This is a genomic window from Bacillus cereus group sp. Bc031 (assembly GCF_027716265.1).
In the GTDB taxonomy this organism is placed as follows: domain Bacteria; phylum Bacillota; class Bacilli; order Bacillales; family Bacillaceae_G; genus Bacillus_A; species Bacillus_A paranthracis.
In genome coordinates, this window is sequence record NZ_JAQFUL010000017.1 from 1 (window position 1) to 57671 (window position 57671).

A 57671-nucleotide genomic window follows, 5' to 3' on the forward strand; every position below is an offset into this window, starting at 1 on the left:
TTCGTCATTTTGAAATTTCTCCGATTCTCATTTTTCTCTCATTATACAAGAAAGACCCTATAGAATAGACTTTTTTTAAGTGTCTATTCTATAGGGTACATTTTACTTTTGGAACTTCTTTTTTATTTCCATATTAATAAAATCTTTTAATATTTAAGTTTTATTTTAAAAGATCGTCCAGTTGAGTTTGCTTCTTATTTGACGATTACTTTACCTTCCATTCCTTTGAGGAGATGGTATCGACATATTAATTCATATGTACCGGCACTGTTAGGTTTCACGGTAATGTTTTTTTCTTTTCCTGACTCGACGACGACATCAATACCGAGTTTTTTGATTGTAAAGGTATGCTCACTCTTACCTTTATTTTTCAACAGTAATGTTGTTGATTCGTTAATTGGAATCGTGATGACGTTTGGATTAAAGTAATCATCGTTTAGCTCAACTTCAATCACTTTCGCTGACGCAATAGGTTGTGCCAAGTTGTTAACTGAGGCAAATACATTGAGGGAATTTAAAGTTGTTATTACCACAAGCATCACAAGAAAACCGATGAATCGAAATAACCATTTGTTTATAGACATTCGCAATTCTCCTTTTGTAAGTATATCTCCTCAATTAACCTGCATCATTATTTTATGAGTTATACCATGTATTTAAAAAGTTTATCTTTCTATGATTGAATCGTTCACTTATAAATTTCACATACCGTAATAAGAATAAAAATTATTTTTTCAAAAAAATGTAGTAATTCCTTTTTGGAGTTTGCTATAATTAGTTCGAATGTGGGCAGTATCAGAGCGAACTGCACTATGATTCGAAGCAATACGAAAAATAATAACTTGGATTCTGCCTTGATCCAATAACGGACTGGGACAGAGGGATGAATAATGCCGACTAACACACAACCCTTCTGCCCTTTTATGGCCAGAGGGGTTTTTTATATGATTTCGGCCATCTCCTCTCTCCTGTATAAAGGAGGAGTAGTTTTTGAAAACAAAAACAGATTTTTTGAAAATGAAAGAGCAAGGTGAGCCGATTACAATGCTAACGGCGTATGATTATCCATCTGCTAAGTTAGCAGAAGAAGCGGAAGTTGATATGATTTTAGTTGGAGATTCCCTTGGGATGGTTGTGCTCGGCTATGATTCAACAGTACCTGTAACAGTAGAGGATATGATTCATCATACGAAAGCTGTACGCCGAGGAGCGAAAGAGACGTTTATTGTAACTGATATGCCATTTATGTCGTATCATGTGTCGCCTCAAGATACGATGGTGAATGCACGCCGCATCGTTCAAGAGAGTGGTGCTCATGCACTGAAGGTAGAAGGTGCAGGAGAAGTGATATCAACTATTCATTACTTGACGAGTGCGGGAATTCCTGTCGTGGCACACTTAGGCTTAACTCCTCAATCTGTAGGAGTGTTAGGTGGCTATAAAGTACAAGGAAAAGATGCTGAAAGTGCAAAAAAATTAATAGAAGATGCGAAGAGATGTGAGGAAGCTGGTGCGATAGCACTTGTATTAGAATGTGTGCCAATGCAGCTAGCAGAATTTATTTCGAAGCAACTAACAATTCCAACGATTGGAATTGGAGCAGGACAAAAAGTGGATGGGCAAGTACTCGTTTATCATGATCTTATCTCATATGGCGTAAATCGTGTTCCGAAATTTGTGAAGCAATATACGTCTGTTCAAGAGGAGATTGTGCGAGGGATTTCACAATACGTAACTGAAGTAAAGACAGGTCAATTTCCGGAAGAAAAACATTCATTCACAATGAAAGAGGAAGAATGTTTAGCATTATACGGAGGAAAACAATAATGAAAATCATAAATACAGTGCAAGAGATGCAGCAAATTACAAACGAACTACGTGCAAGTGGAAAAAGTATTGGTTTTGTCCCAACGATGGGTTATTTACATGAAGGTCATGCGACTTTATTACGTAAGGCAAGAGAAGAAAATGAAATTGTAGTTTTAAGCGTGTTTGTTAATCCGCTACAGTTTGGACCAAATGAAGATTTAGATCGATACCCTCGTGATATTGATAGAGATGAAAATGTAGCAAAAGAAAACGGTGTAGATTATTTATTTTATCCGAGCGTAGAAGAAATGTATCCAGCAGAACAAACGACAACGGTAGAAGTTGTGAAGCGTACCGATGTGTTATGCGGAAAACAAAGACCTGGTCATTTCGCTGGTGTTGCGATTGTACTAATGAAACTATTTAATATTACATTGCCAACACGTGCTTATTTCGGTATGAAAGATGCACAGCAAGTTGCTGTCATTGAAGGATTTGTCGCTGATTTTAATATTCCGGTTACAATCGTACCGGTGGATATTGTAAGGGAAGAAGATGGATTAGCCAAAAGTTCTCGTAACGTGTATTTATCACCAGAAGAGCGTGAAGAGGCTCCTCATTTATACCGCAGTCTATGTATAGCGAAAGAAAGAATTGAGACAGGAGAACGTAATGCAGAAATCATTACAACTCTTGTGAAGGAGTATATTGAGACATATACGAAAGGCACTGTAGATTATGCTGATTTATATGCGTATCCTTCACTACAAGTAGTGGATAAAATTGAAGGACGAATCATTTTAGCAATTGCAGTTAAATTTGACAATGTACGATTAATTGACAATATAACATTAACGGTTAAATAAGGGGGAGCATCTATGTTTCGCACAATGATGAGAGCGAAGCTACATCGCGCAACAGTAACAGAAGCAAATTTAAATTATGTAGGTAGTATTACAATTGATGAAGATTTAATGGATGCAGTAAATATTGTAGAAAACGAAAAAGTCCAAATTGTAAATAATAATAATGGTGCTCGCTTAGAGACATATGTTATTAAAGGAGAACGTGGTAGCGGTGTTGTTTGTTTGAATGGTGCAGCTGCAAGGCTTGTACAGCCAGGAGATAAAGTTATTATTATTTGCTACGTTTTAGTGGCAGAAGAAAATATTCATAAACAAGAGCCGAAAATTGCAGTATTAGACGATGATAATCAAATTATTGAAATGTTAGGTGCTGAAAAAGCGGTTACGATATTATAAGTAAGAAGGCTATCTCTATTATGGAGATAGCCTTTTTTGTGCATCTTTTCATTAAGATGAGATAAAACGTGGTATAGTAACATTATATAATTTTCTGTTTGATAGGTAAGAAATTGAGGTGTTACATATATGAGTAAGCGTTATGTCGTTGTGGATTTAGAGACGACAGGGAACTCCTGGAAGGATGGGAAAGATAAAATTACCCAAATTGCAGCTGTTGTAGTGGAAGATGGAGAGATATTAGAGATTTTTTCATCTTTTATTAATCCGAAGAGAGAGATTCCACCATTTATTACAGAGTTAACAGGGATTGATGAAAGTATGGTTAAGCAAGCCCCGTTATTTGAAGATGTAGCCCCAATGGTTGTTGAGCTATTACAAGGTGCAGCTTTCGTTGCACATAACGTTCACTTTGATTGGAATTTTTTAACGGAAGAATTAAGGCAGGCTGGATATACAGAAATACATTGTCCAAAAGTTGATACAGTTGAGTTGGCGCAAATTCTTTTGCCGACGGCTGATAGTTATAAATTACGTGATTTAGCTAAACAACACGAATTAGAGCATGATCAACCGCATCGTGCGGATAGTGATGCTCTTGCAACAGCGGAATTGTTTTTACAATTTTTAAATGAAATTGAGAAGTTACCCCTTGTCACCTTGCAATCGCTTTATGAATTGAGTGATGTGTTTCAAAGTGATATAGCGGATGTGCTTTCTGAAAATATTTTAAAGAAAATGATGCATGGTAAAAAAGGAGCAGAGGGATATGAAGTGTATCGAAATATTGCCCTTCGAAAACGGAATTATTCTTTAAACTTAAGTGAAACATGTGCATTTAAATTTGATGCTTTCTTGCATAAGATAATTGATAAACTTGAGTCGAATATGCCAAAGTTTGAAAAAAGAGAAAGCCAACAGAGTATGATGAAGGAAATATATACAGCGCTAAGAGATTCTAGGTTTTCACTAATTGAAGCAGGAACAGGAACAGGAAAGACTCTTGCATATTTGCTTCCAAGTATTTATTTTGCAAAGAAAAAAGAAGAACCTGTCATCATAAGTACCCAAACTGTACAACTGCAGCAACAAATACTAGAAAAAGAAATTCCATTATTACAGAAAATAATGCCATTTTCATTTGAAGTAGCTCTTCTGAAAGGAAGAAAGCATTATCTTTGTCTACATAAATTTGAATATGCTTTGCAAGAAGAAGAGAAGAATTATGATATGGCGCTCACGAAGGCAAAAATTTTAGTGTGGTTATTGCAAACGGAAACGGGCGATCGTGATGAATTAAATATTCCTGAGGGCGGAAAGTTACTTTGGAACCGGATTTGTAGTGATGTACATAGTCCGGGTGGGATGCAAAGCAACTGGTTTAGTCGTTGTTTTTATCAACGAGCAAAGAATAGAGCATTATTTGCAGATATCGTTATTACAAATCATGCGTTATTATTTCAAGATTTTTCAAGTGAAGAACCACTGTTTGCTTCATGTGAGCATATTATTTTTGATGAGGCTCATCATATCGAGGAAGCAGCGAGTAGAACATTAGGTGAACAGTTCTCCTGTATGTATTTCCAGCTAGTTTTATCTCGTCTTGGTACGCTAGAAACAGATGATGTACTTTCTAAAGTATATAAAATGATGAAAAAATCAGAGCAAGCCTCCCGTTCTACTTTCCGCATGGTAAGTCATAGTTTGAAGGAATTGAAATTTGATGCGGATGAGCTATTCCAAATGTTACGTGCATTCATCTTTAAACAAACAAAGCAGGAACAAGGGATCAGCAATATGCCACTCATTTATCGATATAACACGGAAGTAGAGAAAGGTAAGTTATGGGATAGTATTACCGAGTTAACAAATCGCTTTGTATATGATGTAAGAAAATTACTCTCTACACTTGAGAAGCAAGTTGATATATTGCAAAGTAAATTAGAATGGGAAATGCATGTTGTTACAGGTGAATTTATGCATTTAATTGAGTTGTTGAGAAAGATGGCGCAATCTTTACAAGTACTCATTTTAGAAAAAAATTCATATGTGACATGGATGGAAACTGAAACGAAGGGAACCATTCATTCAACTGTTTTATATGGGCAACCTGTTCATATTGGTGAAAGATTTGCTGATGAATTTTTAACAGAGAAAAAGAGTGTTATTTTCACATCAGCAACGCTAACAGTAAACGATTCATTTGACTATATAAAAGAAGAGCTAGGCTTACATGATTTTGCTCCAAATACATTACAGGTCCCATCACCATTCCATTTTGAAGAACAGATGAAATTAATGGTTTCAACGGATGTGCCCTTTATTAAGCAAGCAAGTAATGAAGAATATATTGAATCTGTGTCGGCTCATATTGCAAAAATAGCGAAAGCTACAGAAGGTAGAATGCTTGTTTTGTTCACTTCGTATGAAATGTTGAAAGAAGCGTATACGAATTTGAAAAATGATGAGGAATTAGAAGGCTATTTATTATTAACGCAAAGTGTGAATAATAAGAGCAGAAGTCGTCTCATTCGTAAGTTTCAAGAGTTCGATAAATCAATTTTATTAGGAACAAGTAGTTTTTGGGAAGGGATAGATATACCTGGAGATGCCCTTAGTTGTCTTGTTATTGTCCGCCTTCCCTTTACGCCTCCTCATCAACCGATGATGGAAGCAAAAGGAGAGTGGTTAAAAAATCAAGGAGAGGACGTATTCGCTAAGTTAGCACTCCCGCAAGCAATACTGCGTTTCAAACAAGGATTTGGTCGTCTTATTAGAACAAGTACAGATACCGGAACGGTGTTTGTACTAGATCGTCGTTTGACAAGCGCTTCCTATGGAAAACGTTTTTTACAATCAATTCCAACTGTTCCGCTTTATGAAGGCCCTCTAGAAGAATTGTTAGAACAATTAAAGGAACGGCCAATTGAATAAAATTGGAAGGAAAAATACGCCTGAAGTGCGTGTAAACTTCAGGCGTAAAAAATGTGGGTAGGAGGAATTTTATTTTTCTTACTTCTTGTATACAAAATGTATCGGTTTTCGACTTGAAACCTTTTTTTGCTGTACATGTCCTGCTATAATAGATGGGTGATGAAGCAGGGGTTGTAAAGAATGTACTCTTATTGTAACCGCATTGCGTTCTTCTATAATTAGAAATTTTTGTGTAACGGAGGAGTTTTTTCATGGATAAGAAAATCGAAGTCCTATCAACGACGCGTATTAAATATTCGTCTGACTTGTATAAAATCGTTGATAGTTTGAATCGTACGTTAAAAGAGCAGGACCTCATGTTCGGATTAGCATTAGACGAAAAAGATAAAGAAACAGCTGTATTTACGATTTACAGAACGTAGTGATACAATGAAAAAGTGGATCTTTGCAATCGTTATCGTAATCGTTGCTAGCGGAATATATGGGGCGTATGTTTATAATAAAGCAATGGAAAAGAAAATCCCTAAAGAGGAAAAATCTGTAGAAATTGCGAAAGAAAAGGCAAAGCTTACAAAAGTAAAATCTGTTGATTATTATAACGGAAATTCTTCATATACAGTCGTACAAGGTGCAGACGAAAAAGGAGAACAAATTATTGTTTGGGTGCCTAATAAAAAAGGGAATGTCCTTGTGAAGAAAAAGAGTGAAGGTATTTCTGAAAAAGAAGCTTTGCAAAAGTTGGCTGAACAAGCTACAGGAAAAGGCGATGAGCCGAAGCCAAAGCCAAAAGAAATTACAAAAGTAAAATTAGGTGCTCAAAACGATATTCCGTTGTGGGAAATTACATATATTGATCAGGAAGATCGTTATACGTATTATTATTTAGAGTTTCAAAATGGGGATTATGCTGGTCACTACAGCATTGAAAAATAGATGTAGGGGGAACTACAAATGAAATTAGCAAAGCGAGTAGCTGCTTTAACACCATCTGCAACTTTAGAAATTACAGCAAAGGCACAAGCATTAAAAGCAGAAGGTCATGATGTAATTGGATTAGGGGCAGGAGAACCTGACTTTAATACGCCAGAACATATTATGGATGCTGCACATAAAGCGATGTTAGAAGGACATACGAAATATACACCAACAGGTGGGTTACAAGCGTTAAAACAAGAAATTGTGAAGAAGTTTACTCGTGATCAAGGAATTGCGTATGATCCGTCTGAAATTATTGTATGTAACGGCGCAAAGCATGCATTATATACATTATTCCAAGTACTACTTGATGAAGGTGATGAAGTTATCATCCCTACGCCATACTGGGTAAGTTATCCGGAACAAGTAAAGCTTGCTGGTGGTAAGCCAGTTTATGTAGACGGCCTTGAAGATAATGAATACAAAATTACAGCGAAGCAGCTGCGTGAGGCAATTACAGAGAAAACGAAAGCAGTTATTATTAATTCACCGAGCAATCCAACAGGAATGATTTACAGCAAAGAAGAATTACAACAGCTTGGAGAAGTATGTTTAGAACACAATATTTTAATCGTTTCAGATGAAATTTATGAGAAATTAATTTATGGTGGAGCAGAATATACTTCGGTTGCCCAGCTTTCTAATGCATTAAAAGAACAAACACTTATTATTAATGGTGTATCTAAATCTCATTCTATGACAGGATGGCGTATTGGATATGCAGCAGGAAATAAGCAGTTTATTAAAGCGATGACGAACTTAGCGAGTCATAGTACGTCAAACCCTACTTCAATCGCTCAATACGGCGCAATCGCGGCATATGCAGGCTCACAAGAACCTGTAGAAACAATGCGTCAAGCATTTGAAGAGAGATTAAACATTATTTATGATAAATTAATTCAAATCCCTGGCTTTACTTGCATTAAACCACAAGGTGCATTTTACTTATTCCCTAATGTAAAAGAAGCAGTAGCTTTATCAGGATACGAAACTGTTGATGATTGGGCAAAAGCTCTATTAGAAGAGGAAAAAGTAGCTCTTGTACCAGGTACAGGATTTGGTGCTCCAAATAACGTTCGTTTATCATATGCGACATCTCTTGAACAAGTGGAGAAAGCATTAGAACGTATTCACACGTTTATGAAAAGTAAAGTGCAAGCTTAATTGTATATTTTATTAATGTAATACAAAAACCTTCCTACATAATAGGGAGGTTTTTTTGACGAATTGTGGCAAAAAGAAATAGCGAAAGGTGTGTTATACTAGAGAGCGAGGTGTTTGGTGATGAAAAAGAAAATGATGTTACAGTGGTTTGAGCAGGGAAGCATTGCAATTCCAAAATTACTTATGATGCATTATAAAAAATTAGGGTTAAATGAAACAGAATTTATGGTTGTACTTCATGTACATACATTTTTAGAATCGGGCAATTCATTTCCGACTCCGTCAGAGATTTCAGAACGGATGACGATTACCGAAATGAAATGTATGGAAGTAATTCAGGCATTGATTCAAAAAGGTTTTTTATCACTAGAAGGTGGACAAAAATCAGAAGCGATGATGTGTGAAAGTTATTCTTTACAACCGCTATGGGAAAAAATATTGCATTTCTTAATGAATGAATCAATAGAGGAAGAACAAAAAGAAATAAAGCAATTGCAAGTAAATTTATATACAGTATTTGAAAAAGAATTTGGAAGACCACTTTCTCCATTTGAATGTGAAACGTTGGGAATGTGGGAAGATCAAGATCAACATCATCCGAATTTAATTCAAGCGGCCCTCAGGGAAGCTGTAATGAGTGGTAAGCTTAATTTCCGATATATTGATCGTATTTTATTTGAATGGAAAAAGAATGGTATTAAAACAGTAGATCAAGCCCAAAACCAAGGACGGAAATTTAGAGCAAATCAACAACGAACGCAGCAAACGACAAAACAAGAGACGAAATTTACTGGAAAAGTGCCTTTTTATAATTGGTTGGAGCAGTAATGTAGGAGGAAGTATATGTTAAATAAAACGCAAATTCGCTATTGTTTAGACACAATGGCGGATATGTACCCAGAAGCACATTGTGAATTAATTCATGATAATCCATTTGAACTAGTAATCGCGGTAGCATTATCTGCACAATGTACAGATGCACTTGTAAATAAAGTGACGAAAAATTTATTTCAAAAATATAAAACACCAGAAGATTATTTAAGTGTTTCGCTAGAAGAATTACAACAAGATATACGTTCTATTGGTTTGTATAGAAATAAAGCAAAAAACATTCAAAAATTGTGCAGAATGTTATTAGATGATTACAATGGGGAAGTGCCGAAAGATCGAGATGAGCTTACGAAGTTACCAGGTGTAGGTCGGAAAACAGCAAACGTAGTTGTTTCGGTAGCGTTTGGTATTCCGGCAATTGCTGTTGATACGCATGTAGAGAGAGTGAGTAAACGGTTAGCGATTTGTAGATGGAAAGATTCGGTGTTAGAAGTAGAAAAGACATTAATGAAGAAAATTCCGATGGATGAATGGAGCGTTACACATCACCGTATGATTTTCTTTGGACGTTATCACTGTAAAGCGCAGCGACCACAATGTGAAGAGTGCCCTTTACTAGAAGTATGCCGAGAAGGAAAGAAGCGAATGAAGGGGAAATAAAGGATGGAGCGAGTGATAGAAATACCGAGAGAATTTCGATGCTTACCATTTTTTAAAGAAAGTATAAATTCGATTGCGTATTATACAGAACAGTCATTTGAAGAAACAATACAAAAGACTTATTTTATATATGATATGGAAAGACAATATGAGCCGTGGAATGAAATTGAAAACAGTATTCCGGTAATGTTGAATGTATGGAAAAATAAGCATGAGGACATTGCTACTTTATTTCGAAACAGAAAGAAACAAGAAGCTGAAGGTCCGATGATTCTTTTTGCAGCACATTTATTATCAATTGTATATTGGCTAAATGAGCAAGCTGTTCATAGTTTGAATAAAATAGAAGATTTTACGAGTGAATTGGAAGTGCAACCAGTTAATTTTATAGAGCGATATTCGTTCATTATAAAGAAACCGAATAATTATCATTCTTATATTTAGTTAGCGCAGTTGTATATTGAAATAGAAAAACTATATGGAAAGAAAATGATAACAAAAAAGAAGTCCTATTCTCGTTAAGAGAAAGGACTTCTTTTTTTGTATTAAGACTCTGTTGTAACAACATTTCCGTCTGCGTGAGGTGTATCTTCGCCGGTATTTTGTTGTTGTTGCTCTTGTTGTTTCTTAGCTTCTTCTTCAGCTTTCTTTTGAGCCTCTTCTTGCTGTTTACGTTGTTGTTCTTGTTGTTTTTTAGCTTCTTCTTCAGCTTTTTTTCTAGCTTCCTCTTCAGCTTTCTTTTGAGCTTCTTCTTGTTGTTTACGTTGTTGTTCTTGTTGTTTCTGAGCTTCTTCTTCAGCTTTTTTAGTAGCTTCTTCTTGTTTTAATTTGTCTTCATTGGCCTTTTTCTGAGCTTCCTCATCAGCTTTTTTCTTAGCTTCTTCTTCAGCCTTCTTCTTAGCAGCCTCATCTTCAGCTTTCTTCGCGTCTGGAGTTCCTCCAGGCGCAGTGAAGGATGCACCAACGGCAGGGCTTGTTCCAGTACCTTTTTTCGCTACTACAGAGAAGCTGTAAGTAACGCCTGGTTTAATACCACCAAGAGTAGCTGTCGTACCTTTTATTGATAAACTACCACTTGAACCGTCAGTCGCTTTATAGCTTGCGGCATACGCATCAACTTCTGCTGGTCCAGACCAGTTTAGTGTAACTGTGCTAGCGCCATCGAAAGTGACATTAAGACCACTAGGTGCATCTACTTTAATTTGTTTCACTGCATCCTTTTTAGCGCCTTTTACGTACAATTCACCATTTAATTCTTGTACAGAAGAAGGGCGTTCGAAACGAGTTTTATCTGTAGCGAATTTACTCATCATTACTTGGAACATTTGCTGTGCAATTCTAGTATAACGATCACTAATGTAGTTTTCTGGGCCATTTTTTTCGTACCCAGTCCATACTGCCATTGTATATTGCGGTGTATATCCAGCGAACCAGCTATCTCTGTTTGCATCAGCTGGAATACCATATTCTTTTATAACGTCTGCATCAAAGTTTTGTGTTCCTGTTTTACCGGCAACATCAACACCTGAAACGTATGCTGTTGGACCAGTACCGCCAGAACCAGGTTTTACGACGTCACGAAGAACGTCAGTCACCATGTAAGCTGTGTAGTCTTGCATCGCACGTTGTTCTTTCGGTTTAAAACTTTTCTTTTTCCCATCTGGGAAGATAACTTCTTTTACGAAGTGCGGTTTATTGTAGTTCCCACCGTTACCAAAGGCTGCATATGCACCTGCTACTTGTAATGGAGAACTATCGTTACTACCAATTGCTGTTGATTCATATGTTTTGCCGTCTTTAAATGTCATACCTAAACCTTCAGCAAACGCTTGTGACTTAGGAAGACCAACCGCTTGAGCTGTCTTTAAAGCGGGAATGTTTAATGATTTTTTCAAAGCTTCACGTAGTGAAACGTCACCTTTGTAACTATTTGTTGCATTTCGTATTTTTTTACCATCGGAATACGTATATTCTGAGTCATTTAATTGATGGTATGTAGACCATTGTAAATTCTCAATTGCTGGACCGTAGTCGAAAATTGGTTTCATTGTTGAACCAACTTGGCGTTTTAAATCAGTGGCCATATTATGACCTTTGAAAGTAGACTTACTTTCTTTACGCCCAGCTCCAATTGCTCGAACTTCTCCAGATTGTGTATCCATAAATACGAATGATCCTTGGAATTGATCGTTCGGATACTTAATAAGATTGCCATCCATAATTTTATCAGCATAATCTTGCGCATCTTGATCAAGTGTTGTATGAATCGTTAAACCATCTGAACCGATATTTACATCGGGATATTCTTTTTCAACTTCTTTTACAACAGCATCTAAAAATGCTTGATACTTCATCTCCGTTACTTCTGAAGATGGTTGAAGACCTTCAGTTACAGGGATTTTCGTTGCGTTATCCATCTCAGCTTTTGTTATATAACCATGTCGATTCATTAATGATAATACGACGTTTCGACGTTGTGTAGCTCTTTCAACGTTGTCTTTTTTTGTAGGATCATAAATATTAGGACCTTGAGGTAAACCTGCAAGCATTGCAGCTTCATGTAACTGTAAGTCTTTTAAATCTTTGTCATAATATTTTTTTGCTGCTGTTGCAATACCGTACGAACGGTTACCTAAGTTAATCTTATTTAAATACATTTCTAAAATTTCATGTTTAGAGTATTGTTGCTCTAATTTGTAAGATAGGTACCATTCTTGCACTTTTCTCTTTGCAGTTTTGTCCATCGTTAGAAAATAGTTTTTGACTACTTGTTGTGTAATCGTACTACCACCTTGAGATCCGAATCCCCCAGTGACATTTTCCATAACTGCTTTTGTAGTTCGTTTAAAATCAATTCCATTATGATCATAGAAACGTGAATCCTCAGTTGCAAGGAATGCATTTTCAACTACTTTTGGAATTTGATCATACGTAACGTGGGTTCGTTTTTCAGCACCGTATTCATAGAAAAAGTTCCCATTCTTATCAAGAAACTTTGTTGATAAAGGGTTGACAAGTTTTGATTTGTCTAATTTTGGAGCATCCTTCACCATAACAAAGAAAGCGGACACGCCAGCTACAAGACCAACGATACCAAGAAGTAGACAACCTATAAGGAATTTTTTAAAAAAGGAGCCTTTTTTCTTTGGTTTTTTCTCTGTATTTGTTTCTTGCTTTTGATTTTTTACATGATTTCGTTCTGTACGAGAACGATAATTATCTGACATTATACTTTCTCCTACCTTTCATTCTCTCCCCAAAAGTCGAAAAAAGAGCCTTAGTGATGACTCTATCACGAAAAATAAACCGTGTCTAGTACACGGATATAATCAATCCGAGGGTGATAACCGCATGATAATAAGGATCCATGCTCTTCTATTTCTTCTTTCGTAATCGATTTTCTTCCACCTGTATTTTGACGATTCCAAAATGCAATAATATGTTTTGCATCTAATAAATAAAGTTCATCAAAAAGTGTAAATTTAATAATAACAAATGCAATTCCATTATGAGCGATTACTTGCTTCATATGCTCAATTTGATGAAGGTGGAAGTTTTGAAGTGGAAAACTCGTTTTATTTTTTGTTTCTTTCGCTTCAAAATCGATGTATTTCCCTTTATATACACCGTTGTAATCTGTTGTAGAAGGTTGTTTAAAATACGCTTCTTTTACCACTGCAGCACTTCGAGCGGGGTAATCCACTTTTACAATTTGAAGAGGTGTAGGTTTTTTATATACGCATGCAATATTATGGGTTAAGTAATATTCATTCGTTTCATTCAATTCCTCTTCAAGGGACATACCTCTATTACTGTAAGTATGTTTTTTAATTGGTGTTTTATGAGGTTGTGAAGCTTGATTGTACCGTTTTCCATTTGGGTAACGAATGGTCATAGTGTGTCCACTCCCAACTTGCTAAGAATTACTTACAAAGGTGATTATAACAAAAAATGAAAAAAGATGTGACCTTTTTCAAGAAAGGTATGAGGACTTCTTTATGTTTACATGGAATGATTATGAAAAAATCAAGCAATATCGTAAAAAGATGATGGTCTGTACAGAAGAGGAAAAAACAATCGTTTACAACATTAAGAGGGAAATAGAAATAGCTAATATGGACAACATTTCTCGAACAGAGTGTTATCAAGAATATTATGTAAGAAATAGTGAGATTAGGTGGGCTTTTTTAGCAAGTATGGTCTCAAGAAATGCAGGATGGAATATGACTGATTTAGAAGGGAGATATTATGCTACTGTTTTACCTCAAACAGTAAAAAAACATTTGTTTTTAACTTACGAAGAAGCAAATTGGATTATTTTTTTAGATGCATTTCCTCAGCTGTTGTTATACGAAGAAAGTAAGAGGAGGCAGATCCCACTATTCCATTTGTTACAATATTTTAACGTATCCATTTTTATGGAAAAAGAATGGATATATTTTTGGGAGAAAAAAGATATAAATAGACTTATGACAGCGCTTATTATAAATGAACAAAATAAAATTCAAAAACCAGTTATTGAGAATGCATACTTTAAAAAACATGTATTCCATACAGCCCTTTTTAAATTACAAGAAATGCTTCATATTAGTGCCGTTATATTCCCAACCGTTGAAGGGAAGGTGTATGGTTTTTCAGTTTATCAATTTGAAACGTTACAGAAGCGTATAGAACTAGGAAAGAAATTAGCAGCGTTACTGTTCCATCCGAATTACAAAAGTTTATTCCATAGATTTGCATCGCAAACGATACACACAGGATCAAGAACAGATTATGAATGTTATGTAAGTGAAGCTAGAAAATCTTGTACACCAGCTCTTAGAGAAGTTTATCCTGCTGTTGCACATGATGAAATAAGTATGAGAGATTGGTTTTGTAGAGATACGGAAATAAATGAACTATTTTTACGAGAAGAGTATACGGGTGAAGTTGATATAACAGAATGGTATAAAAGAAAGAGGGAGCAAATCTATATTGCTTCCACCGTAAATCGTTTTGTTAAAAGGATGGATGAGTTCGTGATATAATAAAAAAGAAGTCCCGTCTTCATAAATGAAGACGGGACTTCTTAATGTGAAGTAACCCTACTATGCGTGGTAAACATTTAATCTCAAAACGTAATGAATATAAGAGATTAAAGAAGTTTCACTTTATGTAGCAGGGAAGTTTGGACCATCTAATTTTGGATTGCCAGTTTCGGGTTTATTTTGTTTATTTTGTTTTTTCTTTTTTTCGTTTTTGTTCTTTGCCATTTTCATGCACCTCCTTTTTGTATTGTTACCATTTCTATAAATGACATACAAAATGATTTCTTTGACGAATAACAACTAGTTTTGTCATGTGGGCAGGAGTGAAGAATCATTCGGCGAAATTACATGACAAAGGAAAAGCAAAGAAGGAGGCGTTTTGTATATGGCGATGGTTCAGAAGGAAGATGTAATGAAAACAATGGATCAAATGTTAAGTTCTCTCGATTTGCTGGAAATGAATATAGGGATTAGAATGAATCATGCATTAAAGGATAAGAGTGAAAAAATATGCAACAAGATAGAAATAACAGAAATGCATATTGAGCATATGGAAAATAAATTAGTGCATCACGAAGAAAAAGGGAATTGGGTGAAGGCATTTCAAAACGTCGTAGTGAGTGCATAATAAGGTGGGAATAAAATGAAGTATGAGGCATTAATACAGTCTTCGGAAAAACTTATGCAACATAATAATGAAGCAAATGTGAAAAAAAGAGAAATGATTGAATACGATTTTTATAAGGATATGAAACCGTTTGTAGATATGGTAGATGAGGAATTAAAAGTGTGGAAAGAATTAGCTTATGAATGGATTAAGGAAGAAAAACCGAAGTATATACATGTACAGCAAATTGATCAAGTGTACGATAATTTACAAACAAATGTGTTGCAATGCTTTGTAAATAAAGGTAAAGGTAAGCGATTCTTTGAAACGCATCAAGCCATTTCGTATACTTTGCAAAATATAATTGAGCAATGTAAGTAACAAGAGGGAAAACCCTCTTGTTTTTTATGCTTCTGTCACTGTTGTAGGTTTTGTTGCCCCGTTTATTTCTAGTTCTTTTATTACTGTTCGGTAATCTGAAATACATATTTTCCCTTCGAGATACCAATGTCTCGCAAAGTCTAACAATTCATTTACATTCTCTGTGTAATACCCCTTTTTTTGAGAAAACGCTTGTTTTAAATCCCCTAATACCATGTTGATTCCTCCCCCATGAGAATCTTCTTCTTTTTTATCATAGCATGGAAGGGTTTTCTTTTATAATTTTTTAAAAATTTAAACTTCCGACAAAAATAGACAGATACTCCGTCACACAAATTATTTTACAAGTACATATTATATATGTAGAAACTTATGTGAAGGAGGAGAGAATGCATGTTTCAACAATCTAACGTATATCAGCAATCTAATCCATATGCACAGCAAAATATGTACCAATATAATAAGGATACATATTTACGTTATAATATGTATCCTTTCGAGCCTCATTATGGAAATCAAAATTATTACCAGCCATTTGAAGTATCGTTTATGAATCAACCGCAGCAACCGTATATGAATCAACAACCGCAACCTTATATAAATTCACAATACTATATGCCACCACCATCTCCCTATGGCAATCAACAAGCGATGTTTTATCCACCAAAACAACCGTATCCGACACAAAATAAACAAAAGCAACAGCAGCAACCAAGTCAATTTTCTAGTTTTGTTTCCCAATTTAAAAATTCAGATGGTAACTATGATGTAAATAAAATGATGAATACAGCTGGACAAATGATGAATGCGATGAATCAAGTGACAGGTATTGTAAAGCAAGTGGGAGGCTTTTTTGGTAAGTAATGTCGAAGGTTTGTCTATAAAAAGCATTGGATAGAAAATCAAAGACTAGACAAATTTCCTTAGAATAAATGGGTATATATAACAAGCGGCTTACCCTCTTTTCTCATACTGTAAAGTGTAATCAGATTTTTTTATGAGAGAGGAGAGAAAAACTATGCATCATTGTCATCCTTGCTTTGGAGGGCATAAGCCTACAGGACCTATTTGTACAACTGCTCCTGTCATTCATCCGACGAAACAATGCGTAACACATTCTTTTTCAACAACGGTGGTGCCACACATTTTCCCGACGCATACAACACATGTACATCATCAACAAATTAAAAACCAAAACTTCTTCCCGCAAACAAATTCAAATGTAAATGTTGTGGACCCAATCGATCCAGGATTCGGCGGATGTGGACCATGTGGCCATGGTCATCATCACCACCACCACGGTCATCAAATATCCCCATTCGGACCAGGACCGAATGTATCGCCGTTTGGACCAGGACCAAATGTATCACCATTTTTACCAAACAATGTATCACCAGTAGGTCCGAATATTGGACCAAACGTTGGTGGAATATTTAAAAAGTAAATGATATGTTAGAACTAGCGAAATGCTAGTTCTTTTTTTGTAATTGGAGTGTTGATATGAAAGTTATTGCAGTAACAGGCTATAAGCCATTTGAACTTGGAATATTTAAAAATGATCATCCAGGAGTAGAATGTATAAAAAAGGCGCTGCGTCGTAAATTAACTGCTTTTGTAGAAGATGGGTTAGAGTGGGTTATAATAAGTGGCCAGTTAGGTGTAGAATTATGGGCTGCTGAAGTTGTTTTTGAAATACAAGTAGAATATCCAGATTTAAAATTAGCGGTATTTACTCCATTTTTAGAACAAGAAGAAGGTTGGAAGGAAGATAACCGTGAATATTACGAATTTATTCTCTCTCAAGCAGACCATGTTGATAGTATCACAAAACGAAAGTACGAAAGCCCAGAGCAATTTAAATTAAAAAATCAATTTTTTATTGAAAAAAGTGATGCACTTTTAGCTGTATATGATGAAGAAAAACCAGGGAGTCCTAAATATATTGTAGAAGCGGCAAAGAAAAAAGGAGAAATAGAAAATTATCACAGTTATTTCATTCTTTTTTCCGATTTACAAGATATAATAGAAGAGGAACAGTGGAATAATGCTGAGTAATATGTAATATAGTACTCGTATATATGATTGACAAAAAGCATTGTTTCTGAAAAAATTTAGTTAATGAAAGTTTTGGCAAAAATTTGAGGTGAAGAAAATGATTTCGGATAAAATTAAATTAACGGCAAAAGATATTTTAGAAAAAGAATTTAAAACAGGTATGAGAGGTTATCAACAAGAAGAAGTAGACAAGTTTCTTGATATGATCATTAAAGATTACGAAGCTTTTCACAAGGAATTTGAGCAATTAAAGCAACAAAATGCTCGTTTAAAGCGTGAACTAGAAGAACAAAAGCTAGCAGCAACGCAAGTTCCACAACAACCAGTTGTACAAACACCAGTTGCACAACCAGTATATAACAACACGAATACGGACATTTTAAAACGTCTATCGAATTTAGAAAAAGCTGTATTTGGAAGTAAGTTATACGAATAATTTCTGGTGATAAAAAGGTTACAGCATTTTACATAGAAAAAAACATTGCAAAATCTTTTTGTTTCCACTATACTAATGGATGTCATAACGTTTGGGTAATCGCTGCAACGCCAACGTTGTAGAGGAAAGTCCATGCTCGCACGGCCTGAGATGGCTGTAGTGTTCGTGCCTAGCCAATTCATAAGCTAGGGTATTCTGGCTGTAAGGCTGGTTTAACGGCAGGGAAAAAACCTAAGTCCTTTCGGATATGGTTTGACTACCTTTAAAGTGCCACAGTGACGAAGTCCTTGAAGAAATGATAGGAGTGGAACGAGGTAAACCCCACGAGCGAGAAACCCAAATAATGGTAGGGGAATCTTTTCCAAGGAAATGAACGATGGGAAAGGACAGGTTTTATAACCTGTAGATAGATGATTGCCACCGGAGTACGAGGCGTGGGCCGTTTGCAGTACAAAGGAACAGAACATGGCTTACAGAACGTTATGAACCAACTATGAAATAACTCAGCTCTCCTTTGTTAGAGGAGGGCTTTTTATTTGTATGAAGTTATAAATGATGAGTTAAAATGGTTAATGAGAAAATTCTTCGTAAAATGTAATAATTAATAGGATAAATGGCTATTAATTATTGTTTGAATATACATAAGAGGTGAATGCAAATGGGAAAAGTTACTTTAATCGCAACAGCGGCAATGGGTATTGAAGCTTTAGTTGCCCGAGAAGTTCGTGATCTAGGTTATGAATGCCAAGTAGAAAACAGCAAAGTAACATTTGAAGCAGATGAAAAGGCGATTTGTCGCACGAATTTATGGTTACGTACTGCGGACCGTGTGAAAATTAAAGTTGGCGAATTTAAAGCGACAACATTTGATGAGCTGTTTGAGAAAACGAAAGCATTAAACTGGGGAGATTATATTCCAGAAAACGGTGAGTTCCCTGTTATCGGTAAATCTTTAAAATCTGAGTTATTCAGTGTTTCGGATTGCCAACGTATCGTTAAAAAGGCTGTCGTTGAAAAATTAAAAACAACATATAAACGTACAACTTGGTTTGAAGAAGATGGCCCGTTATTCCGTATTGAGATTGCAATGTTAAAAGATATCGCAACATTAACAATCGATGCGAGCGGTGTTGGACTTCATAAACGTGGATATCGTGTGGATCAAGGGGAAGCTCCTTTAAAAGAAACATTAGCTGCGTCTTTAATTAAATTAACAAACTGGAAGCCAGATCGTCCATTCGTGGATCCTTTCTGCGGATCAGGTACAATTCCGATTGAAGCAGCATTAATTGGGCAAAATATTGCACCAGGATTTAACCGTGGTTTTGCATCGGATGAATGGGGCTGGGTTGGTAAACAAAACTGGCGTGAAGCTCGTCAAGAAGCTGAAGATTTAGCGAACTATGATCAACCATTGCAAATCATTGGATCAGATATCGATCATCGTATGATTCGAGTTGCTCAAGATAATGCAGAAGAAGTAGGTTTAGGCGATTTAATTACATTTAAACAAATGCAAGTAAAAGATTTCACAACAAAAGAGGATTATGGCTATGTTGTAACGAATCCTCCATACGGAGAACGTTTAAGTGAAAAAGCACTTGTTGAACAACTGTATAAAGAAATGGGACAAGTATTCCGTCCATTAGACACATGGTCGGCGTATGTATTAACAAGTTACGAAGCGTTTGAGAAGTGCTACGGAAAAGATGCATCGAAGAAACGTAAACTGTTTAACGGATTTATCCGTACAGATTACTACCAATACTTCGGAAAACGTCCACCTCGTAATTCATAGTATAAAACTCCTCCAGCGCGCATATACTGGCTATTATGTAATGCGTAAAGGAGGAACTGATATGGATAGTTTCCAATTATCAATGATTCAAAAAGCTATTCACCGTACGTATGATGAGCTCGGAAAAGAAGTGGATAGCCAAGGTGCGATTGTAGATGAAATACAAAAAGCACAAGAAGAATATTTGTCAGCTCTTTCACATGAAACAGCGATTGATAAACGGTATTTAAAGTCATTAATATAGAAGAAAATTTTCCTTTTTCGAAAGGAAAATTTTTTTTCGTGTATTTCTATGTTTTACAACAGGGGAAAGTGGCTGCACATATATGAGTAGCAGTTGCTATATCTTTTATAGAAAAACTTTTTGGTTGGAGGCTAAGGATGTTTACTGAGAAGAGATTACCATTTGAAGTAGGGAAACAAGACAATTTTTATGATAAGTTGAATGAGTGGATTGGAGATGTGTTTTACGACATCCTTCCGGAAAAAGGCTTTGAAGAGCGTGATGAACAAATTTTTATGGCGTTTCAATTAGAGCGTGCTTTTCAAGAAAAGAAAGTTATGTTCGCAGAAGCTGGTGTAGGAACCGGGAAAACAATTGTATATCTTCTATATGCAATTTGTTATGCACGTTATACTGGAAAGCCAGCGATTATCGCTTGTGCAGATGAAACGTTAATTGAGCAGCTTGTGAAAGAAGAAGGGGACATTGCTAAATTATCTGAGGCATTAGGCTTATCGGTAGATGTAAGACTTGCGAAATCAATGGATAATTATTTATGTTTACGTAAACTTGAAGATGTTATGAGTGGACGAGCTCCAGAAGTAATTGAAGATGTATACTACGAATTACCGCAGTTTGTATTTGACCATGGTACGATGCAAAACTTTACTCACTATGGTGATCGAAAAGAATTTCCGCTTTTAAATGACGAGGAATGGTCAAAAGTAAATTGGGATTATTTCCAAGATTGCTTCACTTGTGATTCTCGTCATCGTTGTGGGCAAACTCTATCACGTGAACATTATCGTAAAGCAGCAGATTTAATTATTTGCTCTCAAGATTTCTATATGGATCATATTTGGACGTATGATGCTCGTAAGCGTGAAGGACAAATTCCGTTATTACCAGAAAGTAGTTGTGTTGTATTTGATGAAGGACATCTTGTAGAATATGCAGCTCAAAAAGCTTTAACATATCGTTTAAAGCAAACGATGATGGAGCAACTTTTAACGAGATTATTACAAAATGATATTCGCGAGGAGTTTGCGCATTTAGTAGAAGAAACAATTTGGCAAACAGAGCGATTCTTTGATGTGTTACAAGAGAATAAAAAAGAAATTGCTGGTTCTGATCGTTTAGAAATTACTGTGACAGAAAAAGTAACAGCTGAAGCGAAGCGACTTTATGCGAAAATTGGTGAAGTCGGTGATGCATTAGTATTTGAAAGTGAAATGCATACAGTAAACACGTATGATTTAAATATCGTTGATGAACATTTAGATGTATTAGAGCATTCACTTCGTCTGTTTATGCACGAGAAAAATGTAATTACATGGGGTGAAGAAGGTGATGGAGCTTTCACGTTAGTAATTATGCCGCGTGCAGTTGAAGAAGTATTACAAGAGAAAGTATTCTCGAAGAAAATCCCGTATATTTTCTCTTCTGCTACATTATCTAACAACGATTCATTCGCATTTACAGCAAATAGCTTAGGGGTAAAAGATTACTTATCATTCTCAGTTGCCTCCCCGTTTGATTACGAAGAGCAAATGGCAGTAAACTTACTATCTCATACGAAAGAAAATGAATGGGAAAGAAAGTGTCAATATACACTTGAAAATATACAAAAAACAAATGGACGTACACTTGTATTATTCCGTACAACGCAAGAACTTGCAGCGTTTAAAGAATATGTAAGTAAAGAACAAATGTCAGTTCCGTTCCTATATGAAGGGGACCAAGAAATTAGTCAGCTTGTTTCTCGTTTCCAAAATGAAGAAGAGACTGTACTTTGTGCCGTTCATTTATGGGAAGGTTTAGATATTCCTGGTTCATCATTATCACATGTTATTATTTGGTCATTACCATTCCCTCCAAACGATCCTGTGTTTGAAGCGAAGCGTAAGCACGTAAATGATCCATTCTGGGATGTAGATGTACCATATATGATTTTACGTCTTCGTCAAGGGATTGGCCGTTTAATTCGTACGAGCGAAGATAAAGGTGCTATATCAATCTTCTTATCTGATACAGAAGATGAGAAAGTGGTAGAAGCAGTGAAAAACGTACTACCAGTAGAAGGTAAAGAATTATAAGGAGAAAGCTTGGCGCTTGCCAAGCTTTTTTTCTATTATAAAAGGAATTTAGATTTTCATGTCGAATTAAGTTTGAGGTAGAAAAAGGAGGTTTTTATATAATGACAGTAGCTACATATGAAGTAGAAAAACAATTTTTAACATATGTGAAGAAGATACAAAATTACGGAGAAGCATTAAGCTTAATGTTTTGGGACTTAAGAACAGGGGCGCCTAAAAAAGGTGTAGACCAGCGTTCAGAAGTAATTGGCATGCTTTCATCAGAAGTGTTTGCTATGTCGACTTCAGATGAAATGGGAAATTATTTAACAGAGCTTGAAGATTTAATACGTGAAGACAAGCTTTCTGAAACGACGAAGAAAATGGTGGAAGAGTGCCGTAAAGAATATGATAGAAATAAGAAAATTCCACAAGCGGAATATGAAGCGTATGTGAAATTAGAAGCGAAAGCAGAAAGTGTGTGGGAAGAAGCTCGCGAAAAATCTGATTTCGAAATGTTCCGTCCGTATTTAGAACAAATCGTTGAATTTAAAAAGAAATTTATTACATATTGGAGTTATGAAACATATAAATATAATACATTATTAGATATGTATGAGCCGGGCATTACGGTAGAAGTGTTAGACCACGTATTTGGTCAACTTCGTGAGCGTATCGTACCGCTCGTAAAAGAAATATCGGATTCGCAAAAGAGATTAAAGACAAGTGCTTTATCAGAACATTTTTCAAAAGAAAAACAAAAAAACTTTACATTAGAGCTATTAAAGCAATTAAATTATGACTTTGAAGCAGGTCGTCTTGATGAAACGGTACATCCATTCGAAATCACATTAAATAGGGGGGATGTTCGTATTACGACACGCTATGACGAAAAAGATTTCCGTATGGCTGTGTTTGGCACAATTCATGAATGTGGTCATGCTGTATATGAACAAAATATTGCAGAGAAATTTGAAGGTACACCGCTATGTAGTGGAACATCTATGGGTATTCATGAGTCACAATCATTATTCTTTGAGAACTTTATCGGTCGTAATAAATCATTCTGGAAGAAAAATTATGATTTATTAAAAGAGTATAGCGATGGTCAATTCAATGATATATCAGTAGATGAGTTTTATGATGCGATTAATGAATCAAAGCCGTCGTTTATTCGCATAGAAGCAGATGAGCTTACATACCCGCTTCACGTTATGGTTCGTTATGAACTTGAGAAAGAGTTATTTGATGGCACATTACAAGTGAAGGATTTACCAGCGGCTTGGAATGATAAGATGGAAGCATATTTAGGAATTCGTCCGGCTAACGATGCACAAGGCGTATTACAAGATGTTCACTGGGCTGGTGGTTCATTTGGATACTTCCCATCTTATGCGCTTGGCTATATGTATGCAGCGCAATTTAAGCAAAGAATGGTAAAAGACATTCCGAACTTTGATGCATTATTAGAAGAAGGAAACGTAACACCAATTCGTGAATGGTTAACAGAAAACATTCACCAATACGGTAAAACGAAAAAGCCACTTGAAATTTTAGCAGATGTAACAGGTGAAGGATTGAATGCAAATTACTTAGCAGATTATTTAGAAGCGAAGTATAGAGAGATTTACGAGTTATAAAAAAGGGCTGCTTACTTGCAGCTCTTTTTTTTAAGGGGATAGAAAAATGGAGTATACTTATACAGTAATGACGCAAGAAGAAGCAGAAGAAATTGCATACAACTGACATTATGAAGGGAAATATTCCTTTTACGATATAGAGGCAGATGAAGAAGATTTAGCCGGATTTTTACAAGATAAGAGTAGAGGGAATCATACATTTTCTGTGAAGGAAAATGGCACTCTCATTGGTTATTTTACTGTTTGTAAAATAAATGATGGAACGGTTGATATAGGTCTTGGAATGAGACCTAATATAACTGGGAATGGATTTGGTTTACAGTTCATAAATGCTATACTAGCTTTTAGTAAAGAAAAATATGGATGCAAGTATATAACACTATCAGTAGCTACATTTAATAAAAGAGCGATTAAAGTGTATAAAAGGGCAGGGTTTGAAGCAGTTGGGACGTTTATACAGAAGACGAATGGTAGTTATTTTGAATTTTTGAAAATGAATTATATATGTAAAGATAACTAAAAAACAGAAGAGAGTTCTTCTGTTTTTTAGTTTAATGTTTTTTTAGCAACTGTATTAACTTTCAGTTGCTAGCATGTGTATAGCTGCTTCATGCATGTCTTTCAAACCTGATACTTGAGCGTATTCAGCAACAGTGATGCTACTTGTTGTTAGAAGTTCGATAATATGTTCTTCCATTCTTGACCAAGTTTTACCACCAGCGTTGTCATAAGAGTGAATTAACTTTGTTAATCCATCTTTCCCAAAGAGTAGATAATGCGATGTGAAATCTATAGATACATCACCTATCCCTACTTCTGTCCAATCGATTAAACCAGTTACATTATTTTTTTTATCAATTAGAATATGACCTGGATGTATATCCCCATGCTTTACTCCCACGTGAGATGGCCAAAAAGAATCTTCAGCTAGCCATGCTTGCCAACGATCCCATAAGTTTTGATTAATATGGTATTGTTCCTTCACTCGATTCATCCTTTGTTGCATAGAAGTTCTTAATTCATTAGCCGTAAGAATTTCAACACCTATATTATTAAATTTTTGCTGAGGTAATGAATGTACATTCGCTAGAACTTTTCCTAATGAAATATAATATTCGGTTGGTACATTCTTTTCATTAAAGTTCCATACATATCTTTGTTGTTCTATATCGATAGTAGCAGCAGGAAAGCCATTTAGTTGTTTATAAGCAATTAGTTCTTCAGAAAATATAGACCAATCAGGAACTTGGAATGCTGCATGTTTTTTCATAATTTCTAACGCTTCTTTTTCTCGTAAGGCATGTCTCATGGATTCTGGTCTACGAGGAATTCTTAGTATCCATTTATCTCCGTTTTGTTCTGTAACGTGTGCTACTTGAAAGTCAACGCCAGATTCATTGATTTCTATTGAATCTTCTAAGATATTTAGTCCTTTTTTATTTGCTAATTGTTTCACTTTAAATGTATTCATTTTTATTTCCTCCAATTGTTTATTTTGATTTTAATGCTTTTATACGTTTTCTGTTACTAATCATCCTAAATACATCAATATGATTAAAGAAATGTAATCATAAAAAAAACCACAGACGGGCTTCTGTCTGTGGTTAAGAGTAAACGAGGATATAAGGAATAAACGTCTCTCTTTGTATGAAAAATATACGAAAAAAAAGACAGATGTATATCTGCCTTTCTCCATGTGGAAAGTGTACTCTTCCGTTGAAGATTATTAAAAATGTGCAGACTAATCCCGTTTACTCTGCTTTATGAAAACAGAGCCTTTGAACATATTAAGTTACTTAGTGTTCAAAGTTTGCTGACGTAGTCTTCCTGCGTGCATCATCTTTAACAATCCTCCTTTTAATAGTATAGAACAATATACTTTGTTTATAAGTAAACATCAACTAAAAATGCTAGATGTAATATTAATTGAAAGTGTTGAAAGAGTATGTGTATCATTGAAATGTAGTAGCAAATAGTAGGTCTAGCAAGGAAGGTAGAGATAAGCATGATTACAATTAAAACGAAAAATGAAATAGATTTAATGCATGAATCTGGAAAGTTACTTGCTTCATGTCATAGAGAAATTGCGAAGATAATGAAACCAGGTATTACAACAAAAGAAATTAATACGTTTGTGGAAGCGTATTTAGAAAAACATGGTGCAACGTCTGAGCAGAAAGGGTACAACGGATATCCATATGCGATATGTGCATCTGTAAATGATGAAATGTGTCATGCGTTTCCGACCGATGTTCCTTTAACTGAAGGTGATATTGTAACAATTGACATGGTAGTAAACTTAAATGGTGGTCTTTCAGATTCTGCTTGGACGTATAGAATTGGAAAAATTTCTGATGAAGCAGAAAAGTTATTACTAGTAGCTGAGAATGCTTTGTATAAAGGCATTGAGCAGGCGATAATCGGTAATCATGTAGGAGATATTGGTTATGCGATTGAAAGTTATGTAGCTGCTGAAGGTTTTTCTGTCGCAAGAGACTTTACGGGACATGGAATCGGTAAAGAAATTCATGAAGAACCAGCAATTTTTCATTTTGGGAAGCAAGGACAAGGGCCTGAGTTACAAGAAGGAATGGTAATTACAATTGAGCCAATTGTCAATGTAGGTATGCGATATTCGAAAGTAGATTTAAATGGATGGACCGCGAGAACGATGGACGGGAAATTATCAGCTCAATATGAGCATACAATTGCGATTACAGAAGATGGACCAATCATTTTAACGAAGTTATAATTGGGAATGAAAGAGTTTACAAAACTCGAACGAAAATGATGTTTTTATAAAATTTGTACGTGTTTTATGAATAAAAGCTTTTCAAAGTATAAAAAGTGCGTTATAATCCTTCTATAAAATAAATAGTTAGCTACACTCATATAATCGCGGGGATATGGCCTGCAAGTTTCTACCGAAGTACCGTAAATACTTTGACTATGAGTGAGGACGAATATATTTGCTTGTTTAGCATTCTTTTTTGCGAAACTCCAAAAGCGCGTCTCTCACTTGTAACGAGTGGTGGCGGCTTTTGGAGTTTTTTTATTGCATAAGAGGGGGAACAAACATGAAAGTATTACAAGAAAAGATTTTGAACGAAGGAAAGGTTTTATCTGGTGATGTATTAAAGGTAGATGCATTTTTAAATCATCAAATTGATCCAGTACTTATGCAAGAAATCGGAAAAGAATTTGCTAAACGTTTTAAAGAAGAGAACATTACAAAAATCGTGACGATTGAATCTTCAGGTATTGCACCAGCAGTTATGGCTGCATTAGAGCTTGGTGTAAAAGTAATCTTTGCTAGAAAGCGTAAATCGTTAACGTTACAAGATAATATGTATGTTGCAAACGTATATTCATTTACAAAACAAGAAACGAATGAAATTTCGTTATCTCGAAATCATATTGATGAAAGTGATCGCGTTTTAATTATTGATGACTTTTTAGCAAACGGTCAGGCTGCTTTAGGTTTAATGAGCCTAGTAGAGCAAGCTGGAGCAAGTATTGCTGGACTTGGTATTGTTATTGAAAAAGCATTTCAAGATGGAGGAAAGAAGCTTCGTGAACAAGGCGTTCGTGTTGAATCACTAGCAGAAATTGCATCACTTGATAATAACGCAGTTACATTTGTACAGCAAGAAACTGCGGAGGTGAAATAAACGATGAAGCAACATCCAATTAAAATCGTATCGCTTGGTATGCAGCATATGCTTGCTATGTATGCTGGCGCAATTATCGTTCCGCTTATAGTGGGCGGCGGACTTGGTTTAAATCAAAAAGAGTTAACATATTTAGTCTCAATTGATTTATTAATGTGCGGCGTTGCGACAATTTTACAAGCGTTATCAAATCGCTTTTTCGGTATTGGACTCCCAGTTGTACTGGGTTGTACATTTACAGCCGTTGGGCCGATGATTGCAATCGGAAAACAATACGGCGTATCCTCTATTTATGGAGCAATTATTGCTGCGGGGTTATTCGTTGTTATTTTTGCGAAATTATTTGGAAAGCTTGTAAAGCTGTTTCCACCTGTTGTAACAGGATCTGTCGTTACCGTAATTGGAGTTACACTTGTTCCAGCAGCAATTAATGATATGGCTGGAGGAGTAGGAAGTAAGGATTTCGGTAGTCTTGAAAATTTAGCATTAGCATTTGGTGTGTTACTATTTATTATCATTATGTATCGTTTCTTCGACGGATTTATTCGTTCAATCTCTATTTTACTAGGTCTATTGTTCGGTACAATCGTTGCAGCATTTATGGGGAAAGTAAGCTTGCAAGCGGTTGGAGAAGCGGATTGGTTCCATGGTATCCAGCCATTTTATTTCGGTACACCAACGTTTGAATTAACGCCAATTATTACGATGATTCTCGTTGCTTGCGTAGGGATTGTAGAAGCGACAGGTGTTTATTTTGCATTATCTGATATTTGCAATAAAAAGATTGGTGAAAAAGAATTAACAAAAGGGTATCGTGCAGAAGGATTAGCGATGGTGTTAGGTGGTATTTTCAACGCCTTTCCGTATACAACATACTCACAAAACGTAGGGCTTGTTCAATTAACTGGAGTAAGAAATCGCGTGATTATTTACACGTGTGGTGGTATGTTAATCGTTCTTGGATTCATTCCAAAAATCGCAGCTATTACAACAATCATTCCGAAATCAGTACTTGGCGGTGCGATGTTAGCGATGTTCGGTATGGTAATGGCATATGGTATTAAAATGTTAAGTAGCGTTGATTTTGGAAGACAAGAAAACTTATTAATCGTTGCATGTTCTGTTGGGATTGGACTAGGGGTTACTGTCGTTCCAACATTATTCTCACAACTTCCAGAAAGCATTCGTATTTTAACGGATAACGGAATTGTACTTGGAAGTGCGTCAGCAGTATTGTTAAATATCGTATTTAATATGGTGCCACAGCGTAAAGTGAAAGTAAAAGAAGAGCCGGTGTCTATGCAAAGTGCGGTAAGAGAAGCGTAAAATTGATAAAAGGTTCAAATCGCATGCGATTTGAACCTTTTATTTTTGTGTTGTTTACGAGACCTTGCTTTTCTTTTTAAGTGGCATCATCTTTCCGTACGTACCAAGGCGCCATATATACTCAAGTGGCCCGTATTGGTAACGTGACAGCCACCAGCGGCTAATAAAGATTTGCAGCGTGTAGAAACCGATGCAAAATAGTGGTCCTACCCATAATGGAGCAAGATAATCATTTTTGAACAATATTCCGAATACAAGCAACGTAACAATTGTATGCGAGATATAATTTGTTAATGCCATTCGACCAACGTACTGGAACGGACGTAATATCTTTTGCCATTTTTCTTTTTGTAATAAACGCATGAGCGTGAAAATGTAGAATATGAATAATGTCTTTCCGCTTATCATCGTAATACCCATAAGTGAAAATGGTGTGTATGGTTGATTGTTCATAAAGAAGTAAACCATAATAAACCACATCGGTAATGTTAAAACAAACATAATAATTTGCCATTTCTTTAGTTTTGGATCTAATTCTTTCGCTCGGCGGAAAATATCTTTTTTACCGGCATATAATCCGAGTAAAAACAATCCTAGTGTTTCAGGAAGCATAATAAGACTGTTACTTATTGCTTCAGAGTAGAAAGAATAGAATCGGTCTGTGATTTGTAAGCCCCAGTTTTCTAACGGCATAATTGCTGTGGAAAGGCCTAACTCCTCTACTGGCACGATTAACATGACAAGAGAACCTAATAATGTGAACAATTGCATGAAACTTAATAGTACAATTGACCATATTAAAATAGTACGTGGCTTTCTTTTGTAAAATAAAAATAAGAAAAACCCGGTAATTGCATAAGTATGTAAAATGTCTCCGTCCCATAAAAGAACGTAATGCAAGAAACCAAATAATAATAAAATAAGTAAGCGACGAACAAATAAAGTTTTTGGACGATCTGTTTTTGCCTCAGCACGATTCATAAAAATATAAAAACCTAATCCGAATAAAAACGAAAAAATGGTATAAAATTTCGTTTGAATAAACATATCGTAAAATAGGCGAATGTAGCTGTCTATCCCTTCGTAAATTCCTGTAATATCACGTGAGTCAACTCCAGCAATAACAGGCCAGTTCACAAGAAAAATACCTAATACAGCTATTCCTCTAATAATATCGATAGAGTGTATCCTCTCGCCTTGCGAAATATTTTGTGTCATTATTTTCCTCCTTGTTAAGTAATTCCCTTTTATTATACAAAATGTAAGATGGAGGGTATAGGGTGGATTTCCATTTTTTTTAACTATTAAGTTATGTAAGATGAGATATAATAAGAGTGCACAACAAGTTTTAATCTTCTTCAAAACAGGCAGTGAAGCTCCTTCTTATAAGGGGCTTTCTTTATGAAAAAGTGTTGATAATGATTCTCTTTAATGATAAAATGTATTCAAAAGTGATAATCATTATCAAAAAAGGTTGGTGCATGAGTATGGTATATGCATTAGTAGCAGGTACAGTCGCTGTATATGCAGTTATTGCAAAGTATGTTTTAAATGGAGTAGGAACAGCAAAATGAGTGATATTACATAAAATCCCTTTCATTTGTAAAAAGAATGAAAGGGATTTTTTATTTTTAATGAGAATATGCTGAAAATTTAGTATGATAGTAAAGTGAAAAGGTAATCAATGAGTAGGTGCATTTCTCATTGGTTATTAGCTTGCAAATAGCATATACATCTTGGATAAAGGGGAACAAGGGGATGACAAACATAGTACAGACAAACGGTATGAAAAAGCTTGTTTGTTTTTATGAAGAGTGGCAAAAACACGGCGATGCAGAGAATAGTTTAAAGTTGTTTGAAGTAATTCAAAAATATAAACGAGAGCAGCTTATGATAGCATTCTGCGGTCACTTCTCAGCAGGGAAATCAACGATGATGAATCATCTATATAAAGCGCAGTTGTTACCGACAAGTCCAATTCCGACAAGCGCTAACGTCGTTAAAATTGAAAAGGGATTTGATCGTGTTGTTGTAACGATTAAATCTGGAGAGCAGTACGAATATGACGGTGCATATTCAGCAGAAGAATTAAAACAAATTTGTAAAGATGGCGATGAGGTAATTGGTGTTCATATTTATCGGAATGATGCACCAATTCCTGAAGGTGTTATGTTAGTTGATACACCAGGGATTGATTCAACAGATGATGCCCATCAACTAGCGACAGAATCAACGCTGCATCTAGCAGACGTAATTTTTTATATGATGGATTATAATCACGTCCAATCGGAAGTGAATTTACAATTTGTTAAAGAATTGAAACAACGTAATAAAACGGTTTATCTCGTTGTAAATCAAATAGATAAACATAAAGAAAATGAATTATCGTTTGCAGATTATAGCGATAGTGTAAAACAATCATTCTCTAACTGGGATATTGAAGTAGATGGAGTTTATTATACATCATTACGAATGATGAACCATCCACATAATGAAATTGAAAAGCTAGAAACGTTAATTACTTCTATTATGAAAGAAAAAGAGCAGTATGTAAGAGATGGAATGGTGCGAGAAACAGAATATTTAATGGGGGAACATTTCTCGTTTATTCTTTCTGAAAATGAAAAAGCTCTTTTGAAATATGAGGAAGAGTTAGCATCACCGCTTTCCATTTCAGAAATAGTTGAAAAGAAAGAAGAGCTAACGGAAATGAAACATCGCGAGGCTAATAAAGAGTCTCAAATGAGAAATGAATTTATAAAAGGCTTACAAGCTATATTAGATAACGCGTATTTAATGCCATTTGAAATGAGAGAATTGGCAAATGCGTACTTAGAAACAAAATTAACAAAATTTAAAGTTGGTTTGCTATTTGCGAAAGGAAAGACTGAGCAAGAAAAACAGAGACGTTTAGATGCTTTTTATGCTGCTTTGCAAAAGACTGTCGAAACGCAACTTGATTTTCATGTGAAAGAATTTATTGTTGCCTTCTTAAAAGAAGAAGGGTTGTTTACAGAAGAGATTGGGAAAGACATATATGATTTAGAAATTGCTTTTGGACCAGAAATGTTAGCAGAAGTAATTAAACAAGGTGCAGGTTTCACAGGTGATTACTTACTTCTTTATACAGCGGATGTAGCGAATGAATTAAAGAAACGTTATTTTACAAAAGCACAGCAAATTTTTGATAAAAGTGCAGTCGTTTTAAAGCAAAAGGTAAAAGAAGCAGTTGATCGTATTGAAGAAGAGATTGAAACATATACGATGTTGCAAACGGCGAAAGAAACGAAATTGCAATACAGTAACAATTTGGAGGCATATGAAGGCTATTTACAAAATGTTTGGCATGATCGTGTTGCTACACCAGAAGGATTGCAAATAGAAGAGATATTGCAAAGTAAAAAACAAATTGTTAGTGAGAAATTCACACTACAAGAGCAGGAAATTGTAAATGATAACGTAACGGCTCGTGAGGAAGAGATAAAAGGAACGGCAGCTTTAAATATTCAGCGTATATTAGAGAAAGTGAAGAAAGCTGAAACGATATTAGAGCCATTGCCAGCGCTAAAACATGTACAGCAAGAGGTAATAGAAAAAAGGCGCCGTGTGGAAACGAAACAATTTACAGTAGCATTATTTGGAGCTTTTAGTGCTGGGAAATCATCATTTGCCAATGCATTGCTTGGTGAGAAAGTACTTCCAGTGTCACCAAATCCGACGACGGCAACGATTAATCAAATTTTGCCAGTTACAGAGGAAAAACCACACGGAACAGTAATGGTTCAATTTAAATCAAAGCAAGCCTTATTAGAAGATATGAAAGCTGTTTATAAGCTGTTTCATTATGAGATTACTACGTTAGATGAAGCGTTAGCACAGATTGATAAAGTTATGAAATACCCTTCACCAACTGGGAAGCAAAAAACAACATTTAGCTTTTTACGAGCAGTACAAAAAGGGTATGATACAGTTTCTGCACATTTAGGCGAGAAAGTACAAGTTACATTAGAAGAGTTTTCTGATTATGTAGCGAATGAAGAAATATCTTGTTTTGTTGAGTACATGGAGCTTTATTATGATTGTGCATTAACAAGGCAAGGAGTAGCGCTTGTAGATACACCTGGAGCGGATTCTATTAACGCCCGCCATACAGACGTTGCGTTCCAGTATATTAAAAACGCAGATGCTATTTTGTTTGTCACGTATTATAATCACGTGTTCTCTCGTGCTGACCGTGAATTTTTAATTCAGCTCGGTCGTGTAAAGGATACTTTTGCTCTTGATAAAATGTTCTTCTTAATTAATGCGGCCGATTTAGCAGAGTCTGAAGAAGAACTTGAAATGGTAAAAGGTTATATCGCAGACCAGCTACTACAATACGGTATTAGAAATCCACGTTTATTTGCAATTTCAAGTTTATGTGCGCTTGAAGAGAAACAAGGAAAAAATATTGAGAAAGAGAAGTACGGTATTTTACAAAACTCTGGGATTGCTAAGTTCGAGGAATCATTTACATCCTTTATGATGAGAGATTTAATGCTCGTATCTGTTCATGCTTTATATGGTGCATTGCAAGGGGCAGATCAGCTGTTAGTAAATATGATAAATGGTGCAAAGCAGGGGAATGAAGAGAAAGAGAAGCAAACGAAAAAATATGAAGCAGAGCGTGATCAACTACTTCATATTATTTCATCATATAGTGTGCTTGCTGAAGAACAGGCGATGCAAAATGAAGTGAAAGAATTGCTTTATTACGTGCAACAACGTCTATTCCTACGTTATAACGATGTGTTTACTGAATTTATTAATCCAGCATCGCTTCGAACGGATGGAAATGTGAAAGTGCAGTTGCAGCAGTGTGTTATGGAATTAGTAGCATTTATTCAGCATGATTTATTACAAGAAATGCGTGCGACATCATTACGCCTTGAAAGATGGATAGATGAAGCGATGAAGCGTGCAAAGAATGAAATTGTGGTGAACTGTAAAGTAGAAAATGAATCAATTTCTATGAATGGAACAGTGGAATATGAATATAAAGATATTACACATAAAGAACCGTTTCCTTCAGTTGAAATAAAAGATTTCAAAAAAGCATTGGCACACTTTAAAAACGAGAAAAGCTTTTTTGAAAAGAATGACAAAGCCTTTATGCAAGAAGACGCTAAATCTGTATTAGAACCTCTCGTATCAAACTATGTAGCTGATGAAAAAGATTTATTTGTTCATCATTATAAGCAAGAGTGGGATTTGAAATGGAACTTATTCCAAAAAGTGATGCAGCAAGATGTGATGAATTATTATGAAAGTGTATTATTTGCATTGGCTGAAACGATTGATGTATCACTATATGAACAAAGTAAAGAACAATTGCAAAAGCAATTAGTAGAGATTGAAAAAGAAATGTATGTGATGTAGTCGTTATGAGAAAAAGATTCGTTCGATTTTCTTTTGTAGTACCGTATCTAAAGATTTGACAAATCCAGCAAATTCATCGGTAGAAATCATATGAGTAAGAACGAGTCGTCTGCCGTCTGGTGTTTCACCGCATAAGACGAACGAAGAAAATTCATATGTTTTATTTTCTACTACTAATTTTGGATAGGAATACGTGTCGCTCTTCTTCTTCTTTCCATCAATAGAGATGACGTTGCATTTTTTCTCATTGTTGTCCATGGTGAATCCCTCCTTTCTATTACTTATGGTAGACAAGGAGGGTTTAGAACAATAGAGAAGGGGGAATTTTTTATGACTGTTGTAATAGAACGTATTTCAAAAGAAGCTATACCGAAGTCTTTATTACTACTTGCTGATCCAAGTGAACAGCAAATTGGTGCATATGTACAAAGAGGATTAACATACGTAGCTAAGCAAGAGGATAATGTAATCGGTGTATATGTAATTTTGGAAACAAGGCCGAAGACGATGGAAATTATGAATATTGCGGTTGTAGAGCATTTGCAAGGAAAAGGGATTGGAAAGAAGCTAATAAGTCATGCTATAGAAACTGCTAAAGGATATGGTATGTCAAAACTTGAAGTTGGTACAGGCAATTCTAGTGTTTCACAACTTGCTTTCTATCAAAAATGTGGATTTCGTATTTTTTCTATTGATTTTGATTACTTTTCGAAGCATTATGAAGAAGAGATTATTGAAAATGGGATTGTATGCCGTGATATGTTTCGGCTTGCAATGGAATTAAATCAGAACGTATAACTTATTTAGGGGGAAGAGAAGATGGAAGTACATAAAGCAATTACAGCACATTCTCGTAAACAAAATGAAAGTGTAAAAGCATGTTTACAATTAGATGCGCAGCGTGAAGCAGCTATTGAAGCAGCCGTATCTCTTGCGTCAAATGGGAAAGAATTTTCGGTTGATGTCATTAATGTTGTAACGAAGCAAATTAATGCTCTTGCAAAAAATGGTGTTACACTAGAGCGTAAATATGTTACAAAAGAAATGGTTATGGAGTATGTAAGTCGTTTGAAAGAGATAGAAGGTCGTTAAAGATGTTAGTTACAGTCGAATGGTTACGTGAGCATATAGAAGATGAGAACGTCCGTATAATCGATTGTCGTTTTGATTTAGCGAATCCTAATTGGGGTAGAGAAAAGTATGAGGAGGAACATATTCCTCATGCATTATATTTTGATTTGAATGTAGATTTATCAAGTCCTATAACAGAACATGGTGGTCGCCACCCGTTACCAAATATTGAGGAGTTTGCAGACAAGCTGTCGCGAGCTGGTATTGATGAACATACGACAGTGATTGCATATGACAGTGAAGCGGGTGCAAATGCTTCTCGTCTTTGGTGGTTATTAAACTATGTAGGACATGAGAAAGTATATATATTAGATGGTGGATTTCCAGCATGGAAAGAGAATGGACTACCAGTAACAACAGAAATTTGTGTTGCTAAACGAAAAGCATTCAAAGCAAATGTACAAAATCATATGCTTGTAACGATGGAAACGGTGAGAGAGAATATCTATGCAGGTGCAGATGTTACGTTAATTGATTCTAGAGAGCCAAAACGTTATGCTGGTGTAGAGGAACTTGTTGATCCGAAAGCAGGACACATTCCAACAGCAGTAAATTATTTTTGGAAGGATGGAATGCTGCAATCAGGACAATTTAAGAATGAAGCTCAGCAACAAGAACGATTCCAAAATCTTTCGAAAGATAAGGAAACAATTGTATATTGTGGTTCTGGTGTTACAGCATGTCCAAATATCGTTGCATTGAAATTAGCTGGATTCCAAAATGTTAAATTGTATACAGGTAGCTGGAGTGATTGGATTTCTTATCCAGAAAATCAAATTGCAAAAGAAGAAGATTAATCACTTGCATGCAAAAATAATTTGTATTAAAATAAGGTCACAAGCAAGAGATTGCTCGAAAAACTTTGTATTTTACACATTGGAAACAATGTGATAATATAACGACAAGTAAATAATACATCCTGCGGTGTACGTAACTTATTTATGTCTAAAACCGATGTTAGTTATACGGAAGCTCAATATTTAGTGACCATCATCAAGCCTTCCTTGTGGAGGAAGATGTACGGTAACTGTGAGGGCATCCACCTGCGAGTAGCGGGTTTTTGGACATTTACGAGGAGCGGCACTTGCGGGGGTCTTATTTCAACTAACATTATATAAAATTCCTACGGTGTACGTAGCTTATGCATGTCTTAAACCAATAAGTTTAATATGGAAGTTCAATATTTAAATGTAGCTAACATGCCATCTTTTTAAGAAGGAAGTTACAAACATTTGTGAGAGCATCCACCTGTGAGAGCAGGTTTATGGACATCTAGAGATAACGGCATATGTGGGGCTATATAAAAACCTTACGTTTTATACGTAAGGTTTTTTTGTTGTATACATATATCCATGTTATCTCGATTCACCTGTGAAGTTTCCATAATAAATGTAGCACTTTCTGTCTTCATCAATCTCTCTTGAATCTAAAGTAAACTCCATATGCATGCCGTCCTGTTGAATATATATAATATCTGAATGAAGAGATGGTAAAATTTCTTCATAGTTCCATACATCTTTACTTTCAATCAAGTTGGAACTCGTATCCTTTAACTCTCTAATTTCAAAACCGATGTGGAAGTAAGTAGGATCTGAAGGGTCGTTAGAAAAAGTTTCTTGTTGAATATATATAACTACTGTTCCATCTGGATCTACTGAAGTTGCAGTAACAACATATGTATTTTTATCTTTTATAAAATATTCACAAGTCATGCGTGCGATAATTTCAGAATTAGAAATATTTGTGTAATTCCATAAAGCAGGATACCCTTTTGTTTCATCATTAAGTCGATATTCTAAGCGCATTTCATCACTCTTCTTCCTTTTTCTTCTACTTTATCATGGCTTCTTATATAATAGAAATATATTTTATAAAGGGGAGTGCGAAGGTGACAAAAACGAAATGGCTAGTAGGTGGTGTCGTAACGTCTTTAATGACTGGCACCTTATTTGGCTGCGCACAAGATTTACCCCCAAAACCGAATGATAAAAGTTGTTCAGATTGGGATTGGGATGATGAACTTGGGGTATGGCAGTGTGATGATAGTAGTTCAGGTTATCGTGGACATTATTTCTATGGCGGAACATACTATCAAAATAAATCCACTTTTAAAAATTCATCGGCATTTAAATCGTATCAATCGTCTGCGGAATTTAAAGGTGGAATTGGAAGCGGTTCAAAGGGAGGATTTGGGGGCTAACATATGTCGCAATACATAAGGGATCGAAAAGAGTTTTATTCAAAATATCAGGATTTCTGGTCGGATTTATATGAATGTGAGTATAGTTTGTTTCATGTTTTTCCTATAACAAATGAGACTATGAAACAATTACAAGTTGCAACTGAACGAATGGGGAAAATATTTTTTAAGACTGCTAGACTTTTGCGTAATTTAAGTGACGAACAGCTTCTTGAACTTGGATTTCCCCCCGCAAGCTTATCGTTCATTAGAATGAAAGGATTATATCCTGAATCTGTTATTTCACGATTTGATTTCGTTTTAACAGGCGATAACCAAATGAAAATGCTTGAGTTTAATAGTGATACACCTACCTTTATTATGGAATGCTTTCAAATGAATGGGGAAGTTTGTAAAAAGCTAGGTTATGATGATCCAAACTTAGGCCAAGAGCGATTGCTATCCTCTGGTGTTACAAAAGCTGTAATGGAAGCGACAAAGGGAATAGACAACCCAAATGTTGTTTTTACAGCGCATCATGAGCATATTGAGGATTGGAATACGACTATGTATTTAAGTCAGTTATGCCGTGTTGAAAATAAAGTCGTGCCAATGTCAGAACTTAGAATTACAAAAGATTCTTTAGTGGATAGGGATGGAGTGCAAATTGATGTTTTATATCGTCAAACATATCCGATAGAAGATTTAATTGAGGATCAAGATCCTGAAACAGGGGATTTGGTAGGTGTGGAGTTGTTGCAACTCGTAAAAGCCGGAAAGCTGTTTATTATAAATCCTTTGTCAGCATTTTTACTTCAGCCTAAATCAGTTCAGTGTCTTATTTGGGGATTAGCAGAAGAAGAGGTCTTTTATACAAATGAGGAACGACAGTGGATTAAAGAATATATGTTACCTACATATTTAGAACCAGATTTATTTTTAGGAAAAGGTTCTTTCGTTCAAAAACCTTCATTTGGTAGAGAGGGAGACACGATTACCATTCGTGATAAGGACGAAAATATTATGATTCAAAATGCACACCAAACGTATAAAGCGTCACTGCCGATATTTCAAAAGTATACAGAACTTCCAGTCGTATCTTTGGAAACAGAGCAAGGGATGGAGAAACTGTCGTATGTGTTTGGTTCGTTTTTAATTGCAGGAAAAGCAAGTGGTATCGGTATTCGTGCTGGTGAAAAAATTACGGGGAATGAATCGTACTATTTACCAGTAGGTATAAAAAAGGAGGAAGTATATGATTAATTTTTTATTATATTTAGCAGTAACACTTGGTCTTTTATGCATAGGTCTTTTCCTGATGGAAGTGACAACGAAAGTAAAAGAATTTAAGTTAATGGCCCAAGGGAATAAGGCAGTAAGCTATGTACTTGGAGGGCGATTACTGGGGTTAGCTATTGTTTTATATTCAACAGCAGCTAATTCCATTTCACTTCTTGATATGGTTTCGTGGGGAGCGGTTGGGATTTTGGCTCAAATTATCGTCTTTTATTTAGCTGAGTGGCTTACACCACGCTTTAATATAAATAAAAGTCTTGAAGAAGATAATCAAGCGGTCGGTCTTTTTCTTATGTTTTTATCGCTTTCAATTGGGATTGTAATTGCTGGTTGTATAACTTATTAAAAACTTTACGTTTAAACGTAAGGTTTTTATTTTTACTAATTTTAAAATATGTGCTTCATTCATTTGATACGTAGAAAGAGAAATAGTATGTATATGAGAGGGAGTTGTTGTAATAAGGAAAAGATTCCATTCAAGGTGTTGACATCTATTTTAAATAAGAGTAACATTTTCTATGTAATAAAAATAAGTCTCTGTTAGGTGAGGCTCCTGTATAGAGAAATGCTACTGCCCAAAAATGTCGAGAGACGCCAATGGGTCAACAGGAATGATCGAATTAAGGTTTTTCTTAATGTAGCTGGTAATGTACCTATGCTATACAGTGCTAAAACTCGGCGAGGGAGAGGTCCGTAGATTTCTAATTGTATTAGGAATCGTTTATTTGTGTATGTCATGGCCTTTACTCTTTTCGGAGTAAGGGTCTTTTTGTTACAAAGCTATGAGTAATTTCATAGTATAAACTATAAAATAAAACGAGGAGGTGAGGAGCATGTCAAATTCTGACTCGGTTCCGTTACCCATATACTTCAAATCAAAAATATATGATGTAGGCAGGAAACGACTTGTTCCTCCCTCTATATTTATCATCATGTAGCGTTTATATGTATGTTTAGGCGCTAGACACTTTCACCGTAAAGTGGATAAATTGAGAAACAAAGCGTTTCTTCCTACGTTGTAAAGGAGGAGACGATAATATGTTATATGCAAACAAAACTGTGGGTAACACGTCATATAAATTAAGCAAAAAATCAATGAAAGAACAAACGATGCTTCAAAAAAATAAAGATTTATTAATTGAAATCGCAACGAGAGATGTAAAATCTGTATTTGCGTATTTTAAAACAACAAGAGATGGATTATCTATGAAAGAGGCACAAAAACGTATTCAAGTATACGGCCGAAATGAATTAACTTCAAAAAGAGCTCGTATTGCAGAAGTGATGATGAAGCTAGGTGGAATGATCCCAGGTTTTTCAAAACAACATGTGAGAGATGGATTACAATGTGAGAAGATTACTGTGTCTCGAGTAGAATGTTCTAGTGTAACAGGTTTAAACGGTGAATTAAAAATGATGGATTTGCCAGTACAAGAGCTTGTTCCAGGAGATATGATTTTCCTTTCAGAAGGTGATACAGTACCAGCAGATGTACGTATCATTTATGCAAATGATCTATTAGTAAATGAATCTGTGCTAACAGGAAACGATGCAAGTATTGAGAAATTTGAAAGTTGTTATCATCTTGAACGCAAACGATTTATTCCTTTGAAAAGAATGAAAGACTATAATCCACTTGAACTTGAAAATGTATGTTTCAAAGGGACGTATATTGTTAGTGGAAATGCAAAAGCTGTAGTAGTTTCAACTGGGAAAAATACGTATACAGGGATTCTTCATACTTGTTGTAGTAAAACGTCTTAATGTGTAAATGATGCTAAATATACAAAAACAATGTATAATAGACAAAGTTGAAAAACGTAGAATGGTAATCTATTTATATAACCTTACGTGATGACGTGGGGTTATTATTTTTTTTGGTAGGAGAGGAATTATGAAAAAAGTATTATTAGTTGATGGTATGGCACTATTATTTCGTGCTTTTTATGCAACAAGTGTCTACGGGCAGTTTATGAAACGACAAGATGGTACCCCTACAAACGGGATTCATGGTTATATGAAACATTTATTAACGGCAATGCAAGCAATTGAACCGACACACATCGTAACATGCTGGGATATGGGAAGTACAACATTTAGAACAGAGTCGTTCTCAAATTATAAAGCGAATCGTGCAGCGCCACCTGAAGAATTAATTCCGCAATTTGATCTAGTGCAAGAAATGACTGCAAAATTATCTGTTCCAGTTATCGGCATGAAAGGGTATGAAGCGGATGATTGTATCGGTACACTAGCAAAACAATACTGCAATGAAGCGGAAGTTTATATTTTAACAGGTGATACGGATTTACTTCAACTTGTTGATAAGAACGTTACAGTTATGCTTCTGCGCAAAGGAATTGGAAATTACGAGTATTACACACCAGAGAAAATTATGGAAGAAAAAGGTGTAGAACCGTGGCAAATCGTGCATGCGAAAGCTTTCATGGGAGATACGAGCGATAATTACCCAGGTGTAAAAGGTATCGGTGAAAAAACAGCGTATAAGCTTATTCAAGAACATGGTACAGTAGCAACTGTACTAGAAAATGTGGCATCATTAACGAAAGCGCAACGTACGAAGATCGAAAGTGATTTAGAGAATTTAAATATTTCATTACAATTAGCGCAAATTCATTGTGAAGTTCCAATTTCATGTTCACTAGAAGAAGGATTACACACAATAGATGAAGAAAAACTACGATTCGTTTGTGAAGAAATGAATTGGGGAAGACCTGAAATGTTAATCAATATGCTGTAAATAGTTTGGAAAGAAGGATGTTGCATAAGTCGAACTTAGACTAGGTGACACCTTCTTTTTTATTTTGAAAAAAAGAATTTTAGTAGATGAAAGTATATGGAATGCAGCTTAAAATATATAAATATTTCGACAAGGTAAATTGATATAAGATGATGCAAATGGCGATTTATGTAATTGAATGAAACGACTATAAAATTGTTTTAGGAGACTCTTTTTTGAGTGTTCACAAAGTTGTCAGAAAATAAACGGAATTTTCATATGAAGTTCAAATGGAATTCACAACAATCAATTATTATAAGAACAACCAGATAATTCTTTATCTTTTATATAAATCATCCCCCAAGGAGGACAATGAAAATGAGAAAAAAAGTGAGAAAATCTTTTAAACAATTATTAATTGAAAATAAACAATCACTATTAAATAATAAAGAAAATATGAAAGAAATTGAGGAACGAATTGAGAAACGACATGTAGCATATAGTGGTGCTAGTAATTAAATAAAATAAAAAAGATAGCCTATAAATTTTACTGAAAGAAAATGAAAATGAAGTTTAAGGCTAAATCTAGCAATGAATACATGTTGTTAAACAATTATATGATAATAAAAAAGGAGTGGGGGATCCACTCCTTTTATCACGACATGTTTTTTGTTTTTTATTACGACAATTAGTGATTAAAACCATAAAAAATAGGCGTATCAAGCAAAGTGTTGATACGCCTTAAAACTACACTGTTAAACAACATGTGTCGTCGTGTAGTAATAATGATATTTATTTAATTATCTTAGATTCAGTATTACATATTATGCCTCTGCTTTTTCCTTAGCTAAATTCCCTATCCATGATTTTAACAGTTCATATAATTCGAACTCACCAACGATACTTTCGTTGTCTGAGAGGGAAGGGAAGAGTTTAATGTATTGTAAATTATACCTTTCAAGGATAGGCTCTGTTTCTTTTGTGCTAGGGTATAAACAAATTACTTTTTCAACACGTTTGCTTCCTTCTGGTGCAACGGATGGAGAGCAGCATTGGAAACCAGAGTAGCTGTATAACTGGGTTTGTACCTTAGTAAGATATTCGTCCGTATATAAACTTGAAAACTTCCTGAACTTTGCATCTAACACCACTGCATCCCTAAATAACAATTCTCCATTTTCACCTTTTCTGAACGCATCTATACGAATGTCGGGCCTGTTCTTGCCCATAGGGGAGAATAAGCTATCTCCTTTTTCCTGCGCTTCTTTAGGGGATAATGATAATTGATAGTCGTACCATATATGTAGTACTGATTCGCTATTCTCCAGTGTGAAACGTATGCTTTCTGGGATTTCATTCTTGTGATAGAGCAACATGAAGTTATATGGAATCCCATCAATTAGGTCATACCCGATTTTTTGCATGATATCGATTACCTTTAACAAACAAAAGTATTCGTATATTCTCCATGTTGGCTTAATTAACTTGGTATGTTGTTTTTTTTCACCTTGTTCTTTTTCCACTAATAGCGTCTGTTCATATAAGTCTTGTACTGTACGATAAGCGTGCCTTTTTAGGACAGGTTTTTTCTTCCCTCGTGGTACTGCTGATAAGAAACTACTAGACAATATATGATTCACACGACTGTTTATGGAATACACAGCAGATGTGCGTTCGTCCAAAAGGTTAAGAGTTAGTATATGTTTCTCTTGGCTTTCTTTGCTGATTCTGATTTTCGTATCTAAATCATATATAAGTGATTTAGATACGTTTCTTCGACTTTTTAACGAAATGATTTTCGTTTCTAATTCTTGTTGTTTGTCTATTTCTTTTTGAATATCAGCCTTTACTACCTGTACGTGCGATTTTAATAAGTTGGAAACTCTTTTTAAGTCCTTGTTCCAATTCAATAAAATGTTTTTGATCCATTGGTTATCTAGTGTATTAGATTCTTCCACCTTTGTGTAATTATAAAAGGCAGATTGACCAGGTGCTTTTGCTTTTTCTTTTAAACCTTTAGAACTCATTGACCAACGAATAGATTTTGCATTTTGTTTCATAGAAACAGGTTGAACCTGATGAGTACCTATAATTTTACTTGATGGTCGTTTTGAAATGGTTTCAAGAGCGTAGGAAAGCATTTCATAGTTTTCTTGAACTAGTTTCGCATAGTCCATGTACCAAAGTGCGGTAGCGTTGTCGTCGTTTTGATTTAATAAGGACGAATTATTTGATATAAAATCATAAATGATTCGTTCAATTTTGTTGTCTAAGTAATTATGAATTCCTGTAATTTGCTCAAGTTGCATATGTAGCGGTTTGATGTAAAATCCACTGACATACTTTTGTTTCTTGTATTCAATTTCGAATAAATATAGACCCATTCTCCAAGGGTATTCCGTATTTGGTTGGAAGGAGTACGCTACTTGGCTCGGACTAAAAGAAGTCTTTAGTGGGAATATCAATTCTTTTTGTTCATTTTGTTCATCAAATACAGATGTTTGGATTTTGATTGTTGCAGTAGGGTCAAAAGCTTCTGGTGAGTCTGCTACAAAGTCTATATATAAATCCAAGTTCTCTTTTAAAGTAGGGAACTGAGCCTGTTCCGATTGCGGAATAGGCTCTTTTGGGCTCCATACTTTATTGATAGGGAATGGTTCATTGTAATTGTTACGGAACACGACCGAAATCGGTAATGTGTCGTTTTTATAGTGTATAACCATTTCTCATTAACTCCCTCGCTTTTTGCTCTAAATATGTTCTTGATTTCGAGAAGGATAGTTCTTCTTCGTTATCGTGCAAGATGTTACCTAATTGGCTGTGTACCCATTTATTGTCTTCGCCGAAATAACCAACTAGATTTTCGATTTGATCTCTGTGACCACGTACTTTTGTAAGAATACGTTGCTTGATTTGGTAATCGAAAGCAAGATCGCGCGGTAGAAGAGGGGTTCCATCTTCGTCAGTAGCGATATTGTCAAGGTAGAATCCGATTGCTTTTCCGATTCGGAAAGATACACCTGTTTGTGAGTCATACTCACTAATAGCTTCATGTAATTTATCTAAAATGAGTAATTCGTTGTCATTTAATGCTGCTAAACCTCTTTCGACTGCTACCCAGCTGAAGAAGTCATAGGCTGAAATCCCACCAAATTCATGAATTACTCTTTGTTCCATTTGAGAGTATTCTTCGATAGAATCTGCTCTAGCTGCTTCGTTTTCTTTAGCAACACGGAATCCTTGTTTTTCTAATAGAATTACGTTGGAACGGTCTAACATACGGTTACTAAAGTCTTTTGTCGTTTCGTCGAAATTAGCAGTTCCTACAAATAATACGTTTCTACCAATTGTGATGCCATTTTTATAATGTGGTTGATGGCAATGTACACCTTTGCCTACTAAATGTAGGATGCGTTGTTCTGGCTCTTCTTCTAATAGAGAAATGAAATCGCTGAAGTAGTATTCTACTTGGCCAAGGTTCATTTCATCAAATAACACCATATATAACTTATCTGGGTTATTTTGTGCATTGTTCAAGAAGGTAACTAAACCTGTTTCACTTTCAGTGTATAAACCTGTTTGTGGATTAAAGAATCCTAAAAGGTCTGATGGTTCAGTATAAGAAGGACTGATAGCCACTTTAAGGAATGTATCTCCTTCTTTAAGGTTTAAAGCTTCTGCATAAAGACGCGCTAGTCTAGATTTACCAGTACCACTCATACCACCTAAAATAGCAAGACTAGATGTCTTAAGAGAAGTATGGAAGTTGTAGATGTCGTCAGAACTATAAATAAGAGATTTTTTGTTTGCTAAGTAGTTCACCCAATCAAGGAATTGAGATTCTGGTACTGGGTTCAAGTATTGTTCATTTGTTTCATTAGTCGCATTGTTTTGCATCGTATCATGTTCCTTTTGTGTTGGCGGTATTTGTAGTGTTTCTTTGTGTTTGATAGTTTCACTTGCTTTAATAGTTTCACTTGCTTTAACGGGCGGTTTCACGTTGGCAGTGTTGTTTTTCACAACATATACGCCTTCTTTTTTAACCTTTTCTAATAATACATCTCGATATGTATCGGATATGAAAGAGATACCTTTGCTCACACATCTTTGCATGCTATTCCAATCTTCCGGAAGTGGCATCACCTTTACATGCTCAGGGTGATCAATGACATAAGAGAAAGGAGTTACAGCATATTTTCTTATAGCATCCGCTTTTTCAATGTAATAAATATGACGATTACATACCAAAAATTCAGGTTTGTCCATTCCGTGGTTGTATGCGTGAAGTGAAAGTGGTAATTTATCAACCAATTTCTTTTCAAATGCACGGTGAGATGAGCTGGAACCTACTTCTGGAATGGGATAATAACGAGTAGCCATTTCTTTTTCATCTTCAATTAGAACGATATCGAAGTTGAAGTGTGTTTTATTCTTTTGAGTGTCGATGTTAACTTTAGGTTTGAACAACACCAATTTACCTGTAAGGCTTTTACGTAAAAAAGCAACCTTGTCAATTGCTTCTGTATATTTCAATTTGTCTAATACATTCTTATTGCGATTATCAAACGATACATAGGGTTGTTCAGGTTTTTTTTCTAACTTCTCGCGCAATACTGAGGGTTCGCTAGATAAAGGGAGTACGTTGAAAATTATGGAATCTGTTCCGGCATAAGAGACTCTGCTAACTGATTTTTCTGGGTCTTCTGCTGACCAAACGTAATCCGTTAATTCGTCGTCTTCTGCTAACCTTCCTATGATTAACGAGTCCTGCATATTGATCTTTTCTTTTTCTGATAAGGTATTAGATGTTTGTGTGGTTGCCATAATAAATTGCCTCCTTGTTAATTGCGTTGATTAATTGTAATAGCCAATCTGATAGATCATAACCGCTAAGTTCTGTGTAATTTAGGGCATGTTTTTCTAAAAGGTTTCTAAACTCTAACCATTCAATTGAACTTGTGAAATACGCTCTTTCGATAAATAACTTGTAATCCTCATAAGCTGTTGCATCGCTGTTTAATAGGTCAAAATGGAATTCATCGATGCTGATGCAATGTTCTTGGAAAGGCGTGTTTGTAAATCGCTCAATATCAGTTGTGATTAGGAGCAATGGATTGTCGTCTATAATTCTTGTAAAGACGGCCAATAGTGGACTAATTGCTTCTTGATGCAATTGTGAGTTTTGGATTTTCTGATTGTTTTCGTCCTCTATTATCGCCTCTTGTAGTGAAATTTCTTGTAATTGCTCTTCTACCTTTTGTTCCAATTTTTCGTATGCTTTACGGGATTTTTCTATACTCTCTTCAGTTGATTTCCGTTCTAGAGAGAGTTTTTCCATTCTCTGCACTACATCATCAAACTGAACTTGTAATTCTAATAATTGCTTTTCAGTGTTTGTTTTGATGGTTTTTGCATTTTTTTCTCTTAACTTAACTGTATATGTGTACAGATATTGAGTTAAGAAATGATACTCAGCTTTAGCAAAATTGTTGTTGTGTTTTAAAAATGCAAGTATGACAACTGGACGATCTACTTTTTGAGTTGCTGCGATTTTGCTGAATAGGAAGTTCAACATGTTTTCGTTCCTGTTGCTCCCGTTCTCCTCGGTTTCGTCCTCGATGTTTTCTTCTAATTTTGCTAATTCTTCTTGCAACTGTTCATAATTCTTCTTACGAGTATTCTTTAGAATGCTTTTTTCTAAAGAGTTTAAGAATGAGGTTACTTCTTTTTGGGTCAAACTGTTGTGCATAAAAGTGTTAATCTTTTCTAACGGGTTAACGCTTTCTATTGTGGAGATACCTGATAAAATAGGTTTTCCTTCTTCCAAGTTCTTTCTAAGTGTATTGATATTTTCTTTACACTCAGTTTCGAAACACATGTAGTAGAAAGCGATTACTTGTATCGGTTGCAGTGTAGGATTAATTTCTACGATTAAATAGAAATTTTCAATTGTTGGTTCGGTATCATCAGTGATCTTAAGTTCTTTGAATGTTTCCTTTAAGATGATGTTTAATAAGATTTTGATATGTAATACCGGATTGCTTTTTCTTTTTGTACCTTTGAGTCCGGATTTCATATGTGTTCTTAATAATGGTGGTGGTGCATTCCATCCTTCTACAAAACCTGGTAGTGAAAAGTTGGTGTATTTTGCAGTCTTTTTGAGATATTCGTCACTGGTCATGGACAATATCCAATCGATGTCCAACATAACTAATTGCTCCTTTCTAGTTGTACCCAAGTAATAGATTGTATGACTTGGGTAGTAAATGTTTCATTATATTAGTTGCTTCTCTTCATTGCGTAACTACATAGTAAATCGCCTCATTTTAATTTATTGATATAAGAATGTTTTTTCTCTACTTTTACTATTTTATGGATTATGTTGGCAATCGTAAAGTGATAAGCAGTGTTTTGCTTAAATTTTTTCTGATAATTTTGAGAAAGATATTTTTCTAGTTGAATAAGCGGAATTTTATATATCTTTATAAAAAAAAGAACCTACTTTATCGTAAGTTTTTTTAGGTGTTGCGTGCTGCGCGAATTATTTATTATTGTAGTTCACTATTTTTGAAGTTCATTGTTTTTTAAATAGTAAACTAAATAAAACCTTTCTTTACTATTTTATTATGTGGGAACAACGACAAATTATTGTTTTAATTCAATTTTCATCCCTCGTATGTCTCAAATAACTTTTCCAAATACTCTAGATTTCCTTCTGCTATATATTGCTCAGCTTCTATCAAACGCGTTGCTAATTCAGCCTTTGTTAAACGCATATACTGTTTGTACACATTCTTTAAATTTCTGTCCGGCTTTAATTGCTCGAACTCATGAAAAGTATGTTTTTCATTTTCTCGATAGGGAAGATGCTTTTCTAGCTCTTTTTGTTTTTTCTTATAGCTCTTACTCTTTTCTTTATAATACGCATAGAGTTTTTCATGATTTCTAATAGTGTTAAAATGAATCCCATTACCTTGTTCATCAAGTTCTTTTGTCTTTTTAGATACATTGTGCAAGGTAACTTCTTTGCCCTCCATAAGGAGGACATCTATTGCCTTTTTACCTAGTTCAAAAGAGTTAACCCTTCGTTTCTCGTAATCACTTTCTAAACCACCTTTATGGTTTTCTAATGATAATTCTTGGCTCATTTTCTTTATCTCTCCTATACTCCTCAATTAACGCTATTTCCTTCAATTCAACTTTTGCATCATGTATCGTTTTTTTTATTTTCAAAACTTCCAGTTTGAAACCTTTTTCCTCGTGATACTCCTTCGATTTTTCTGCCCAATCTAGATATGCAAGTAATTCATGTTTTTGTTCTGGTTCAGGTATTTTAGTAGCGCATCCTACACATGCAAGTTGTGTTGGACAAATCTTGTTAGTAACACATGTACCCCCAACGGTTTTACTAAATGGTCCGCTAATCTCTCTTTGACGCTCAAAAAGGGCTTGTATCTCTTCTGGTTGTCTTAAAACTTCTTTCATCATATCAGTTGTAGTAGCCATGGAAGTATGAAAGTCGGACACAACATCAGCTACTTGGCTTTGGGTAGGTTGAGAGTAATATTTTGTAACGTCTAAATCCTTTTGATTAAGAATCATTGCTACGACGTCAATCGGAAGGTCTTCTGCTTGTACGGCGTGTGTCGCAAAACCATGACGTAATAAGTGCGGTTTCAACTTTACCAACTTCTTGTCTTGTGTTTCATAAATCAATCCGAAACAGATAAAGTTTAAAATGCCTGCAAAAGTCGAAGGTCTAAAATGCTTACCATGAAGCTGAAATAAATAGGGTTGGTCTGGTCGCGATTCACCTTGTTCCTTCATATAACGAAATTCCACTTTTGGAATTGATCCTTTATAATGTTGATCTCTAAGGTAAAAAGCAATTTCCTTTATTAAATCAAAAGTATCTTTGGTCGTATAAAAAACTGCTAGCTTATCTCTTCCTTTCGGAATAGCTCTAAATATGTATGATGTTTTTACTTCATTTGTTTCTGGATCAGTGATACTTACCTGGTCTAAACAATCAATACCAAGATGAACTTGCGCCACTTCACCTAATCTTGCACCTGAAGACGTAAATATATCTAGTGCTGTTGCACCAAAGAGAGCTGTAATGTACAAAACCTCAACGTTCATTAAAATGCCATCAGCATATTTCTGAGAGCTAGTTATAAATTTACCTTGTGCTAAAATGCCTTTATGATCGGATTGGAAAGGCACATTAATCTTTTCTGAATCTGATTCCCTGTAACCGTACACCTTAAGTATTTTCAACTTTTCATTTATTTGTTCTGCACTTAAAGATAGGGGCCAATATCCGATTAATTGATATTCCCAAATAGGCAAAAACCAAAAACCTTCGGTTTCTTCTACTGGTTCACCAGTTTTATCATCTAATACTTCTGCTTTTAAAAACTCGACGAAGTATTCGTTATTTTCTTCCGAAAAAGTAGTCCTTCGTACCTTTGCATTATTAATGGTTACGGAAGAATAATTTTTACTATGATGAAGTACGAAAGACGGTTTATCCCATAATCGAAAGGAAAAAAGCTCCTTTGATCTATCTCCGCGTTCCTCGTTTTCAATATAAGAAAATTCAAAAGGAAGAGGATATCCGTTATCTTTTACAAATTCTACAACCTCAAGATATTTCTGTCGCAAACGCCTAACTTTGTTTAAACGAAACCCACCTTCAGCACGAATTTTTATAAATTCTTTGGAAATTACGTCCGTTTCAGACTTCCGTTTACTTTTGGCAGCATTCTTTGCTGTTTTGCTAACTTTAAAATCTCTACCATCTAGGTGTGTTTGAGGGAGTAGAAAAGGGGCGAATACTTCTTGTTGCTCCCTTGTCAACTTGGTCGAATGCCACTTCAGCACGCTTTTTACAAGATTTTTATACCTATTAAAGAATTCACTTCTCTTGCTATCTGAATGGGAGGGAAGAATCTCCCTTCGTAGATAATCTGACAGAAGTATATTTACATCAAAATTATTAAGACTCACTAATTTTGTTTCTTGAAAGAGTTGCTTGAGGCCGATAGTTATCTTTGTAAGATTTGAGTGAATAGACTTAGGGTTTAAGTTTTGATTGGATATTACCATCAACTTTAGCGCTAAGTGGTTTGTAAAAGGATAACCACAAGAGTTATTTTTGAAGTAACGCAAATGCTCAAGATTTACCTTATCCCAAAAGTAGCCCCCTTTATCCTGATAGACAAGGATGTTGTCATCAACTTTACCTTTTAATTCTTGATACCATAGTTTGCTTTCTAATTCATCAATCACATTCCCACACCCTTAGGCTTATTTATAGATTAACTATTCAATTCATTAATAAAATCCATCAAATCATGTTGTTTTTCAGACATTTGTGTGATCTTATTTCGAGATTCAACCGAAGGTTGTCTAGCCCTCTTACGAGGTTTTAGCTGATTTAAATACTCCTCCTGATCCTTTTTCATCTTTTCTAGCAATCTATCATGCTGCTCTACCACATAATCCTTCTCATCAACATGATGTTCATAGACTTTTATTGTGTCTGCTTTTTCGCTCCAATTCATATAAATTCGTAATCGTTCAATTTCATTGTCCTGTTCTACTTTATCCTTGTATTTTTCGCGAATCATCCGAATGCTACGGGTCACGAACCAATGACGTGTTTTATGAATGTTGATTTTTATTTCTGCTTTTTCCATGATGTTTACCCAATTTTTTAAAAAGGCATCATACTTGTAGGGATCTCCATACTGATTAAGAAATATTGTGATTTCATCAGGTATGTCATTCATGTTTAAACCACTTTTATCAACTTTCTTTCTCGCACCATGGATATAACGATCAAGTAGTTTTAACGTGTCGTTATCTACTTTCAAAAACTTTGTTCTTATTCCATTGCTTCCCTTATTAAAGGTGGCAAACTCACCCTTATCATACCTAGCACGATAGTCCCCAAATGTAAGTTCGATAACTTCTGTCGCTCTTGCCCCGGTTTGAAATAGCATTGTTGTAATAATTTCATCTCTAAGCTTCCATTTACTGTCCTTCCCAGCCTTATAAATCATAAAGGGGAGGTAAGGATCATCAATAATCTGAGGCTTCCACTCGCCATTTATAATTTTAAAAAAGGAGTCGGTTAATCGTCGAGCTCCTTTAGGTAAAGGTTCTTCTGTACCGGCCTCTTTAGGCATTCTAGGTTTTCCTTCCCTAACACCCTCTATTTGCGTTTTATATTCGTCTAAAATAGCGTGTGCATCAATAAGTGGGTTGGGGTAAATGTACATTTTTACCTCTATCATGATTTTGTAGAAAGATTTTAAAGCACTTAAAATCCTACTGACAGTATTAGGACTTTTATTTGTCAACTTTACATTGTAATACGTTTTGCTATCGCTTGTTGTAACCTTACAATGGGCTTTATGCATCAAAAAATCCTCTATGGCTATCCGTACAATGTGGGGTTCATCATCCCAATTTACAGTTCTTCCTTGATAATTACTGTCAGTATGTAACCAGGTGAAAAAAGTATAGAGTGTTTTTAGATAGGATTCTGCGCTGCTATCCGAAATTCCACCTAGCGCCTCTTTATAAAAAACTGTAAGAGGTAAAAAAGGTCTATTATGTTTATCTAGCACAATCAATTTGAACTTTTTGGATTTTACCCCTTCGGGGCATTTGACATGGTAATAATAACTGGTTTTCATCTTAGTTCAACCACCTTTAATCTTGTTCTAGCCAATTGTACAACGAGACTTTTTCTGTCCGTTGTTCGTCTAAAACCATCTCCTCATAGTCTCGCTGTGTTAAATCCACTAAACTCTTATTCTTTTCAATTGTAATTGGGTCTGGTTTCCACTTCTTCGATTGAGCTGCTTTGAAAAACTTGAAATAATCATCAATGGGTCTGCTTTGCTGACGCATAATAAGACAAATCTCAAGTGCACGTTCCAATGGTAAAGAGGTGAGAGCTTTATGTAATTCTTCCGAAGGGGGTTCTAGATTGGCTATTTGAAATGCCCATTTGATTAATTCAGACTTGTTGTAATTGGTAGACGTTGGTTTACTTTTACTCTGGCTAGCTTTTTTGGGAGAGCTTGTTAGGGCTGCAACATCGCTTGCTGGTATCTTCCAACCTTCTTTACGGCTGTTTTGGATTGCACCTGGAAACATCCCATCTTTTATCTTTCTTTTTATAGTTTCTTCATTCTTGTAGCCCAAAAGGGATGTTACTTCTTTAACCGTAAAATACTTCTCCATATGAATCCTCCTTAAAAATGAGCGAATTCATCATGCTGTTATACAGATTATATGTTTCATTTTATTTTATCTAATAAAGGGAGGTCAATAATTAATTTCTGTATTTTCAATTAATTTGATATGGTAATAAAAGTGATGAGAAGAAGTTCAAATGTAGCGATAAAAGTTTCGATAAATCTACAAAATGTAGTGATAAAACGAAGGAAAAACCATAAAAAATAGGCGTATCAAGCAAAGTGTTGATACGCCTTAAAACTACATTGTTAAACAACATGTGTCGTCGTGTAGTAATAATGATATTTATTTAATTATCTTAGTTTCAGTATTACATATTAGGCTATCTTTTTCATTTTATATTGGAAAAAATGCTATTCCTATCTTTAATCTTGTAAATATACAAGATATTTTTATAGTGCTTTTCTAGCAATTTTTTTCATTTTTCGAGGTTGAAATTGGTATATACCAATTAAAGGGATTAACTATTCATAATATTACAAAAAATGTTACAATACATTAAAAATTACGCTATAAATCATTTTAATATGAAAAATTGGAATGAAAAGAAAGGAGAGGAATATGAATAATGGTGTCGCTTTGAAATGATTATTATCATTTCATTAGGAGTTGATATAAAGCGATGAATAGGTATGAAGAACTGGATTCAATTAGAGGGATTTCTTCATTAGTAGTAATGATTGGCCATCATTTAATGATTTTTTCAGTATTTCAAAATTACAGTTATGAAGATAATAAACCATTTGTTATGTATCTATTAAAAGAAACACCTGCTCGTCTTGTTTTTAGTAGTGGTAACGAATCTGTTATTATCTTTTTTGTTTTGAGTGGATTTGTTTTGTATGAATCTATTCAAAAAAATTATGATAGCTATAGGTCATTCCTTGTAAAGCGTATATGCAGAATTTATATTCCATATATCGTAGCGATACTTATAGCTATTTTATGCCAAACTACAATGAGTGAATATGGAATTTCTCATTTAAGTGAATGGTTTAATCGCTCATGGACGATTGAAAGTTCTTTAAGCCTAATCGTGCAGCATATATTATTGGTTGGGAAATATAATACAGATGCATATAACGGCGTAATTTGGTCACTTGTTCATGAAATGCGAATATCAATCATTTTCCCGTTAGTTTTGATGGTTTGTTTAAGAAAAACGTTGAGGGATTCGTTATTGACATTGTTTAGTTTTAGTATATGCTCTGTTGCGATATTATTTTTATTTCGCTCGAGTTTAACATTAACAAGCTATATGTTAACACCACATTACACGGTGCTATTTTTACTAGGAGCACTAGTTGCGAAGTATAAAAATAATGTAATAATTTTTTATAGTAATCGTACTAAAAATGAGAAAATTGCATGGTTTTTATTAGCGATTTTACTTTATATGTATGAAGGGCTTATCGGAGAAATTAAAGTGCTCAATAATTTTATATTGCGAGACTACGTAGTAGCGATAAGTGCATGTTTATTTGTCATATTAAGTTTAGCAGTATCAACTTTGTCATCGTTGCTGCGTAATAAATACTTGTTATATTTGGGGAAGATTTCTTACAGTCTTTATTTATACCATATCATATCGTTATTTTCCCTTATATACATGCTTCATGAAATATTGCCGTTGCCTATCATTTTAATTTTTTCACTCGTTTTTTCATTTATACTTGCAATGCTTTCGTATATATTTGTAGAAAAATTTGCATTCAGAGTCGGAAAGTATGTAACAAAGCAAGCGAATAGAAAGAAGAAAGAGTTATCTGTAAAGAATGATGTGCAGAATATGAATCAGACAAAGGCGGTGAAATAATTGAAGCAAGAAATTAGTATGAAGGATTTTCAACAGTTATTGAAAAGAAGGATAGTAACAATTATTTTGACGATGTGCTGTTTAACTGTTTCTCTAATTCTTATCTCTATGTACGTATTAAAGCCTTCATATCAATATTCAACACAAATTCTCGTTGGGAATTTAGATGAGTTTAATAAGGAAAATTCAGCAAATAAAACACAGGAAAATAAGCAACTCGTAACTTCGTATGTTGATATTTTAAAAAGTCCACTTATTATTTCAACCGTCAAAAAAACTTTGAAATTAGAGCAATCAAGTTACGAATTAGCTCAAAAGATTTCAGTAGTGAATATGGACAATTCACAAATTGTTACTGTTACAGTAAAAGATTCGGATCCTAAAATTGTAAAAGAAATTGTAAAGTCACTGGCAGAACAATCTCAAAAAAGCTTTCAGCAGTATACGAATGTACAGGGAGTAAAAATATTAACTGACCCTGAGTTACAGGAAAAAGTTGAAAAACTGTTTCCGAAATTTCAACTTATTATCCCTATTTCTTTACTTGTTAGTTTTTTTGTTGGGGTAGGTTTAGCTGTATTTCGAGATTATTTTGATGAGCGTATATACGTCGAACAAGATTTGGAGAAAATAACAACAATCCCTGTTATTGGTTACATAAATATGAAACCGAAAAGAAAAAAGAAATTTACAGAAGTTGATTCGCAATCATCTATATATCGTGGTGAACATGTCGATGTTTAAGACAAAGAAACGGCTTCCATTTGACCCGCATGATACTTTAATGAAAGAGCAGTTTTATACGCTGTATCACGAGTTAAAAAAATCGGGGAAACAAGTGTTCACAATTAGTTCAACGAAGGATAGAGGCGTTGTTGCCTCGTTTATAGTCAATATAGGGCTAGTATTTGCAGAAATGAAAAAAAAGGTGTTACTTATCGATGTGAATTTTTCCGATCCTAAGCTACATCTATTATTACAAAGCAACCATACGAAAACAGTGAATGATATAATAAGCGATCCCTCCTGTAGTTATGAAACTTTCTCTAGTAACTTATCTAAATACTTATATTGTATTCCTGCAAAAAAAACAGTACACACCGGTACACCTTTAGTTGCTACAGATGAATTTGATGATGTAATTGCAAAATGGAAGGAAGATTTTGATTACATTTTCTTGTATTCCTCTGAAGTATTTGAGCTTCCTGCTACGCACATGATTGCAGGAAAATGCGATGGAGTGGTCTTAGCAGTTAAAAAGAGAAAAGATTCCCTACGTACTGTGCAAAAAGTGATAGCAAATATAAAGAAGAAAGAATGTGAATTAATAGGTATAGTTTTATATTCTTGAATGTGGGGGTAACGATTTATGATTCGTGAAACAAATCAAGCCAAGTTGTATACGATTCCGGCCCAAGAAAAGACCAGTATTTTGAATCGAAGTATAAAGCGCTTGTTTGATATTATATTTTCACTCATATTGTTACTAGTTACGCTGCCAATTATGTTGTTTTTTTGTATTATAATTGTTTTCGAAACAGCAGGAGCTCCAATTTATTTTCAAGAACGTTTAGGCATGAATGGGAAGAAATTTAATGTATTTAAATTAAGGTCAATGGTAACAGATGCTGAAATAAATGGACCACAGTGGGCAGATGAAAATGATCCAAGAATTACTAAAGTTGGATCATTTATAAGAAAAACGAGAATTGATGAATTGCCGCAACTTTTCAATATTTTAAAAGGCGATATGTCTTTTGTTGGACCTAGGCCAGAGAGAGAGTATTTTTATAAACAATTTGATACGTATATTCCAGAATTCAAAGACCGCTTAATCGTGAAACCAGGGTTAACAGGATGGGCACAAATAAATGGAGGATATAATCTTGATGCAAAAGAAAAATTGAAGTTGGACATGGAGTATATTGAAATGAAAACGATCAGGATGGATATTCGTATTTTATGTAAAACTGTTTTAATTGTATTGAACCATAATGGTGCAAGATAAATATATGTAAGTAGGTTGCTTGCAAAGGAGAACAGGTATGGGTAGATCTATTTTAAATAATATTATCCATCTATTTTATAGCACAATTTTAGCTAATCTTCTTCAGGCTGTGAGTTTAATTGCTTTAGCAAATTTTTTTAATGCACAAAATTATGGGATGTTTAGTGTTGCTATAGCAGTGACGTTTTTTATGTTATTTTTTACAGATTTAGGACTAACGAATACGTTTCTTCGAGAAGGGGCAAAAGATGGAATAGACTTAGAGATGATTTTATCGTCGTATATAAAGGTAAGAATGATTCTACTTATTTTTATTTCTATAATCGGCTATATTGCTATTCATTATATGTATGCGGATAGAAATTTGATTTATATGATGATAAACGTAATGTTTTTCATGTTAATAGGATTAACTTGGCAAAATATAGGGATTGCCTACTTTCAGCTAACGGAGCGTATGAAGTATATAGCACTTATTAAAGTTGTATCAGCAGCAGTTGTCATTATCATTACATGTTTTTGTATTTTCGGAGAGTTACCAGTTTATATAACTGCGCGTTTATATGGATTTGGTTATATGATTGGTGGTATATGCAGCATATATGTAATGAAAAGAAAGACGAATGTGAATATGAAAGTTGTAATTCATAAAGCGTTGTTTTGGCAAGTGACACCTTTTATTATTAGTGGTTTTTTAATAATGAGTACGCCACAATTAGCACCTATCTTACTTAACTATACATTGCCATTAAGTATGGTAGGTGTTTTCGCGGTGGCTTATCGGATGCCAGCAGCTTTATATCAAGTACCAGGGGTGATTGCAGGGGCGTTTTATCCAGTGCTCTTTAAGCATTATAATCAGAATAAATTAGAAGAGCATACGAAATTAAACTTACTTCAAATAAAATTAATGGCGATCGTGGGAATATGTA

54 protein-coding genes, 3 other RNA genes, 2 pseudogenes and 2 riboswitches (1 of these 61 running past the window's edge) are annotated in these 57671 nt (G+C 34.9%); of the genes and pseudogenes, 43 read left to right on the forward strand and 16 right to left on the reverse strand.

The annotated features are described in order from the left end of the window. Nucleotides 1-194: 194 nt before the first annotated feature. Nucleotides 195-584 carry a cupredoxin domain-containing protein gene (locus PDQ33_RS09235; protein WP_000026412.1) on the reverse strand — a complete coding sequence of 130 codons (390 nt, stop codon included), beginning with the start codon at nucleotides 582-584 and terminating at the stop codon, nucleotides 195-197. Nucleotides 585-990: 406 nt separating this feature from the next. On the opposite strand from PDQ33_RS09235, the gene panB reads away from it, so the two are divergent. From panB to PDQ33_RS09285, 10 genes and pseudogenes are all read left to right on the forward strand, one after another. Then, complete coding sequence (panB, locus tag PDQ33_RS09240; RefSeq protein WP_000853114.1) at nucleotides 991-1827, forward strand: 3-methyl-2-oxobutanoate hydroxymethyltransferase; 837 nt, start codon at nucleotides 991-993, stop codon at nucleotides 1825-1827. After that, nucleotides 1827-2675, forward strand: a complete 849-nt coding sequence (gene panC / locus PDQ33_RS09245) for a pantoate--beta-alanine ligase (protein ID WP_000691778.1) — start codon at nucleotides 1827-1829, stop codon at nucleotides 2673-2675. The genes panB and panC overlap by 1 nt, the downstream gene beginning before the upstream one ends. Nucleotides 2676-2687: 12 nt before the next feature. Further along, nucleotides 2688-3071, forward strand: coding sequence for an aspartate 1-decarboxylase (gene panD / locus PDQ33_RS09250; RefSeq protein WP_270755431.1), 384 nt, complete (start codon nucleotides 2688-2690; stop codon nucleotides 3069-3071). Between the two features lie 129 nt (nucleotides 3072-3200). Beyond that, a complete protein-coding gene (gene dinG, locus PDQ33_RS09255) occupies nucleotides 3201-6005 on the forward strand; it encodes an ATP-dependent DNA helicase DinG (protein WP_250669724.1) in 2805 nt (934 codons plus the stop codon). A 251-nt stretch (nucleotides 6006-6256) separates the two neighbouring features. Next, nucleotides 6257-6427 carry a YpmA family protein gene (locus PDQ33_RS09260; protein ID WP_000358352.1) on the forward strand — a complete coding sequence of 57 codons (171 nt, stop codon included), beginning with the start codon at nucleotides 6257-6259 and terminating at the stop codon, nucleotides 6425-6427. 7 nt (nucleotides 6428-6434) lie between these two features. Next, entirely contained in the window at nucleotides 6435-6938 is a 504-nt protein-coding gene (locus PDQ33_RS09265; protein ID WP_074543005.1) for a cell wall elongation regulator TseB-like domain-containing protein, read from the forward strand. Between the two features lie 18 nt (nucleotides 6939-6956). Beyond that, nucleotides 6957-8144: an aspartate transaminase AspB gene (gene aspB / locus PDQ33_RS09270; RefSeq protein ID WP_270755426.1), complete on the forward strand. Its 1188-nt coding sequence runs from the start codon at nucleotides 6957-6959 to the stop codon at nucleotides 8142-8144. A gap of 120 nt (nucleotides 8145-8264) precedes the next feature. Further along, on the forward strand, nucleotides 8265-8972 hold the full coding sequence (gene dnaD / locus PDQ33_RS09275) for a DNA replication protein DnaD (RefSeq protein WP_000728540.1): 708 nt from the start codon (nucleotides 8265-8267) through the stop codon (nucleotides 8970-8972). Nucleotides 8973-8987: 15 nt separating this feature from the next. Then, nucleotides 8988-9635 carry an endonuclease III gene (gene nth / locus PDQ33_RS09280; protein WP_000933025.1) on the forward strand — a complete coding sequence of 216 codons (648 nt, stop codon included), beginning with the start codon at nucleotides 8988-8990 and terminating at the stop codon, nucleotides 9633-9635. Nucleotides 9636-9638: 3 nt separating this feature from the next. Continuing rightward, nucleotides 9639-10157, forward strand: a pseudogene (locus PDQ33_RS09285) (YpoC family protein). A 23-nt stretch (nucleotides 10158-10180) separates the two neighbouring features. On the opposite strand, the gene PDQ33_RS09290 reads toward PDQ33_RS09285, so the two are convergent. Together PDQ33_RS09290 and recU are read right to left on the reverse strand one after the other, a co-directional pair. Further along, on the reverse strand, nucleotides 10181-12862 hold the full coding sequence (locus PDQ33_RS09290) for a PBP1A family penicillin-binding protein (protein ID WP_250669728.1): 2682 nt from the start codon (nucleotides 12860-12862) through the stop codon (nucleotides 10181-10183). A 65-nt stretch (nucleotides 12863-12927) separates the two neighbouring features. Further along, nucleotides 12928-13530, reverse strand: coding sequence for a Holliday junction resolvase RecU (recU, locus tag PDQ33_RS09295; protein ID WP_250669729.1), 603 nt, complete (start codon nucleotides 13528-13530; stop codon nucleotides 12928-12930). Nucleotides 13531-13633: 103 nt separating this feature from the next. Here recU and PDQ33_RS09300 point away from each other — a divergent pair, with 103 nt between their 5' ends. Further along, on the forward strand, nucleotides 13634-14662 hold the full coding sequence (locus PDQ33_RS09300) for a DUF2515 domain-containing protein (protein ID WP_000495633.1): 1029 nt from the start codon (nucleotides 13634-13636) through the stop codon (nucleotides 14660-14662). A 123-nt stretch (nucleotides 14663-14785) separates the two neighbouring features. Here PDQ33_RS09300 and PDQ33_RS09305 read toward each other — a convergent pair whose 3' ends face one another. Then, the gene (locus PDQ33_RS09305) at nucleotides 14786-14962 is read right to left on the reverse strand and encodes a hypothetical protein (RefSeq protein ID WP_001982922.1); all 177 of its coding nucleotides are present in this window, start codon (nucleotides 14960-14962) and stop codon (nucleotides 14786-14788) included. A gap of 85 nt (nucleotides 14963-15047) precedes the next feature. Between PDQ33_RS09305 and PDQ33_RS09310 the strand changes: the two genes are divergently transcribed. Next, nucleotides 15048-15290 carry a hypothetical protein gene (locus PDQ33_RS09310; RefSeq protein WP_001252039.1) on the forward strand — a complete coding sequence of 81 codons (243 nt, stop codon included), beginning with the start codon at nucleotides 15048-15050 and terminating at the stop codon, nucleotides 15288-15290. A gap of 15 nt (nucleotides 15291-15305) precedes the next feature. After that, nucleotides 15306-15650, forward strand: coding sequence for a YppE family protein (locus PDQ33_RS09315; RefSeq protein ID WP_000872959.1), 345 nt, complete (start codon nucleotides 15306-15308; stop codon nucleotides 15648-15650). A 24-nt stretch (nucleotides 15651-15674) separates the two neighbouring features. On the opposite strand, the gene PDQ33_RS09320 is transcribed toward PDQ33_RS09315, so the two are convergent. Next, the gene (locus PDQ33_RS09320; RefSeq protein ID WP_000242664.1) at nucleotides 15675-15866 is read right to left on the reverse strand and encodes a YppF family protein; all 192 of its coding nucleotides are present in this window, start codon (nucleotides 15864-15866) and stop codon (nucleotides 15675-15677) included. A 177-nt stretch (nucleotides 15867-16043) separates the two neighbouring features. Here PDQ33_RS09320 and PDQ33_RS09325 point away from each other — a divergent pair, with 177 nt between their 5' ends. The 10 genes and pseudogenes from PDQ33_RS09325 (at nucleotide 16044) to PDQ33_RS09370 (ending at nucleotide 24397) form a co-directional block, all read left to right on the forward strand. After that, nucleotides 16044-16514, forward strand: a complete 471-nt coding sequence (locus PDQ33_RS09325; protein ID WP_000487700.1) for a YppG family protein — start codon at nucleotides 16044-16046, stop codon at nucleotides 16512-16514. A 154-nt stretch (nucleotides 16515-16668) separates the two neighbouring features. Then, entirely contained in the window at nucleotides 16669-17094 is a 426-nt protein-coding gene (locus tag PDQ33_RS09330; RefSeq protein WP_000546265.1) for a CotD family spore coat protein, read from the forward strand. Nucleotides 17095-17150: 56 nt separating this feature from the next. Further along, nucleotides 17151-17705, forward strand: coding sequence for a DUF1273 domain-containing protein (locus tag PDQ33_RS09335; RefSeq protein WP_000862921.1), 555 nt, complete (start codon nucleotides 17151-17153; stop codon nucleotides 17703-17705). Nucleotides 17706-17802: 97 nt separating this feature from the next. Beyond that, on the forward strand, nucleotides 17803-18141 hold the full coding sequence (gpsB, locus tag PDQ33_RS09340; protein ID WP_000622430.1) for a cell division regulator GpsB: 339 nt from the start codon (nucleotides 17803-17805) through the stop codon (nucleotides 18139-18141). An 87-nt stretch (nucleotides 18142-18228) separates the two neighbouring features. Continuing rightward, nucleotides 18229-18619: RNase P RNA component class B (gene rnpB / locus PDQ33_RS09345), an RNA gene on the forward strand. A gap of 180 nt (nucleotides 18620-18799) precedes the next feature. Continuing rightward, nucleotides 18800-19939, forward strand: coding sequence for a THUMP domain-containing class I SAM-dependent RNA methyltransferase (locus tag PDQ33_RS09350; protein WP_000521234.1), 1140 nt, complete (start codon nucleotides 18800-18802; stop codon nucleotides 19937-19939). A gap of 61 nt (nucleotides 19940-20000) precedes the next feature. After that, the gene (locus tag PDQ33_RS09355) at nucleotides 20001-20183 is read left to right on the forward strand and encodes a DUF3921 domain-containing protein (protein WP_000376895.1); all 183 of its coding nucleotides are present in this window, start codon (nucleotides 20001-20003) and stop codon (nucleotides 20181-20183) included. Between the two features lie 137 nt (nucleotides 20184-20320). After that, on the forward strand, nucleotides 20321-22258 hold the full coding sequence (locus PDQ33_RS09360) for an ATP-dependent DNA helicase (RefSeq protein ID WP_000493701.1): 1938 nt from the start codon (nucleotides 20321-20323) through the stop codon (nucleotides 22256-22258). Nucleotides 22259-22359: 101 nt separating this feature from the next. Further along, complete coding sequence (gene ypwA, locus PDQ33_RS09365) at nucleotides 22360-23877, forward strand: carboxypeptidase (RefSeq protein WP_250669730.1); 1518 nt, start codon at nucleotides 22360-22362, stop codon at nucleotides 23875-23877. A 46-nt stretch (nucleotides 23878-23923) separates the two neighbouring features. Beyond that, nucleotides 23924-24397 (forward strand): annotated as a pseudogene (locus PDQ33_RS09370) (GNAT family N-acetyltransferase). A 54-nt stretch (nucleotides 24398-24451) separates the two neighbouring features. On the opposite strand, the gene mphL reads toward PDQ33_RS09370, so the two are convergent. After that, nucleotides 24452-25348, reverse strand: coding sequence for a macrolide 2'-phosphotransferase MphL (gene mphL, locus PDQ33_RS09375; RefSeq protein WP_046197281.1), 897 nt, complete (start codon nucleotides 25346-25348; stop codon nucleotides 24452-24454). A gap of 534 nt (nucleotides 25349-25882) precedes the next feature. On the opposite strand from mphL, the gene PDQ33_RS09380 reads away from it, so the two are divergent. The 3 genes from PDQ33_RS09380 to pbuX all read left to right on the forward strand — a co-directional run bounded on the left by PDQ33_RS09380 (nucleotide 25883) and on the right by pbuX (nucleotide 28874). Continuing rightward, nucleotides 25883-26629, forward strand: coding sequence for a type I methionyl aminopeptidase (locus tag PDQ33_RS09380; protein WP_214328951.1), 747 nt, complete (start codon nucleotides 25883-25885; stop codon nucleotides 26627-26629). A 116-nt stretch (nucleotides 26630-26745) separates the two neighbouring features. Then, nucleotides 26746-26847, forward strand: a riboswitch (purine riboswitch). A 107-nt stretch (nucleotides 26848-26954) separates the two neighbouring features. Next, nucleotides 26955-27548: a xanthine phosphoribosyltransferase gene (locus PDQ33_RS09385; RefSeq protein WP_000866490.1), complete on the forward strand. Its 594-nt coding sequence runs from the start codon at nucleotides 26955-26957 to the stop codon at nucleotides 27546-27548. A 3-nt stretch (nucleotides 27549-27551) separates the two neighbouring features. Next, complete coding sequence (gene pbuX / locus PDQ33_RS09390) at nucleotides 27552-28874, forward strand: xanthine permease PbuX (RefSeq protein WP_270755417.1); 1323 nt, start codon at nucleotides 27552-27554, stop codon at nucleotides 28872-28874. Nucleotides 28875-28928: 54 nt separating this feature from the next. Here pbuX and PDQ33_RS09395 read toward each other — a convergent pair whose 3' ends face one another. Beyond that, entirely contained in the window at nucleotides 28929-30092 is a 1164-nt protein-coding gene (locus tag PDQ33_RS09395) for a DUF418 domain-containing protein (protein ID WP_250669731.1), read from the reverse strand. A 540-nt stretch (nucleotides 30093-30632) separates the two neighbouring features. Between PDQ33_RS09395 and PDQ33_RS09400 the strand changes: the two genes are divergently transcribed. Beyond that, nucleotides 30633-34292 carry a dynamin family protein gene (locus PDQ33_RS09400; protein ID WP_270755413.1) on the forward strand — a complete coding sequence of 1220 codons (3660 nt, stop codon included), beginning with the start codon at nucleotides 30633-30635 and terminating at the stop codon, nucleotides 34290-34292. A 3-nt stretch (nucleotides 34293-34295) separates the two neighbouring features. Here the strand turns inward: PDQ33_RS09400 and PDQ33_RS09405 are convergent, their stop codons facing one another. Further along, on the reverse strand, nucleotides 34296-34550 hold the full coding sequence (locus tag PDQ33_RS09405) for a DUF3931 domain-containing protein (RefSeq protein WP_000369740.1): 255 nt from the start codon (nucleotides 34548-34550) through the stop codon (nucleotides 34296-34298). A 72-nt stretch (nucleotides 34551-34622) separates the two neighbouring features. On the opposite strand from PDQ33_RS09405, the gene PDQ33_RS09410 reads away from it, so the two are divergent. The 5 genes from PDQ33_RS09410 (at nucleotide 34623) to ssrS (PDQ33_RS09430) (ending at nucleotide 36724) form a co-directional block, all read left to right on the forward strand. Next, entirely contained in the window at nucleotides 34623-35090 is a 468-nt protein-coding gene (locus PDQ33_RS09410; protein ID WP_000219273.1) for a GNAT family N-acetyltransferase, read from the forward strand. A 21-nt stretch (nucleotides 35091-35111) separates the two neighbouring features. Continuing rightward, entirely contained in the window at nucleotides 35112-35384 is a 273-nt protein-coding gene (locus PDQ33_RS09415; RefSeq protein WP_270755408.1) for a YpbS family protein, read from the forward strand. 2 nt (nucleotides 35385-35386) lie between these two features. Then, complete coding sequence (locus tag PDQ33_RS09420) at nucleotides 35387-36220, forward strand: sulfurtransferase (protein ID WP_270755405.1); 834 nt, start codon at nucleotides 35387-35389, stop codon at nucleotides 36218-36220. Between the two features lie 116 nt (nucleotides 36221-36336). Next, a non-coding RNA gene (ssrS, locus tag PDQ33_RS09425) (6S RNA) lies at nucleotides 36337-36519 on the forward strand. A 21-nt stretch (nucleotides 36520-36540) separates the two neighbouring features. Further along, a non-coding RNA gene (gene ssrS, locus PDQ33_RS09430) (6S RNA) lies at nucleotides 36541-36724 on the forward strand. 54 nt (nucleotides 36725-36778) lie between these two features. Here the strand turns inward: ssrS (PDQ33_RS09430) and PDQ33_RS09435 are convergent. Continuing rightward, nucleotides 36779-37228 carry a hypothetical protein gene (locus PDQ33_RS09435; protein ID WP_001235530.1) on the reverse strand — a complete coding sequence of 150 codons (450 nt, stop codon included), beginning with the start codon at nucleotides 37226-37228 and terminating at the stop codon, nucleotides 36779-36781. Nucleotides 37229-37311: 83 nt separating this feature from the next. On the opposite strand from PDQ33_RS09435, the gene PDQ33_RS09440 reads away from it, so the two are divergent. From PDQ33_RS09440 to PDQ33_RS09465, 6 genes are all read left to right on the forward strand, one after another. Continuing rightward, nucleotides 37312-37623, forward strand: a complete 312-nt coding sequence (locus PDQ33_RS09440) for a hypothetical protein (RefSeq protein WP_000169022.1) — start codon at nucleotides 37312-37314, stop codon at nucleotides 37621-37623. A 3-nt stretch (nucleotides 37624-37626) separates the two neighbouring features. Next, a complete protein-coding gene (locus PDQ33_RS09445; RefSeq protein WP_270755403.1) occupies nucleotides 37627-38865 on the forward strand; it encodes a glutathionylspermidine synthase family protein in 1239 nt (412 codons plus the stop codon). Continuing rightward, nucleotides 38858-39244: a DUF350 domain-containing protein gene (locus PDQ33_RS09450; RefSeq protein ID WP_000606860.1), complete on the forward strand. Its 387-nt coding sequence runs from the start codon at nucleotides 38858-38860 to the stop codon at nucleotides 39242-39244. Before PDQ33_RS09445 ends, PDQ33_RS09450 begins: the two co-directional genes overlap by 8 nt. A 183-nt stretch (nucleotides 39245-39427) precedes the next feature. Beyond that, nucleotides 39428-39593, forward strand: a riboswitch (M-box (ykoK) riboswitch). 343 nt (nucleotides 39594-39936) lie between these two features. Next, a complete protein-coding gene (locus PDQ33_RS09455; RefSeq protein ID WP_000964968.1) occupies nucleotides 39937-40662 on the forward strand; it encodes a P-type ATPase in 726 nt (241 codons plus the stop codon). Nucleotides 40663-40792: 130 nt separating this feature from the next. Further along, nucleotides 40793-41659, forward strand: a complete 867-nt coding sequence (locus PDQ33_RS09460) for a 5'-3' exonuclease (protein ID WP_000757054.1) — start codon at nucleotides 40793-40795, stop codon at nucleotides 41657-41659. Between the two features lie 357 nt (nucleotides 41660-42016). Further along, complete coding sequence (locus tag PDQ33_RS09465; RefSeq protein WP_001228048.1) at nucleotides 42017-42157, forward strand: FbpB family small basic protein; 141 nt, start codon at nucleotides 42017-42019, stop codon at nucleotides 42155-42157. Nucleotides 42158-42462: 305 nt separating this feature from the next. Here the strand turns inward: PDQ33_RS09465 and PDQ33_RS09470 are convergent, their stop codons facing one another. The 7 genes from PDQ33_RS09470 to PDQ33_RS09500 form a co-directional block, all read right to left on the reverse strand. Beyond that, nucleotides 42463-44361, reverse strand: a complete 1899-nt coding sequence (locus PDQ33_RS09470; protein WP_254232257.1) for a nuclease domain-containing protein — start codon at nucleotides 44359-44361, stop codon at nucleotides 42463-42465. After that, nucleotides 44345-46462: an McrB family protein gene (locus PDQ33_RS09475; RefSeq protein ID WP_270755401.1), complete on the reverse strand. Its 2118-nt coding sequence runs from the start codon at nucleotides 46460-46462 to the stop codon at nucleotides 44345-44347. Before PDQ33_RS09475 ends, PDQ33_RS09470 begins: the two co-directional genes overlap by 17 nt. Next, nucleotides 46440-47846, reverse strand: coding sequence for a hypothetical protein (locus tag PDQ33_RS09480; protein ID WP_254232259.1), 1407 nt, complete (start codon nucleotides 47844-47846; stop codon nucleotides 46440-46442). Before PDQ33_RS09480 ends, PDQ33_RS09475 begins: the two co-directional genes overlap by 23 nt. Before the next feature lie 457 nt (nucleotides 47847-48303). Further along, nucleotides 48304-48786, reverse strand: a complete 483-nt coding sequence (locus PDQ33_RS09485; RefSeq protein ID WP_254232260.1) for a hypothetical protein — start codon at nucleotides 48784-48786, stop codon at nucleotides 48304-48306. Continuing rightward, on the reverse strand, nucleotides 48755-50932 hold the full coding sequence (locus tag PDQ33_RS09490; RefSeq protein ID WP_254232261.1) for a site-specific integrase: 2178 nt from the start codon (nucleotides 50930-50932) through the stop codon (nucleotides 48755-48757). The genes PDQ33_RS09485 and PDQ33_RS09490 overlap by 32 nt, the downstream gene beginning before the upstream one ends. Before the next feature lie 29 nt (nucleotides 50933-50961). Next, nucleotides 50962-52347: a tyrosine-type recombinase/integrase gene (locus PDQ33_RS09495; RefSeq protein WP_254232262.1), complete on the reverse strand. Its 1386-nt coding sequence runs from the start codon at nucleotides 52345-52347 to the stop codon at nucleotides 50962-50964. A 16-nt stretch (nucleotides 52348-52363) separates the two neighbouring features. After that, entirely contained in the window at nucleotides 52364-52900 is a 537-nt protein-coding gene (locus PDQ33_RS09500) for a hypothetical protein (RefSeq protein ID WP_254232263.1), read from the reverse strand. A 637-nt stretch (nucleotides 52901-53537) separates the two neighbouring features. Here PDQ33_RS09500 and PDQ33_RS09505 point away from each other — a divergent pair. The 5 genes in view from PDQ33_RS09505 to PDQ33_RS09525 are tightly spaced (at most 37 nt apart) and all read left to right on the forward strand, a layout consistent with a single transcriptional unit that may run on beyond the window. Then, nucleotides 53538-54731 (forward strand): acyltransferase family protein, encoded by a 1194-nt coding sequence (locus PDQ33_RS09505; RefSeq protein WP_061130693.1) that lies wholly within the window; start codon nucleotides 53538-53540, stop codon nucleotides 54729-54731. After that, nucleotides 54732-55475, forward strand: a complete 744-nt coding sequence (locus PDQ33_RS09510; protein WP_270755398.1) for a YveK family protein — start codon at nucleotides 54732-54734, stop codon at nucleotides 55473-55475. Further along, nucleotides 55462-56082, forward strand: coding sequence for a CpsD/CapB family tyrosine-protein kinase (locus tag PDQ33_RS09515; protein WP_041184092.1), 621 nt, complete (start codon nucleotides 55462-55464; stop codon nucleotides 56080-56082). The genes PDQ33_RS09510 and PDQ33_RS09515 overlap by 14 nt, the downstream gene beginning before the upstream one ends. A gap of 18 nt (nucleotides 56083-56100) precedes the next feature. Next, the gene (locus PDQ33_RS09520; RefSeq protein ID WP_270755396.1) at nucleotides 56101-56739 is read left to right on the forward strand and encodes a sugar transferase; all 639 of its coding nucleotides are present in this window, start codon (nucleotides 56101-56103) and stop codon (nucleotides 56737-56739) included. Between the two features lie 37 nt (nucleotides 56740-56776). Continuing rightward, nucleotides 56777-57671, forward strand: partial view of an oligosaccharide flippase family protein gene (locus PDQ33_RS09525; RefSeq protein WP_061130690.1) — the 5' portion only. 539 nt of this gene lie beyond the right edge of the window; 895 of the gene's 1434 nt are visible here — the first part of the coding sequence; the start codon lies at nucleotides 56777-56779; its stop codon lies off the right edge, out of view.

Coding starts and splice junctions, on each gene's coding strand:
- PDQ33_RS09235 (WP_000026412.1), bottom strand. CDS start 584: ATGTCTATAAACAAATGGTTATTTCGATTCATCGGTTTTCTTGTGATG.
- panC (WP_000691778.1), top strand. CDS start 1,827: ATGAAAATCATAAATACAGTGCAAGAGATGCAGCAAATTACAAACGAA.
- panD (WP_270755431.1), top strand. CDS start 2,688: ATGTTTCGCACAATGATGAGAGCGAAGCTACATCGCGCAACAGTAACA.
- dinG (WP_250669724.1), top strand. CDS start 3,201: ATGAGTAAGCGTTATGTCGTTGTGGATTTAGAGACGACAGGGAACTCC.
- PDQ33_RS09260 (WP_000358352.1), top strand. CDS start 6,257: ATGGATAAGAAAATCGAAGTCCTATCAACGACGCGTATTAAATATTCG.
- PDQ33_RS09265 (WP_074543005.1), top strand. CDS start 6,435: ATGAAAAAGTGGATCTTTGCAATCGTTATCGTAATCGTTGCTAGCGGA.
- aspB (WP_270755426.1), top strand. CDS start 6,957: ATGAAATTAGCAAAGCGAGTAGCTGCTTTAACACCATCTGCAACTTTA.
- dnaD (WP_000728540.1), top strand. CDS start 8,265: ATGAAAAAGAAAATGATGTTACAGTGGTTTGAGCAGGGAAGCATTGCA.
- nth (WP_000933025.1), top strand. CDS start 8,988: ATGTTAAATAAAACGCAAATTCGCTATTGTTTAGACACAATGGCGGAT.
- PDQ33_RS09290 (WP_250669728.1), bottom strand. CDS start 12,862: ATGTCAGATAATTATCGTTCTCGTACAGAACGAAATCATGTAAAAAAT.
- recU (WP_250669729.1), bottom strand. CDS start 13,530: ATGACCATTCGTTACCCAAATGGAAAACGGTACAATCAAGCTTCACAA.
- PDQ33_RS09300 (WP_000495633.1), top strand. CDS start 13,634: ATGTTTACATGGAATGATTATGAAAAAATCAAGCAATATCGTAAAAAG.
- PDQ33_RS09310 (WP_001252039.1), top strand. CDS start 15,048: ATGGCGATGGTTCAGAAGGAAGATGTAATGAAAACAATGGATCAAATG.
- PDQ33_RS09315 (WP_000872959.1), top strand. CDS start 15,306: ATGAAGTATGAGGCATTAATACAGTCTTCGGAAAAACTTATGCAACAT.
- PDQ33_RS09320 (WP_000242664.1), bottom strand. CDS start 15,866: ATGGTATTAGGGGATTTAAAACAAGCGTTTTCTCAAAAAAAGGGGTAT.
- PDQ33_RS09325 (WP_000487700.1), top strand. CDS start 16,044: ATGTTTCAACAATCTAACGTATATCAGCAATCTAATCCATATGCACAG.
- PDQ33_RS09330 (WP_000546265.1), top strand. CDS start 16,669: ATGCATCATTGTCATCCTTGCTTTGGAGGGCATAAGCCTACAGGACCT.
- PDQ33_RS09335 (WP_000862921.1), top strand. CDS start 17,151: ATGAAAGTTATTGCAGTAACAGGCTATAAGCCATTTGAACTTGGAATA.
- gpsB (WP_000622430.1), top strand. CDS start 17,803: ATGATTTCGGATAAAATTAAATTAACGGCAAAAGATATTTTAGAAAAA.
- PDQ33_RS09350 (WP_000521234.1), top strand. CDS start 18,800: ATGGGAAAAGTTACTTTAATCGCAACAGCGGCAATGGGTATTGAAGCT.
- PDQ33_RS09355 (WP_000376895.1), top strand. CDS start 20,001: ATGGATAGTTTCCAATTATCAATGATTCAAAAAGCTATTCACCGTACG.
- PDQ33_RS09360 (WP_000493701.1), top strand. CDS start 20,321: ATGTTTACTGAGAAGAGATTACCATTTGAAGTAGGGAAACAAGACAAT.
- ypwA (WP_250669730.1), top strand. CDS start 22,360: ATGACAGTAGCTACATATGAAGTAGAAAAACAATTTTTAACATATGTG.
- mphL (WP_046197281.1), bottom strand. CDS start 25,348: ATGAATACATTTAAAGTGAAACAATTAGCAAATAAAAAAGGACTAAAT.
- PDQ33_RS09380 (WP_214328951.1), top strand. CDS start 25,883: ATGATTACAATTAAAACGAAAAATGAAATAGATTTAATGCATGAATCT.
- PDQ33_RS09385 (WP_000866490.1), top strand. CDS start 26,955: ATGAAAGTATTACAAGAAAAGATTTTGAACGAAGGAAAGGTTTTATCT.
- pbuX (WP_270755417.1), top strand. CDS start 27,552: ATGAAGCAACATCCAATTAAAATCGTATCGCTTGGTATGCAGCATATG.
- PDQ33_RS09395 (WP_250669731.1), bottom strand. CDS start 30,092: ATGACACAAAATATTTCGCAAGGCGAGAGGATACACTCTATCGATATT.
- PDQ33_RS09400 (WP_270755413.1), top strand. CDS start 30,633: ATGACAAACATAGTACAGACAAACGGTATGAAAAAGCTTGTTTGTTTT.
- PDQ33_RS09405 (WP_000369740.1), bottom strand. CDS start 34,550: ATGGACAACAATGAGAAAAAATGCAACGTCATCTCTATTGATGGAAAG.
- PDQ33_RS09410 (WP_000219273.1), top strand. CDS start 34,623: ATGACTGTTGTAATAGAACGTATTTCAAAAGAAGCTATACCGAAGTCT.
- PDQ33_RS09415 (WP_270755408.1), top strand. CDS start 35,112: ATGGAAGTACATAAAGCAATTACAGCACATTCTCGTAAACAAAATGAA.
- PDQ33_RS09420 (WP_270755405.1), top strand. CDS start 35,387: ATGTTAGTTACAGTCGAATGGTTACGTGAGCATATAGAAGATGAGAAC.
- PDQ33_RS09435 (WP_001235530.1), bottom strand. CDS start 37,228: ATGCGCTTAGAATATCGACTTAATGATGAAACAAAAGGGTATCCTGCT.
- PDQ33_RS09445 (WP_270755403.1), top strand. CDS start 37,627: ATGTCGCAATACATAAGGGATCGAAAAGAGTTTTATTCAAAATATCAG.
- PDQ33_RS09450 (WP_000606860.1), top strand. CDS start 38,858: ATGATTAATTTTTTATTATATTTAGCAGTAACACTTGGTCTTTTATGC.
- PDQ33_RS09455 (WP_000964968.1), top strand. CDS start 39,937: ATGTTATATGCAAACAAAACTGTGGGTAACACGTCATATAAATTAAGC.
- PDQ33_RS09460 (WP_000757054.1), top strand. CDS start 40,793: ATGAAAAAAGTATTATTAGTTGATGGTATGGCACTATTATTTCGTGCT.
- PDQ33_RS09465 (WP_001228048.1), top strand. CDS start 42,017: ATGAGAAAAAAAGTGAGAAAATCTTTTAAACAATTATTAATTGAAAAT.
- PDQ33_RS09470 (WP_254232257.1), bottom strand. CDS start 44,361: ATGGTTATACACTATAAAAACGACACATTACCGATTTCGGTCGTGTTC.
- PDQ33_RS09475 (WP_270755401.1), bottom strand. CDS start 46,462: ATGGCAACCACACAAACATCTAATACCTTATCAGAAAAAGAAAAGATC.
- PDQ33_RS09480 (WP_254232259.1), bottom strand. CDS start 47,846: ATGTTGGACATCGATTGGATATTGTCCATGACCAGTGACGAATATCTC.
- PDQ33_RS09485 (WP_254232260.1), bottom strand. CDS start 48,786: ATGAGCCAAGAATTATCATTAGAAAACCATAAAGGTGGTTTAGAAAGT.
- PDQ33_RS09495 (WP_254232262.1), bottom strand. CDS start 52,347: ATGAAAACCAGTTATTATTACCATGTCAAATGCCCCGAAGGGGTAAAA.
- PDQ33_RS09500 (WP_254232263.1), bottom strand. CDS start 52,900: ATGGAGAAGTATTTTACGGTTAAAGAAGTAACATCCCTTTTGGGCTAC.
- PDQ33_RS09505 (WP_061130693.1), top strand. CDS start 53,538: ATGAATAGGTATGAAGAACTGGATTCAATTAGAGGGATTTCTTCATTA.
- PDQ33_RS09515 (WP_041184092.1), top strand. CDS start 55,462: ATGTCGATGTTTAAGACAAAGAAACGGCTTCCATTTGACCCGCATGAT.
- PDQ33_RS09520 (WP_270755396.1), top strand. CDS start 56,101: ATGATTCGTGAAACAAATCAAGCCAAGTTGTATACGATTCCGGCCCAA.